The sequence below is a fragment of the Niallia sp. WK069_GA_01 genome (assembly GCF_983173855.1).
Map to the genome: position 1 here is coordinate 4,900,685 of NZ_OZ470138.1, position 57,671 is coordinate 4,958,355.

Annotated in this window: 56 protein-coding genes, 2 pseudogenes and 1 other annotated feature (2 of these 59 running past the window's edge); of the genes and pseudogenes, 18 read left to right on the forward strand and 40 right to left on the reverse strand. The window is 34.5% G+C overall.

Annotated elements, in window-relative coordinates:
* The 6 genes from AC5LWL_RS22790 to AC5LWL_RS22815 all read right to left on the reverse strand — a co-directional run.
* Positions 1–305, reverse strand: the beginning of a protein-coding gene (locus tag AC5LWL_RS22790) for a polyprenyl synthetase family protein (protein WP_493436425.1). It extends 406 nt beyond the left edge of the window; 305 of the gene's 711 nt are visible here — the first part of the coding sequence; its start codon is at positions 303–305; the stop codon falls past the left edge of the window.
* A 97-nt stretch (positions 306–402) separates the two neighbouring features.
* Positions 403–666 (reverse strand): hypothetical protein, encoded by a 264-nt coding sequence (locus AC5LWL_RS22795; RefSeq protein WP_493436426.1) that lies wholly within the window; start codon positions 664–666, stop codon positions 403–405.
* A gap of 190 nt (positions 667–856) precedes the next feature.
* On the reverse strand, positions 857–1,462 hold the full coding sequence (locus AC5LWL_RS22800; RefSeq protein ID WP_493436696.1) for an ABC transporter ATP-binding protein: 606 nt from the start codon (positions 1,460–1,462) through the stop codon (positions 857–859).
* A gap of 5 nt (positions 1,463–1,467) precedes the next feature.
* Positions 1,468–3,411 carry a DUF1430 domain-containing protein gene (locus AC5LWL_RS22805; protein ID WP_493436427.1) on the reverse strand — a complete coding sequence of 648 codons (1,944 nt, stop codon included), beginning with the start codon at positions 3,409–3,411 and terminating at the stop codon, positions 1,468–1,470.
* 15 nt (positions 3,412–3,426) lie between these two features.
* Positions 3,427–3,861: a hypothetical protein gene (locus AC5LWL_RS22810; RefSeq protein WP_493436428.1), complete on the reverse strand. Its 435-nt coding sequence runs from the start codon at positions 3,859–3,861 to the stop codon at positions 3,427–3,429.
* An 86-nt stretch (positions 3,862–3,947) separates the two neighbouring features.
* Complete coding sequence (locus AC5LWL_RS22815) at positions 3,948–4,280, reverse strand: mediterrocin family bacteriocin (protein WP_493436429.1); 333 nt, start codon at positions 4,278–4,280, stop codon at positions 3,948–3,950.
* Between the two features lie 592 nt (positions 4,281–4,872).
* On the opposite strand from AC5LWL_RS22815, the gene AC5LWL_RS22820 reads away from it, so the two are divergent.
* Positions 4,873–5,637 carry a SurA N-terminal domain-containing protein gene (locus AC5LWL_RS22820; RefSeq protein WP_493436430.1) on the forward strand — a complete coding sequence of 255 codons (765 nt, stop codon included), beginning with the start codon at positions 4,873–4,875 and terminating at the stop codon, positions 5,635–5,637.
* A gap of 521 nt (positions 5,638–6,158) precedes the next feature.
* Here AC5LWL_RS22820 and AC5LWL_RS22825 read toward each other — a convergent pair.
* The 4 genes from AC5LWL_RS22825 to AC5LWL_RS22840 form a co-directional block, all read right to left on the reverse strand.
* Entirely contained in the window at positions 6,159–6,674 is a 516-nt protein-coding gene (locus AC5LWL_RS22825; RefSeq protein ID WP_493436431.1) for a hypothetical protein, read from the reverse strand.
* A gap of 271 nt (positions 6,675–6,945) precedes the next feature.
* On the reverse strand, positions 6,946–7,236 hold the full coding sequence (locus tag AC5LWL_RS22830) for a putative quinol monooxygenase (RefSeq protein ID WP_493436432.1): 291 nt from the start codon (positions 7,234–7,236) through the stop codon (positions 6,946–6,948).
* Between the two features lie 70 nt (positions 7,237–7,306).
* On the reverse strand, positions 7,307–8,074 hold the full coding sequence (locus AC5LWL_RS22835) for an acetoin reductase (protein ID WP_493436433.1): 768 nt from the start codon (positions 8,072–8,074) through the stop codon (positions 7,307–7,309).
* Between the two features lie 1,206 nt (positions 8,075–9,280).
* Positions 9,281–10,447: a MalY/PatB family protein gene (locus AC5LWL_RS22840; protein ID WP_493436434.1), complete on the reverse strand. Its 1,167-nt coding sequence runs from the start codon at positions 10,445–10,447 to the stop codon at positions 9,281–9,283.
* Positions 10,448–10,866: 419 nt separating this feature from the next.
* Here AC5LWL_RS22840 and AC5LWL_RS22845 point away from each other — a divergent pair, with 419 nt between their 5' ends.
* Positions 10,867–11,691, forward strand: coding sequence for an alpha/beta fold hydrolase (locus tag AC5LWL_RS22845; RefSeq protein ID WP_493436435.1), 825 nt, complete (start codon positions 10,867–10,869; stop codon positions 11,689–11,691).
* A complete protein-coding gene (locus AC5LWL_RS22850; RefSeq protein WP_493436436.1) occupies positions 11,688–12,545 on the forward strand; it encodes a sugar phosphate isomerase/epimerase family protein in 858 nt (285 codons plus the stop codon). Before AC5LWL_RS22845 ends, AC5LWL_RS22850 begins: the two co-directional genes overlap by 4 nt.
* A 157-nt stretch (positions 12,546–12,702) precedes the next feature.
* On the opposite strand, the gene treR is transcribed toward AC5LWL_RS22850, so the two are convergent.
* From treR to AC5LWL_RS22905, 11 genes and pseudogenes are all read right to left on the reverse strand, one after another.
* The gene (gene treR / locus AC5LWL_RS22855) at positions 12,703–13,422 is read right to left on the reverse strand and encodes a trehalose operon repressor (protein ID WP_493436437.1); all 720 of its coding nucleotides are present in this window, start codon (positions 13,420–13,422) and stop codon (positions 12,703–12,705) included.
* 30 nt (positions 13,423–13,452) lie between these two features.
* Positions 13,453–15,117 carry an alpha,alpha-phosphotrehalase gene (treC, locus tag AC5LWL_RS22860; RefSeq protein ID WP_493436438.1) on the reverse strand — a complete coding sequence of 555 codons (1,665 nt, stop codon included), beginning with the start codon at positions 15,115–15,117 and terminating at the stop codon, positions 13,453–13,455.
* 439 nt (positions 15,118–15,556) lie between these two features.
* Positions 15,557–17,001: pseudogene (gene treP / locus AC5LWL_RS22865) on the reverse strand (PTS system trehalose-specific EIIBC component).
* Positions 17,002–17,644: 643 nt separating this feature from the next.
* Positions 17,645–18,664: a uroporphyrinogen decarboxylase family protein gene (locus tag AC5LWL_RS22870; protein ID WP_493436439.1), complete on the reverse strand. Its 1,020-nt coding sequence runs from the start codon at positions 18,662–18,664 to the stop codon at positions 17,645–17,647.
* Between the two features lie 132 nt (positions 18,665–18,796).
* Positions 18,797–19,549: an amino acid ABC transporter ATP-binding protein gene (locus tag AC5LWL_RS22875; protein WP_493436440.1), complete on the reverse strand. Its 753-nt coding sequence runs from the start codon at positions 19,547–19,549 to the stop codon at positions 18,797–18,799.
* Between the two features lie 15 nt (positions 19,550–19,564).
* Complete coding sequence (locus tag AC5LWL_RS22880; protein WP_493436441.1) at positions 19,565–20,272, reverse strand: amino acid ABC transporter permease; 708 nt, start codon at positions 20,270–20,272, stop codon at positions 19,565–19,567.
* 15 nt (positions 20,273–20,287) lie between these two features.
* Complete coding sequence (locus AC5LWL_RS22885; protein ID WP_493436442.1) at positions 20,288–20,992, reverse strand: amino acid ABC transporter permease; 705 nt, start codon at positions 20,990–20,992, stop codon at positions 20,288–20,290.
* Between the two features lie 56 nt (positions 20,993–21,048).
* The gene (locus AC5LWL_RS22890) at positions 21,049–21,903 is read right to left on the reverse strand and encodes a transporter substrate-binding domain-containing protein (RefSeq protein ID WP_493436443.1); all 855 of its coding nucleotides are present in this window, start codon (positions 21,901–21,903) and stop codon (positions 21,049–21,051) included.
* 158 nt (positions 21,904–22,061) lie between these two features.
* Positions 22,062–23,264, reverse strand: coding sequence for a trans-sulfuration enzyme family protein (locus tag AC5LWL_RS22895; RefSeq protein WP_493436444.1), 1,203 nt, complete (start codon positions 23,262–23,264; stop codon positions 22,062–22,064).
* Between the two features lie 82 nt (positions 23,265–23,346).
* Positions 23,347–23,727: a RidA family protein gene (locus tag AC5LWL_RS22900; protein ID WP_493436445.1), complete on the reverse strand. Its 381-nt coding sequence runs from the start codon at positions 23,725–23,727 to the stop codon at positions 23,347–23,349.
* Between the two features lie 95 nt (positions 23,728–23,822).
* Positions 23,823–24,518: a helix-turn-helix transcriptional regulator gene (locus AC5LWL_RS22905; protein ID WP_493436446.1), complete on the reverse strand. Its 696-nt coding sequence runs from the start codon at positions 24,516–24,518 to the stop codon at positions 23,823–23,825.
* A gap of 514 nt (positions 24,519–25,032) precedes the next feature.
* On the opposite strand from AC5LWL_RS22905, the gene AC5LWL_RS22910 reads away from it, so the two are divergent.
* From AC5LWL_RS22910 to AC5LWL_RS22925, 4 genes are all read left to right on the forward strand, one after another.
* Entirely contained in the window at positions 25,033–25,773 is a 741-nt protein-coding gene (locus AC5LWL_RS22910; RefSeq protein WP_493436447.1) for an IclR family transcriptional regulator, read from the forward strand.
* A gap of 269 nt (positions 25,774–26,042) precedes the next feature.
* Complete coding sequence (locus tag AC5LWL_RS22915) at positions 26,043–26,777, forward strand: IclR family transcriptional regulator (protein WP_493436448.1); 735 nt, start codon at positions 26,043–26,045, stop codon at positions 26,775–26,777.
* Positions 26,778–26,814: 37 nt separating this feature from the next.
* On the forward strand, positions 26,815–27,993 hold the full coding sequence (locus tag AC5LWL_RS22920; protein ID WP_493436449.1) for an MFS transporter: 1,179 nt from the start codon (positions 26,815–26,817) through the stop codon (positions 27,991–27,993).
* A 14-nt stretch (positions 27,994–28,007) separates the two neighbouring features.
* Complete coding sequence (locus tag AC5LWL_RS22925; RefSeq protein WP_493436450.1) at positions 28,008–28,463, forward strand: heme-degrading domain-containing protein; 456 nt, start codon at positions 28,008–28,010, stop codon at positions 28,461–28,463.
* A 204-nt stretch (positions 28,464–28,667) separates the two neighbouring features.
* Here the strand turns inward: AC5LWL_RS22925 and AC5LWL_RS22930 are convergent, their stop codons facing one another.
* Complete coding sequence (locus tag AC5LWL_RS22930) at positions 28,668–29,501, reverse strand: MurR/RpiR family transcriptional regulator (RefSeq protein ID WP_493436451.1); 834 nt, start codon at positions 29,499–29,501, stop codon at positions 28,668–28,670.
* Between the two features lie 189 nt (positions 29,502–29,690).
* Here AC5LWL_RS22930 and AC5LWL_RS22935 point away from each other — a divergent pair, with 189 nt between their 5' ends.
* The 4 genes from AC5LWL_RS22935 to AC5LWL_RS22950 are packed head-to-tail and all read left to right on the forward strand — an operon-like array spanning position 29,691 to position 33,895.
* Positions 29,691–30,563, forward strand: coding sequence for a DUF8171 family membrane protein (locus AC5LWL_RS22935; RefSeq protein WP_493436452.1), 873 nt, complete (start codon positions 29,691–29,693; stop codon positions 30,561–30,563).
* Positions 30,560–32,290 (forward strand): ABC transporter ATP-binding protein, encoded by a 1,731-nt coding sequence (locus AC5LWL_RS22940; RefSeq protein ID WP_493436453.1) that lies wholly within the window; start codon positions 30,560–30,562, stop codon positions 32,288–32,290. Before AC5LWL_RS22935 ends, AC5LWL_RS22940 begins: the two co-directional genes overlap by 4 nt.
* On the forward strand, positions 32,265–33,083 hold the full coding sequence (locus AC5LWL_RS22945; RefSeq protein ID WP_493436454.1) for an energy-coupling factor transporter transmembrane component T family protein: 819 nt from the start codon (positions 32,265–32,267) through the stop codon (positions 33,081–33,083). The genes AC5LWL_RS22940 and AC5LWL_RS22945 overlap by 26 nt, the downstream gene beginning before the upstream one ends.
* 20 nt (positions 33,084–33,103) lie before the next feature.
* Positions 33,104–33,895, forward strand: a complete 792-nt coding sequence (locus AC5LWL_RS22950) for a histidinol-phosphatase (protein WP_493436455.1) — start codon at positions 33,104–33,106, stop codon at positions 33,893–33,895.
* A gap of 547 nt (positions 33,896–34,442) precedes the next feature.
* Here AC5LWL_RS22950 and AC5LWL_RS22955 read toward each other — a convergent pair.
* The 4 genes from AC5LWL_RS22955 to AC5LWL_RS22970 form a co-directional block, all read right to left on the reverse strand.
* Positions 34,443–34,970 (reverse strand): cysteine hydrolase family protein, encoded by a 528-nt coding sequence (locus tag AC5LWL_RS22955; RefSeq protein WP_493436456.1) that lies wholly within the window; start codon positions 34,968–34,970, stop codon positions 34,443–34,445.
* A gap of 121 nt (positions 34,971–35,091) precedes the next feature.
* Positions 35,092–35,937 carry a pentapeptide repeat-containing protein gene (locus AC5LWL_RS22960; RefSeq protein WP_493436457.1) on the reverse strand — a complete coding sequence of 282 codons (846 nt, stop codon included), beginning with the start codon at positions 35,935–35,937 and terminating at the stop codon, positions 35,092–35,094.
* 34 nt (positions 35,938–35,971) lie between these two features.
* Positions 35,972–36,463 (reverse strand): GNAT family N-acetyltransferase, encoded by a 492-nt coding sequence (locus AC5LWL_RS22965; protein WP_493436458.1) that lies wholly within the window; start codon positions 36,461–36,463, stop codon positions 35,972–35,974.
* Positions 36,464–36,599: 136 nt separating this feature from the next.
* Positions 36,600–37,058 (reverse strand): hypothetical protein, encoded by a 459-nt coding sequence (locus AC5LWL_RS22970; RefSeq protein ID WP_493436459.1) that lies wholly within the window; start codon positions 37,056–37,058, stop codon positions 36,600–36,602.
* Positions 37,059–37,367: 309 nt separating this feature from the next.
* Here AC5LWL_RS22970 and AC5LWL_RS22975 point away from each other — a divergent pair, with 309 nt between their 5' ends.
* Positions 37,368–37,844: an AraC family transcriptional regulator gene (locus AC5LWL_RS22975; RefSeq protein WP_493436460.1), complete on the forward strand. Its 477-nt coding sequence runs from the start codon at positions 37,368–37,370 to the stop codon at positions 37,842–37,844.
* Positions 37,845–38,008: 164 nt separating this feature from the next.
* On the opposite strand, the gene AC5LWL_RS22980 is transcribed toward AC5LWL_RS22975, so the two are convergent.
* The 11 genes from AC5LWL_RS22980 to AC5LWL_RS23030 form a co-directional block, all read right to left on the reverse strand.
* The gene (locus AC5LWL_RS22980) at positions 38,009–38,812 is read right to left on the reverse strand and encodes an ABC transporter ATP-binding protein (RefSeq protein ID WP_493436461.1); all 804 of its coding nucleotides are present in this window, start codon (positions 38,810–38,812) and stop codon (positions 38,009–38,011) included.
* Positions 38,813–39,844: a FecCD family ABC transporter permease gene (locus tag AC5LWL_RS22985; RefSeq protein WP_493436462.1), complete on the reverse strand. Its 1,032-nt coding sequence runs from the start codon at positions 39,842–39,844 to the stop codon at positions 38,813–38,815.
* Positions 39,841–40,875 (reverse strand): FecCD family ABC transporter permease, encoded by a 1,035-nt coding sequence (locus tag AC5LWL_RS22990; RefSeq protein ID WP_493436463.1) that lies wholly within the window; start codon positions 40,873–40,875, stop codon positions 39,841–39,843. Before AC5LWL_RS22990 ends, AC5LWL_RS22985 begins: the two co-directional genes overlap by 4 nt.
* Positions 40,876–41,928: an iron-siderophore ABC transporter substrate-binding protein gene (locus tag AC5LWL_RS22995; protein WP_493436464.1), complete on the reverse strand. Its 1,053-nt coding sequence runs from the start codon at positions 41,926–41,928 to the stop codon at positions 40,876–40,878.
* 568 nt (positions 41,929–42,496) lie between these two features.
* Positions 42,497–43,933, reverse strand: coding sequence for a proline--tRNA ligase (gene proS / locus AC5LWL_RS23000; RefSeq protein ID WP_493436465.1), 1,437 nt, complete (start codon positions 43,931–43,933; stop codon positions 42,497–42,499).
* A 54-nt stretch (positions 43,934–43,987) separates the two neighbouring features.
* Positions 43,988–44,204 (reverse strand) — a binding site (T-box leader).
* Positions 44,205–44,221: 17 nt separating this feature from the next.
* The gene (locus AC5LWL_RS23005) at positions 44,222–44,362 is read right to left on the reverse strand and encodes a hypothetical protein (protein WP_493436466.1); all 141 of its coding nucleotides are present in this window, start codon (positions 44,360–44,362) and stop codon (positions 44,222–44,224) included.
* 273 nt (positions 44,363–44,635) lie between these two features.
* On the reverse strand, positions 44,636–44,815 hold the full coding sequence (locus tag AC5LWL_RS23010) for a hypothetical protein (RefSeq protein WP_493436701.1): 180 nt from the start codon (positions 44,813–44,815) through the stop codon (positions 44,636–44,638).
* A 420-nt stretch (positions 44,816–45,235) separates the two neighbouring features.
* Positions 45,236–45,880, reverse strand: a complete 645-nt coding sequence (locus AC5LWL_RS23015; protein ID WP_493436467.1) for an HAD family hydrolase — start codon at positions 45,878–45,880, stop codon at positions 45,236–45,238.
* Between the two features lie 16 nt (positions 45,881–45,896).
* Positions 45,897–46,586 carry a Crp/Fnr family transcriptional regulator gene (locus AC5LWL_RS23020; RefSeq protein WP_493436468.1) on the reverse strand — a complete coding sequence of 230 codons (690 nt, stop codon included), beginning with the start codon at positions 46,584–46,586 and terminating at the stop codon, positions 45,897–45,899.
* A gap of 1,139 nt (positions 46,587–47,725) precedes the next feature.
* On the reverse strand, positions 47,726–48,937 hold the full coding sequence (locus AC5LWL_RS23025; RefSeq protein WP_493436469.1) for an MFS transporter: 1,212 nt from the start codon (positions 48,935–48,937) through the stop codon (positions 47,726–47,728).
* Positions 48,938–49,008: 71 nt separating this feature from the next.
* A complete protein-coding gene (locus tag AC5LWL_RS23030; protein ID WP_493436470.1) occupies positions 49,009–49,233 on the reverse strand; it encodes a hypothetical protein in 225 nt (74 codons plus the stop codon).
* Positions 49,234–49,419: 186 nt separating this feature from the next.
* On the opposite strand from AC5LWL_RS23030, the gene AC5LWL_RS23035 reads away from it, so the two are divergent.
* Complete coding sequence (locus AC5LWL_RS23035) at positions 49,420–50,076, forward strand: Crp/Fnr family transcriptional regulator (RefSeq protein WP_493436471.1); 657 nt, start codon at positions 49,420–49,422, stop codon at positions 50,074–50,076.
* 294 nt (positions 50,077–50,370) lie between these two features.
* Here AC5LWL_RS23035 and AC5LWL_RS23040 read toward each other — a convergent pair whose 3' ends face one another.
* Entirely contained in the window at positions 50,371–50,799 is a 429-nt protein-coding gene (locus tag AC5LWL_RS23040) for a hypothetical protein (RefSeq protein ID WP_493436472.1), read from the reverse strand.
* A 239-nt stretch (positions 50,800–51,038) separates the two neighbouring features.
* On the opposite strand from AC5LWL_RS23040, the gene AC5LWL_RS23045 reads away from it, so the two are divergent.
* On the forward strand, positions 51,039–51,239 hold the full coding sequence (locus tag AC5LWL_RS23045) for a hypothetical protein (RefSeq protein WP_493436473.1): 201 nt from the start codon (positions 51,039–51,041) through the stop codon (positions 51,237–51,239).
* 313 nt (positions 51,240–51,552) lie between these two features.
* On the opposite strand, the gene AC5LWL_RS23050 is transcribed toward AC5LWL_RS23045, so the two are convergent.
* Together AC5LWL_RS23050 and AC5LWL_RS23055 are read right to left on the reverse strand one after the other, a co-directional pair.
* Positions 51,553–53,454 (reverse strand): hypothetical protein, encoded by a 1,902-nt coding sequence (locus AC5LWL_RS23050; RefSeq protein ID WP_493436474.1) that lies wholly within the window; start codon positions 53,452–53,454, stop codon positions 51,553–51,555.
* 241 nt (positions 53,455–53,695) lie between these two features.
* Positions 53,696–54,658 (reverse strand): annotated as a pseudogene (locus tag AC5LWL_RS23055) (TnsD family Tn7-like transposition protein); the annotation flags it as partial.
* A gap of 350 nt (positions 54,659–55,008) precedes the next feature.
* Here AC5LWL_RS23055 and AC5LWL_RS23060 point away from each other — a divergent pair.
* The 4 genes from AC5LWL_RS23060 to AC5LWL_RS23075 form a co-directional block, all read left to right on the forward strand.
* Entirely contained in the window at positions 55,009–55,167 is a 159-nt protein-coding gene (locus AC5LWL_RS23060; RefSeq protein ID WP_493436475.1) for a hypothetical protein, read from the forward strand.
* A 108-nt stretch (positions 55,168–55,275) separates the two neighbouring features.
* On the forward strand, positions 55,276–55,500 hold the full coding sequence (locus AC5LWL_RS23065; RefSeq protein ID WP_493436476.1) for a DUF2188 domain-containing protein: 225 nt from the start codon (positions 55,276–55,278) through the stop codon (positions 55,498–55,500).
* 549 nt (positions 55,501–56,049) lie between these two features.
* A complete protein-coding gene (locus AC5LWL_RS23070) occupies positions 56,050–56,367 on the forward strand; it encodes a hypothetical protein (RefSeq protein ID WP_493433165.1) in 318 nt (105 codons plus the stop codon).
* A gap of 145 nt (positions 56,368–56,512) precedes the next feature.
* Positions 56,513–57,671, forward strand: partial view of a transposase gene (locus AC5LWL_RS23075; protein ID WP_493433164.1) — the 5' portion only. 233 nt of this gene lie beyond the right edge of the window; the window shows 1,159 of its 1,392 coding nt (coding positions 1–1,159); it begins with the start codon at positions 56,513–56,515; its stop codon lies off the right edge, out of view.

Below are 57,671 nucleotides of genomic sequence, written 5' to 3' on the forward strand. Positions count from 1 at the left end.
AGCGCAACTAACGAACCGGATTTCTCCAACGTCATCTCTATATAATCGGCTTCACTTTTACATCTATTTAGTAGATCTCTATGCTGCCCATTTATTGATTGCAATGTATATTCTGATAAAATAGAGATGCTTTTATCCCGGTTCTTAAAACCAGTATTTCTTATCACACTTGTACTCAAAAAAAGCAAAGCTGTTGTGGCATTTAATGCTAAATTAGATTCGGCTGCCCACGGCTTGTCTATAAAGTCATTATCCTCAAAATCATCTAATAGTGCGTGTTCAAAAAGGAGGATAAAAGGGACCAAGAAGTTCGAGGCGGTTTAGCTTTGAGCATCACAGCGTATGGTGTTAATACGTGAGAAGCGGAAAAGCAAACCAACGAAGAAATTCGACGTGTCATTTTTACCGGACTTTTTGAACAACCTCTAATATATCGAAGGATAATATTAAAAGCTCAACTGCTGCTGCAACTGTATATATTTCATCTGTCTCTATCCCGTTAAACATCCTATAGTGTAGAACAAGCAATTCTCCAAAGGGAAATCCTTTGGTTGATTGATAATCAATAAACTCTAAAATCTGCTTACACAGTTCATTCTGTTGAACTTGCTCATAAACTATATGGTACATTGACTTCCTTATTTCATCTGACTTAAAGGGACTCAATTGTTTTCCTCCTAGCAACCCCTTACTATATACCTATTAATTTTATCCTATTTCTATAAAGGTTTCACCGAAAAGGACATTGCGTATATACGCAATGTCCTTTTCGGTGTTTGATTAGGAATATATATTCTATATTTTTAATGTATTTAAGAAATGTAAAGAAAAGTATTCAAAAGTTCTTTTTAAAAATTTAGTTTTCTAACTCAATTATCTTTGGCGCTTGCTTTTTAATATTTTCATCATGAGTAACGATAATAATCGTTTTCCCTTCCCGGTTTAAATCTTTTAATATGTTCATTGCTCGATCCGCATTTTCTTTGTCAAGTGATCCTGTTGGTTCATCTGCTAGAATAAGCTCTGCTTTTTTTAGATAGGTTCTAGCAAGTGCAATTCGCTGCTGCTCTCCACCAGATAATGAATACACTTTTTCATGTAATTTATCAGGCATATCCACTTTTTTTAGCGCCTCATCGTAGGTGATTCCTGATTTATTCTTTGTTCCGATAATATCAAAGTTTTGCTTAACCGTTTTATTTTCGATTAAGGCAAAATTTTGAAAAATAAAGGATAGTGTTTTTCCATAATAAGTTCTCTTGTCCATTTTTTTTGTAACATCTATTCCATTTACAATAACGCTTCCTGCATCCGCTCGCTCAATTCCTCCGATGATATTTAATAAGGTGGTTTTTCCACAACCACTTTTACCGGAAATGATGACAAAATCACCTTTATTTATAGTGAAATTCAAATCATTGAATAAAATTTTATTACCATATTTTTTCGATAAATTCGCCACCGTTATCAAACTACTCCACCTTTCAATACCTTTATTATATTCTTTTGCTCTAATCGAGTAATATTTACATATAAAATTAAACAATCAAAAAGCAAAATAATGATACCGCCGAGGGTTAAATAATTAATAAAAGGGTTCTTAATAAATACACTGATAACAATCGAAATCAATATACTAAGGAGACAAGCGCCAATTGATAAGTTAATTATTTTTTTATTTCTTTCAAAAAGGGATCTTCCAAGAAGTTTCTTTAAAAGCAACTCTTTTGCATTAAAGGTATATTCCACTTTCAAGATTGTCATAACAATAAAAATATTCATGCATAAAATCAAACCTAGTAGTATAAAAGAAATATACATAGCTCGTTTAATGATTTTCCAATTGTAATCGTATAAATTTTTAATATTTATCTTTGCTTCAAGCTCATCATTAAAATTATGAGCAGCCAAAAACTCTTGGTATTCCTCTTCTGTAATGTTATACATAATGTCATATGCAATGTACGTTCTAATATGAGCTAACTCATCTGAACTTTCTTCCGCAGTAAAAGTACTGTTATACATGATTATTGGATTTTCCTCTAACTTGGTATTAAAAGCATAGTACATATTTTTAACACTTAACACATCAATATCCGAGTCATAATATGTAACTTTAAAAGGAGGATGTGGTGTCTCATAAAAGCTATAGGCATTTTCTATCCCTTTAAAAGGTATATTTTCCTTTTTAAAGCGATTAGGAATCAATATATGCACGAAATCTCCTGTGAGCCTTTGCTGTATTTCTTTTGGCAGTTTTGCTTTGTATCCTCCATTCATTCGAATGACTGGGTAATTGAATTCAAAATCTGTATAACCCTCAACTGTAGCCTGAATATTCGTTATTTCTACTGATTTAGATTGAAACTGATGATGAAAAGCCTCCCTGATTTTTGCACTATCAACTAATCTATTAACATCTCTATAGTTCAACTCGACATAAGAATACTCTTTAAATGCTGATATTATATCTTTTTGCTTATAATAATTAATTCCCTCATCAATAAATGTTGACATTACCGTAATAGATAAGATACTTAAAACACTCATAACAACTTTTAATCCATAGTTAAGTGTTAGGACACTTTTTCCACTGGCTGAAGATAGTGTTTTTCTAAAATCACCCTTTAATAAAATTATATACAATACACTATTTAGAAAAAGAAAGCAGCTAAAAGCAATTACTTGTATGTTAATAAGAAACAATGAATGATGGAGCGGGTTTGTTAATATAAAACAAATAATATAGATGCATACCAATACAATAATATCCATTACAATTTGTTTTAGTATTAGGTGAGTCAAATTTACTCCCATTAGAACTCTGATTGAAATTTCTTTTTTTAATAATTGTATCTCATAGAAAGTTAAAAAAAGAATCAATAATAAACAGACGCTTAAAAACACGAACACAATTTGATCTGCATTTGAAAATGAGCCAATTCTTGGGAACCCTCCACCATATTTGTTTATCAGCTGCTGTTTAAATTTAATGATATTTTGTTCTTCACCAATTAAATAATAGTCATGACCCCTTTCCTTATTTTGAAACTTAGCAAAATTTTCATTCTTTACTTTTAAGTCCCCTAAAAAGAGACTTTGATTTTTTGTGAACACAATCCCCTTATTTTTCAAATCATTTAAAACTGCCGAATCTCCAAAAATCGTCATTTCACTCTTTACTGTTGATTGAATATTTCTTTCAATAGAGAATAGGGAAACGTGGTGTTTTTCTGCTGCAGTTATTAATTCATTATTCATTTCTTCATTACTTGTCTTATCTGGTTTAAAAAACGTGGTATGATAATATTCTTCTTCAAAATTATCTAAATAGTAGATATAAAATTCACCAATAAAAATACTTGCGATAGATAAAAATAAAAGTGCCAGTAAGTATTTAATCTTTTTCATAGATCATCTATATCCTTAATAAATATTCCATTCATCATTTGCTATCTCTTTCATTTTTGATAAATCTTCTCTATATTTTTCAATCAATTGCTTTCCATATTCATCTGTTTCATCCAACACATCAAAATTCTTTTTAACCATAATCTGATAAGTATTATTATCTTCATTAATCATAATTCCATTTTCCATTCCGAACAGTGAAGGCCAAATAATAATCGTTAAACTGCCATCTTCATTGGTGATAGCTAAATTGCCAGTAAATGAACCGTAATCAGACTTTTTTACTGATAAAGTATACTCTTTTATACTTTTAGTTTTGTTAATTCCTATATCTTCAAATCCCTTTTCATATTTATTAAATACAATTTGGTTATTTAAAAACCACATTAAACTATACGCTATGATTACTCCAACTATAGAAGCTAGAATGATTAACACTTTTTTCTTCATCTTTTTACCCCTAACTGTTTTACTACTTTGAAAAACACCTATACATAAAAAAATATAGATGTTCCTCAAGGTTAACTAGTAATCTATTAATAATTTATAGCATAATTTACCGAAGATCCATAATGTCTTACTTCGATACCCGTACTCACACCAGCACCCACACTTTTACTTACATGTGACCCGATTCCGTTAGAAACGTTAGCAAAGTGGTATTTGTAATCATGAATAGCATATGCAAAATCTTCGTTAATCCAAGCTGTATTGAATCCATAAGTTAATTTCCCTGCACCATCACCTGTTTTTTTAGTAGCTGTCCATGCGTTTGTGAAACTACTTGTTGCTGATGTAACAGCAGCTTTTGCTGTTATTCCGGTTGATAATCCTGATAATCCAAGCAAACTTCCACATAAAATAAGCAAATAAATAACCTTTTTTCTAATTAATGTCCAACTGCAAAATATATTTTCGTAATATTACGAATTTTATTCCTCGAGTTGTTTAACTATATCACTAAAAAAACTGAAAACACAATTGCGGTTTTCCGAAATACATTTCAAGAAACGATTTCACCCTATAAACCCTCATTAGCTCTTTTATGTGTAGCTATCTCAGATACTTATTCATCCACCCGGTATTAACTGCTGCATTTCGAACATCAAACTTCCGCACAAATTGGTTTAATTTCCAAAAATAGAGTCTTTATTAAGCACATCAACAGGTTTAAAATGCATTTTACCAGTTAACCTTAAACATGTTCCGCTTTTACATGAGAAAGTCCGAACGAGTTAGGGAAAGCCGCTACTCTTGTGGCAAATAGCAAATTTTATTTCTCCCCTTTCATTTTTTAAACAACCCTTGAGATTCACTATGACAAAAACCTTTCAATTCTTTTACAAATTCGGGAAAATAAACAGAAATAGTTTCTTTTTCTGCTTATTTCCTTTACAATGCCCACTAGATGCTTTTCTAATTATAGGTAATAATACTTTTATGTTTCGAAAGGAGAAATTTATGAAAAAATGGATTAACTTATTATTTATAGGACTGCTGGCTATTGTGGTTACTGCATGTTCATCGAATGATGAGGGCGATAAAGCAAAAGAAAATGCAGAAACAAACACTTCTGAAAAGGATACACAGGATCAAGCAAAACAAATGGAGGAAATGCAAAAGAAGCTAGATAAACAAAAAATCGACGAAAATAAAACCGTTGCTATCGTAAACGGCAAGAAGCTGTTAGGAAGCGACTATAATAACTTGTTAGCTTCTACACAAACGCAGGTTCAACAAATGGGACAGGATCCTACAACGGAAGAAGTAGCAAAGCAAATGAAAGAGCAAACCCTTGACAGCTTAGTAGGGCAAACCCTTCTTCTTCAAGATGCTGATAAAAAGGGATATAAAGCATCCAATGAAGAAGTTAGCAAACAATTAGACGAAAGCAAAAAACAATACAAAAATGAAAAAGAATTTAACGAGGCATTAAAAAATGCTGGTTTAGATACAAATACGCTGAAACTACGAATTGCTGAAAGTATTAAGTTTAATACGTATGTTGATAAAGAAGCAAAAGTAGCGGAAACGACAGATAAAGAAATTCAAGCATACTACGATCAAGTCTCCAAGCAAGGAAGCAGTACAGGACAAAAACTTCCTGAACTAAAGGATTTAAAACCGAAAATTAAAGAACAGCTGGAGCAGCAAAAGATACAAGAAAAGCTTGTAACAAAAGTAGAGGAATTGAAAAAACAAGGAAAAGTTGAAATTAAAATTTAAACGATTTGGCGCCTTCAAGACTGAGGGCGCCCTTATTATGAAACAAACCCCTTGCTAATACCAAAATTAAACAATGGGAACTTATGCGGTTGTACTCACTCAAGCATTAAAAACCCTATTTTTTCAAATAAGAAAAGCGCAAGCGCCCTCGAACAGCTCTGAAGAAAAATGTTCACATGACTCAAAAAGTGTTTTTTACTTTTAGAGGCATGGGGTTATTTTTCACAAGAGCTAGGCGCTGGAGCTAGACACTAATCTAAGTTGAAAAATTTTATACTTTCTTATCTTTCAAAAAACCGACCGATAATAGAACAAAGCTATCTCCGGTCGGCTTATCATAGAAGGTATCTGGTCTTAAACGAATTTGGTCCGCAACCACCATTGCTGTAATTGGTCACATATAACGAGTAAGGATGGAATGGGTGATGGATAATTGGTTGTTCCTTCGCCATTTTTACATACACTATTGTACAATTGGGTTTCCTTCTATGCCTTGAATAGGAGTCTCACCTATTCAAGGATTAAAAATATTTATCTGCATCAAAATCTAATTGGATTTGATAGTTTTTACTATTAATTAAATTAGATAAACGATTTGCTTGTCGCTCACAATCAATGCTTTTTATGCGGTAATCTTCTGGTTCGAATGTAGCAAGCTTCATTAATACTACATTATCGCCAATCGTATACAAATGTTCTTCTTTTTCTGCGGCTGCATACTGTTTAAACTTTCTCGCTTTGGCTCTTAATTGCGTTGCTAATTCAATCGCCTCAACAATGCTTATATTTTGATTGCCAAAGGTAATTTCATAATCAATATTTGCTCGATACATAAGCGTATCTAATAAACGATAATCAGCTCGAACTTCTTCTATTTCCTTTTCTACATCTGTAATCGTTCTTTTTTGTTTCGGAATTTTCTTGCCATCTTCTATTTGTATGAACGCCACACGATCCATTTCTTCTTCTAGCTCATGGATTCTTTTAGACAACACACTTCTAAGTTTTACCGCTTCTGCTTGTGTTATTTTATTCATTAGAACCCCCGTTTTTTTATTCTCGTGAACTTTTATTCTAGTATAACCGGATGCTATTCCTATACTATTTATACTGTTTTTATGTATCACAATCTCTTATTTCTTCATCCTATTATGAATCCCCATTTATTTCAAATAATAAGGTAACTTCTTATATGTTTTCTCAAGCTGTAGGAGATTAAGTTTGTTTTATGGAAGTATTAAAAAACGGTGTTGCTAAAAGTCTATGATCGACTTCTAGCAACACCGTTTTTACATATAATATAACTGCTTACAGCTTTTCAGCAGAAAAATTCGTCACTTCCAGCGGTTCGGACAAAAACTCTTCTGCTTGTGCTACAAAACGAGTAAAATGAGACTGCTGATTATGTACTTCTACAGCCTGTTCATCCTTCCATTTCTCTACCATAATAAACGTATTCTGCTGACCTGCTTCTTCATACAGCTGATAGCTTATATTCCCAACTTCGCTTTGAGACCCCGCTATTAACGGCTTCATGGCAGAAAGAAATGCTTCTCTTTTATCTGGATTCACTTTAAATATAGCATGGATAATAATCATAAATATCACTCCTTAAATCCATCATAGCATGCATCTACGGAAAATTTAAGAAAATTGCTTCTCCATAACATTATACGAACTGAATACCACCATCAATAAGAATGGATTGTCCTGTTAAGTAGTCAGAATCATTGGATGCTAGGAAGGAAACAAATTTTGCTACATCATCTGGCGTTTCTGTGCGGCCTAATGCAATGCCATCTAAGAATTTTTGTGTAGCTTCCCCACGTTTAAGGTTCATATAGTCGGTCATTTTTTCATCAATCAAATCCCACATTGGTGTTGCCACAATTCCTGGACAATAGCTGTTTACAGTAATGCCAAATTGTCCAAGCTCTTGTGCTGCTGCTTGTGTCAATCCACGAACGGCAAATTTTGTAGTAGAATAAGCACCAAGCAATGGAAGACCTTTATGTCCCGCCATGCTAGCTGCATTAATAATTTTTCCGCCGCCTTGTTTCTTCATTTGCTCTGCAGCTGCTTGGATGCCATAAAACACTCCAAACACATTGATTTTATATATTAATTCAAGGTCTGCTTCCGTAACCTCTAATAGTGGCTTAATTTGTGCAATTCCTGCATTGGCAATAAATACATCAAGCTGTCCAAACTCTTTTACGCCTTCTTCTACTAGATTAAATACTTCGTCTCTTTTGCTGACATCTGCTTTAACAGCAATGCTCCCTTTGCCAAGCGCACGAATTTCTTGTGCTGTTTCTTCTGCCGCTTCCATATTTAAATCACTTATCACGACATTAAATCCATCCTGTGCAAGTCTTAACGCGATGCCTTTTCCGATTCCTTGTGCTGATCCTGTAACTATTGCAGTTTTTGTCATTTTGACTCTTGATTACTAAAATTCCCATACCATAATTATAGAAAAGCTAAAAATAGTACGATAAATAAGAATAGTTTAGTATCAAGATTCACCTCCTTTAGTTGTATCAAGCAATTTCAAGTGCTTTCTTTGTACAGTAACTGGATTGTCTTTTCCTTTTTAAAACGAATCCATTTTTTTTCATAAAAGGAAGAAAAACCAATATTCTTCCACAACCCAAGTATAACAAAGATTCACAACCCAAAATTTTACAAATTTTCATCAATTTCAGCTAATAATAAATGCATATCACTTTTAAAGAAATAAAAACTTAAAGATAAATTCTCGTATGTGCTTTCATTGCTTGTACATGGTATTTTTTAACAAATGTAATAGAGTTATATTTGTCATAGTTTGTTAATAATTAGTGATTGCAAAGAGGAGTTAAAATCCAATATCTTAAAGAAATACTTTGAAAAAGGATCTCTATAAACGTTTACAGGAGAGTTGATTAACCAATTTGATTGCCCTTTTATCGGACAAACATCCCTCTTTCTCTGCTGTTTTTGTCCTTCATAAGTCGTATGAGGCACTATTTCTTTGTATTTTTCCGCTTTTTTGTCCTTCATATGCCGTATGAAGCACTTTTTCTTCGTAGTTTTCGCTGTTTTGTCCTTCATATGCCGTATGTGGCACTTTTTCTTCGTATTTTCTTGCTGTTTTGTCCTTTATAAGTCGTATGAGGCACTTTTTCTTCGTAGTTCGCTGTTTTGTCCTTCATATGCCGTATGAGGCACTTTTTCTTTGTATTTTTCGCTGTTTTTGTCCTTCATAAATCGTATGAGGCACTTTTTCTTTGTAATTTTCCGCTTTTTTGTCCTTCATATGCCGTATGAAGCACTTTTTTTTCGTATTTTTCGCTGTTTTGTCCTTTATAATTAAAAATATGGAAATAAATCCAGGGTTTCCAATTCGATAGAGTGGAAATAAGAACCGAGCCTTCCTGTTCGCTTCCTTTGGATTAAAAAAGCGCAGGGCGCCCAAACTCAGCCCCGAAGAAAAATGTTCTCCTGACTCAAAAAGTGCTTTTTACTTTTAGAGGCAGGAGGTTATCTTTCACAGGGACTAGGCGCTGGAGCTAGACATTAATCTAAGTTAAAAAGTTTTATGCTTTCTTATCTTTTAAGAAAAAAACACGTTTCCCTTTTTTAAGGAAAACGTGTTTTTTTAAGCCAAAGCAATCTTTAATCGCTCCAAGCCATCTCGTAATACTTCTTGTGAACAGCCAATATTCATTCGGACAAATCCTTCTCCACCAGGACCATATTTTGCTCCAGGTTCTAGCCCAAGCTTGCCTTTTTCAACTAATGCTTTCTTTAATTCTTCATCACTTAAATTCAAGTCATGGCAATCTAGCCACAGAAGATAGGTTCCATCTGGTTCCATTAATCGTATAGACGGGATATTTTCTTCAATAAACTCTTTCGCAATGGCAACATTCTGCTGTAAGTAGCTTAACAGCTCATCCAGCCAGCTCTCTCCGTAACGATAGGCTGCTTCCATAGCTATAATGCCAAAAGTATTCAATGTATGGAATCCTGTTCTTCGCTGGAAGTTTTCATATCTGCTTTTTAATGCTTCGTTCGGAATAATGCATGCAGATGCTTGAAGTCCTGCAATATTAAATGTTTTACTTGGCGCAATACATGTTAGTACAATTTCTTCATATTTTTTATCCAACGCTGCAATTGGATAGTGTACATGCGGCTTGTACACATGATCTGCATGAATTTCATCCGAAAGAAGCAAGCAATTATATTGTAAGCATAAATCTGCTACCCTTTGCAGTTCCTCTTTTGACCAAACTCTTCCCCCTGGATTATGTGGACTGCACAAAATAAATAATTTCACGCCCAATTGCAGTTTCTGTTTCAAATCTTCAAAATCCATTTCGTATCGATTATTCACAAGCTTTAATGGAGAGTTCAACACCACTCGTTCATTTTTTTCGATCATTTCAAAAAATGGTGCATATACCGGAGATTGCAGCATCACATAGTCCCCTGGCTCCGTGAAAGCTTGAATAGCTGTACTGATGGCAGGAACAACACCGGAATGATAAACAATGGATGATTCTTCTATTTTCCAATTATGTCGATTCATAAGCCAATTAATCATTGCATCCGAAGCAGCATTCGGAATATATGTATAACCATAAATGCCATGTTCCAGGCGTTTCTGCAATTCAGCAGTTACCTCTTTAGGCGGCTGAAAATCCATATCCGCTACCCACATTGGAAGCACATCATCTGTTCCGAAAACAAATTTATTGTATCCCCATTTAAAGGAAGCAGAGTTGCTTCGGTCAATTACTTTATCAAAAATACTAGTCATTTCCTTCCCCACCTTCAATTATTATTTACTGATTATTATAAACATTTTCTGATACCTATTCTAACATAAAATGTTTATTCTATTATTTCATTGCTTTCTCGAAATATCGGTACCAGACAAAAAGAAGTTAATCTTAAGCTGAGCCGCACCTCTAGAGCCTCTCCTTATCTTCTAAGCATACGATAAACAATAAGCACAAATGCCAAAATCCATATAAGGAAGATTTCAGCAACAAGGGGAACCTTATTCATTACATCAAACCAGTATCATGTTTTTGCCTTTTTTAGATACCATTACTTTTGTATGTTTGACCGTCCTATGTCAGGGTAGAAAACATTTATATACAATTGTATAAACCAGAATGAAGTGCAGACTTTTCTACTATGTATTCCTAAATTGAATGAAAGAAGGTGTTTGTTATGCCGACCATACAAGTTAATGACGGCACGAACATATTTTATGAAGAGAAAGGGAGTGGACATCCCCTTGTTATGATTCACGGCTGGGGATTTTCCGGGAGGTTTTTCCACCGTAATGTGGATGCTTTAGCTGAACATGCGCGCGTGATTACTATTGATTTGCGTGGACATGGCAACTCCGACAAACCTACATTTGGATATCGGGTTCCCCGGCTAGCAAAAGACTTATATGATGTGCTCACCGCACTTGATTTGCATAACGTCACAGTTCTTGGCTGGTCGCTGGGCTGCCCCGTAATCTGGAGTTATCTCGAGCTTTTTGGAAAAGAAAGACTCGCACAGGCTATATTTGTGGAGCAGTCTCCTAGACAGTACTATGCTCTCGACTGGAAATATGCTCATGCCACTTGCTATGATGATGCTTCATTTGCTTACACGAAAGCACAGGTTGAAATGGACACCGCTAACTTTGACCAAAACCAAATTAAAACCATTATGGCTACAGAACCGACACAAGAGGAACAAGAACTGATGCTTTCCGAAATGGCCAAAGCACCTGCTTCCGCTCGCATTGCCATTATGGCAGACCATACCCGTTATGACTGGCGTGATTTGCTGCCAGAGATTGATCTACCTAGTTTAGTGCTGGCTGCGCGCAAAGACAAAGTCTTTCCATGGCAGGGACCAGCTTGGGTTGGTGAGCATATTCCAAATGCGCAAACCGTCTTTTTCGAAGAGAGCAGTCACGCTCTTTTTCTCGACGAACCTGAAAAGTTTAATGAATCCGTTATTCATTTCATGTCTAACCATGGAGGTGTATCATGAAGCCAATCAAGCTTCCTTTTTCATATGGAGTAAATGAATTCACCACCCAGCCTTGGTCTTTCGAAGAGGATGTGAAGAATTATGCTCAACTTGGTGTAGAGACTATTGAGATATGTGAAGCCAAGCTTGACCCTAACCGTGCTAGTGCCCAACTAGAGCTTCTTTCTGAAACAGGCTTAACGGTTAGCTCTGTTCAACCACAGGTGAGAACCATTATGCCAAGCGCAAGTCAACCTAAACCTTCTGCTGTTGAGGACCGATTGGGATGCATTCGCCAATCCATTGAGCGCATCTCTCCTTACGCACCGGATGCCGTATTTGTTACGAATACAGGACCGGCACCAAAAGGCAACATGGCAGATACAATTCGTCAGACGATAGTGGAACATCAAGAACTTGCCAGTATTGCAGACTATCATGGAGTAAAAATTGCTCTTGAACCCTTAAACCCTGTGTCACTAAATATGGAAACTGCCATCTGGACTTATAAACAGGCACTTGAAATCGTTCAAGAAGTTAACCTAGAAAATATCGGTATTTGTCTTGATTTATGGAATCTTTGGCAGGACAATCATCTTATCGAGGGGATAAATGCTGCACCTGAGCTTATCTTCTTGCTTCAGGTCAGCGACTGGCGCACACCAAAATCCGGATTCGATCGCCGCAGTATAGGCACTGGCGAAATTCCTACTGGACAGCTGTTGCACTCCGTCTACGATGCCGGCTATCGAGGTCCATGTGTGCTTGAGATTTTCTCCCAGAATGTACCAGACTCCCTTTATAATACAGATCTGAATAAGCTAATTGTCGACAATCAGAAAGCACTGGAGCAAGCTTGGATTTCTGGTTGTTAATGGGAATTAGCACATCTAAAGGCAGATGGTTGCTATTTCATCTGCCTTTTTTGAAAAACCAAAATAGTTCATTATACGTTTCGTTTTCCACCTCTGTTTACAAAAAAAATCCCTTCCATTTTGTTTTGAAAGGGATTTTATAAACGGGCAAAAGCGTCTAATTTAATTCTATTCGTCTTGCAAAATCAGTAAATTTAAATTTATCTGGACGATGTCTCGATTCGCTGTACTGAAATAAACTTCCATCCTGCAAGTGAACCGTGCTCTTGACTACGGCTACCATCGGATAATTTTCCAAGTCAAGAATAGCTTGATCTTCTTTATTGCATGGCTCTACTGTAATTTCTTTGTTGGCAAATCCTATTTGCAGTCCTAGTTCCTCTTCAATATACTTATAGATTGAACCTTGGCAAATTTCTTCTGTCAAAATTGGAATATAGCTACTATTAAAATAATCCTTATCTAGGATAATTTTTTTTCCGTCTATTTCCCTGGCTCTATATATTTGCCAAACCTTTTCCCTACCATTTATATCTAACTGCTTTTGCAAGGCAGAATTCGCTGATATAAGCTCCAGTTTCTGTACCAAAGTATTAGTCCGTATCTTTAATTTTCCAGAAAGCTCTTTGAAGCTAATTAAGCCTGATACCGGAAAATTAAACTTGCTGAAATCCATAACAAAGGATCCTTTTCCTTTAATTTTATGAATATATCCATTTTGCTCTAGTACATGCAAGGCTTTACGAACAGTATCCCTAGACACTGCATATTGCTCCATTAAACTGCTTTCAGATGGGAGCTTAGAATTGATACAATAGGATCCATTTTCAATTTTAGAAACAATCTCACTATAAAGTGTTACATATTTACTGCTCATTTCCATCACCATAGGGAAGTATTTGTTAAACTATTTTAATAGATAAATAACAGATTCATATGGACGGAGAACCATTTTATTTGTAAAGGAATCGCCAGAATCTTTATAATTCGATAATAACAGCTCGCTTTCATAACCGACAAGCTTTTGTTCTGGCAATTCAACAATACATTCCTGTCCATAGAAGTTATTAATTACTAACAATATTTCATCCTTATAGCTTCGTGTATAGGCAAAAATGCGCTCATTCTCCGGTAAAATTTCTTGGTATACCCCATAAGCAATCACATCATATTCTTTTCTTAAAGCAATTAAGTTTTGATAATGATAAAAAACAGAATCCTGCTCTTCAAGTGCTTTCTCTGCATTTATATTCAGGTAATTTTTCGCCGATTGAATCCATGGAGTTCCAGATGTAAATCCAGAATGCTGAGTACTGTCCCATTGCATTGGGGTTCTTGAATTATCTCGGGATTTCGACTGGAGAATAGAAATAATTTCCTTATCCTCTTTGCCTTCCGATTTCAGGATATTGTAATAATTAATAGACTCGACATCTTTATATTGATCAATACTCGAAAAATAAGGATTGGTCATTCCAAGCTCTTCTCCTTGATAAATATACGGCGTCCCTCTAAGCATATGAATCGCTGTAGCAAGCATCTTTGCTGATTCCTTATGATACTTTTGATCATTGCCAAAACGGGATACAATACGCGGCTGATCATGATTACACCAAAAAAGAGCATTCCATCCATGCCCCTCTTGCATGCCATATTGCCAGGAACTGAGAATTTCTTTTAATTTTTTGAAATCAAATTCTACTGTTGTCCATTTTTCTCCATTTTCATAATCTACTTTTAGATGATGAAAACTGAATACCATGGACAATTCCTTTTCATTAGGATGAGAATATCTGACACAATGGTCAATCGAGGTAGAGGACATTTCTCCAACAGTGATAATATTTTCATATTTCCCGAAGGTTTCTTTATTCAATTCTTTTAAATAATCATGGATTTTAGGACCATCTGTATAAAACCTGCGTCCATCTCCCTCCATATCGTTTTCGAATACTTCCGGTTTCGAAATAAGATTGATCACATCAAGACGAAAACCCTTTACCCCTTTTTCTAGCCAAAATTCTACTATATCAAAAATCTCTCGTCTGACCTTAGGATTTTCCCAGTTTAAATCTGCTTGTGTTACGTCAAATAAATGAAGATAATATTCTCCATATTTCTCGGAATATTCCCAAGCTGAACCGCCAAATTTAGAAATCCAATTAGTTGGAAGACCTTTATCCTCTTGCGGCTCCTTAAAGATATAGTAATCTTTATATGCTTGATCACCTTTTATCGCTTTTTGAAACCATTCATGCTCTGTTGATGTATGGTTAAACACCATATCCATCATGATTTCCATATTCCGTGCTTTTGCCTCGGATACTAACCGTTCAAAATCTGCCATTGTTCCAAAACGGGGGTCAATGGAAATATAATCGGCAACATCATATCCGTTGTCCTTTAGCGGTGAAACATAAAAGGGTGTTATCCATAGATAATCGACTCCTAGATTTTTTAGATAATCGAGCTTTTCCATAATCCCATTTAAATCGCCAAATCCATCACCGTTTGAATCTTTAAATGACTTAGGATAAATTTGATATACAACACTTTTTTTAAAATCTTTCATAGAAAATCCTCCCTTTATAAGTAAAAAGGGAGATAAGCTCACTCTCCCTTTTAGCTACCCAGAAAAAAACGCTCTCGATAAGTCCGCAGTCGGAATACACTTCGCTTTCCATGGGGCGGGCGCCGAGCCTCCTCGCTGCGCTGCGGGGTCTCGCCTGTCCCGCAATTCCCATAGGAGTCTTCGTGTATTCCGGCTGCTCCCTGCTTCAACTATCCAAAAACTTAAAGAAACTGCTTCTTTTCTTGGGCCATGGTGCGAACCCTTATTAGCATGGATGTCTCCCCTGATAAGTGGTGCTCTCAAATGGGTCAGCAGCTTGAATACGTTTTGCTTTCCGTGGGGTTACGTTTATCCCGTAGAGGTCTTCCGTATTCCAACTTCCTCTATGCAATATCTATAACAACGTTTTATTCAAGCTAATGCATATTTATCTATTACCTTAAGCTTTTGCTTTAAAAAGATTTGTATTTTTTTTAAAATGAAATGGTGTTTTTTTTGAAAGAATAATCGTAAGCAAAAATGGAATAACAATGGCTACTAGCATACATACTGCAAACATTAGCATATGCTTTGGCTGAATAGAGAGAATTCCAGGTATTCCTCCAACCCCGATGGAGTTTGCCATTACTCCAGACCCTACTGATATGACACCAGCAATTAAAGACCCAATCATTCCTGCAATAAACGGAAAGCCATATTTTAAGTTAATACCAAAGATAGCTGGTTCTGTTACTCCAAGATAACAGGAAATAGTAGCCGGAATAGAAACTTGTTTTTCTTCTTCATTTTTTCTGTTTAAGTATACCATAGCAAGAACTGCTGAACCTTGAGCGATATTGGATAAGGCAATCATTGGCCATAGATTTGTTCCACCGAATTGACTCATCAACTGAAGGTCAATGGCATTGGACATGTGGTGCAGCCCTGTAATAACAAGCGGTGCGTAGAAGAATCCAAATACAGCCCCAAACAGCAACCAAAAGATGATGTAAGACCTGCGTATATACCAGCGGAAATAACTGCACCTATTTTCCAGCCGATTGGACCAAGAACAGTGTGCGCAATAATAACCGTTGGCAATAAAGAAAAGAAAGGAACAACAATCATCGAAACAGAATTTGGCGTAATAGCGCGAAGCTTACGTTCAAGGAAAGACAATAAAAGTCCTGCTAAAATGGCCGGGATAACTTGTGCCTGATAGCCAATCATTTCTACCTGTGCAAACCCAAAGTCCCATACAGGTATGTCTTTTGTTGTTGCAACTGCATATGCATTAAGCAATTGCGGTGACACTAGCGTAAGACCAAGTACAATTCCGAGTATTTGAGTAGTACCCATTTTCTTCGCTATTGCCCAGGTAATACCAACAGGAAGAAAATGAAAGATTGCTTCGCCAATTAACCATAAGAAGGAGTGTACGCCGCTCCAAAATTGAGAAACCTCTACAAGTGTTTTTGTACCATCTTCCACTAGTTTGATGTCTCCAATAATATTTCGAAATCCAAGAATAAGACCACCAACAACGATAGCTGGAATAAGCGGCGTAAATATATCTGCCAAATGGGCGATCATTCTTTGAATCCAGCTCATGTTCTGCTTCGCCGCATCCTTGACTTGGTCCTTCGAAGCTTCACTCACTCCAGAATTTTTTATAAATTCATTATAAAATGTTGAAACCTCGTTTCCAATAATCACCTGAAATTGCCCAGCTTGTGTAAAAGTACCTTTAACAAGTTTGATTGCTTCTATTTTACTTACATCAGCCTTACTCGGATCATTTAAAACAAATCTCATTCTTGTTGCACAATGTGTAACTGTTGAAATATTCTCTTTTCCTCCAATATGTTGAAGCAACTCTTTTGCAGGATCTGTGAACTTGCTCATCGGGTTTCCTTCCCTTCATCCGTTATTTAGATAACGCTTTCACTAAAACTAAAAAAATAATAGCGGTTTCATTTTTCTGAAAAATATAGAAGTTTTATAAAAATATACAAATTTTAAAGTCTTCTTGTCCTGTACGTATAGGTATTGTTTACGTTTTCATTTTAACGTGTACGTACAGCGTTGTCAATGTTTTTTTATTTTAATAAAGCTACAACGAAAAATATCTTCGGAACAACCACATATTACGTTAAAAAAGACTTTCATCCACTTATATCCTAAATCAGCATGTTAATATTAAAAAAATCCATTAATAAAATGGATTTTTGGCTCAAGTTTACCTCATTAAAAAGAAGTATACCAACTGTACGTTGCCGCATTTTTCAACCTCCCATATAATTCTATTTGTAGTTTTTTATCTCTTTCTTAACTCTACTATAAAAATAAGAAACTTCCTTATAAAATTAGAAAATATGGGAGAGAATTACCCTTTTATGGGAGGCCTTTCGTATAACAAAACACTAATAATAACCTTGTGCATGTTAGCTCATTAAATGGATAAATAGTTAAAATATGCTAAAAAATGTATGCATAATAAGTAGGAAGGGGGAATAATCCAGCTTATTATTCCCCCTTCCTTATTTAGTTATTTCTCAAAAACAAGCTCGACTGCTTCTTTCAATACATTAAAACGATACTCTGGAATATCTGTTGGTATGGCGCAGCCAGGAGCTATTACTAAACGATTGCTCGGAACATGAGCTGCTGCATTTTTTACACGACCAGCCATATGTTCTAGAAGTTGATTTCTATCGTCTATTCTAAAATCATTATTTCTCTCAATTCCTCCAACTAAAATTTTATCGCTTATTTCAGCTGCTTGCTTTAAAGAAACATTAGTAAGAATATCTTCCCAGCTAAAAGCCTCTAGAGGATAGTCCTTAAATAAATCGAAAAAGATATCCGTGTGTCCATGCATATGCAGGATATTAAACCAAGTTTTTCCTACTGCAGGCTCAAAAGCTTGTAAATCATAAGGCGTTCCAAAACGTTTATACAGCTCTGGAGTCATGACAAAGTCATTGGCAAATTGACTAGAATAAAAAATGCCATCCACTCCAACTTTAACAAATTCTTCAATTATATTTGCTGTAACCTCCGTTAATACTTTGAGACCAGCTTCTAATTCATCTGGATAATCACGAACTAAATCATAAAAGGGCCATGGGTTTTGCCAACCATTATAAAGCTCTTGGGCATAAGTAAGTGGTGTAAAAACGGTAGCAACTACAGGAACTTTCCCCTTGTATTTATCTACCAGCCTTTTCGCAACCTCCACTTCTCTAGCGATTGCACCCGTTTTTACGTCTACAGGTTTTAAACGAGTGAAACCTTTTGGCCCGTTTATATGTTGTTTTACTGTAATCGGAAATTCATCGCTGTTTCTAGACCAAATAATTTTTGAGTTATATTGCTCTTGTAGGTAAATACCATTAGACATCACCTTTATAACATCCCAATCATTTTGATCTTGAAAGGAACAAGTACGTTTTACTAAATCATTTACTACGCGGTCTTCTAAAAAAAAATGTTTCCATACACTTACGGCAGGTCTATCGACTTGTTTTCCATCTACCATTGCTCGAATTCTATCATATGCATTCATGGATTTATCCTCCAACTAATTATTATGATGTTCTAAATCTAATTTAGAAATGAATAGTGGGAATGAATACTAACTGATTATCACTCCCACCACTATCGTCCATTTCTTTTCATTCAGCTTATAGAAGGCTCTTTAGATAGAAGGTGCCTGATCTCTCACTATACTTTTTAAGAATTGTTGTGTTCTCATTTCCTTTGGTGCTCCGAATATCTCTTCGGGCATTCCTTCCTCGACAATTACTCCTCCGTCCATAAATATAACCTTATTCGCTACATCTCTCGCAAAAGACATTTCATGCGTTACTACTAACATGGTAGTGCCTTCTTTTGCTAATGTCCTCATTACCCCCAACACCTCACTAACTAGTTCGGGATCTAATGCTGATGTTGGTTCATCAAACAGAATAACGTCAGGGTTAACAGCTATTGCTCTGGCAATCCCTACTCTCTGTTGTTGTCCCCCAGAAAGTTGAGAGGGGTAAAATCCATATTTATCTGTTAACCCTACTTTATCAAGGGCTTTTTTTCCTATCTCATTTGCTTCCTCTTTAGGAATCTTTCTGCCAATAATTAATCCCTCTGTCACGTTTTCTAATGCTGTTTTATTGTTAAAGAGATTATAGTTTTGAAAAACAAAAGCAGTCTTTTTTCTGACATGCAAGATTTCTTTTTTACTTGCTGTCTTAAAATTAGTGTGCATCCCATCTAAGATAATCTCTCCTTCATCTGCTCTTTCTAAAAAGTTAATACAGCGAAGAAAAGTTGTCTTACCAGAACCACTTGGCCCCAAGATGCAGGTTACATCCCCTTTATGGATACTAATATCGACACCTTTTAAAATCTTATTTTCCCCAAAAGCTTTTTTAACATTTTTCAGTTCTAGCACATGTCCACCTCATTTCTAGTTAACTCCTAATTTATAGACTTTTAATCTTTTTTCAAATCGATTAAATAACACTTCTATTGCAGAGCATAATAGTAAATAGATAATCCAAACAACAATGTATGCTTCTGTATAATTATAGCCAAAGCCTGCTTCCACCTTTGCTATTGCCGTAATATCTTTCACGGTCATAAGGAAAACAAGAGATGTCGATTTGGTTAAATTAATCGTTGTCGTACATATATTTGGCACTGCTGCTACCAATGCTTGTGGAATAATGATTCTTCTATATGTTTGAAAATTCGTTAAGCCTATTGATTGTCCAGCTTCTAATTGCCCTTTATTCACCGTAAACAAGGCAGAACGGAAAACCTCTGATAAGTTTGCAATCGTATTTAAAGTAAATACAATATAAGCATAGATGATTGGATTTAAATCAAATATATTAATCGAGCTGTTTATACTAGAGAAAAAAACAGCCAATATACTAGGAACAGCACTGTAAATAATTAATATTTGTACAACAATTGGTGTTCCTCTTATAAAAGAAACATAAACAGCGCAAATATTTTTTAAAACAGGAATATTATATATTCGTATTACCGCAATGATAAATCCAATTGGAATAGATAGAAGCAGTGTCACACCTGTTATTTTTAAAGTAGTTAAAGCCCCTGTTAAGGAGAGAAAAAATGTATTTATAAAAAAGTCGAAATTAAAAGACATTCTATTTCACCTCCATTAAACCGTCTTCGATAAGATTTTCGCTTTATATTTCCGCTCAAAAATGGACATGCTCTTTTCAATGAGTATGGAAATAGCCCAATAGATAAGTGCCAGACCAATATATATTTCTTTTGTATTGCCGCCATAATTAAGTGCTACAATTAAATTCGCTTTCCCCATTATGTCAATAAAACCAATAGTAAATGCTAATGCTCCTTCTTGAAATAAAGCAATTAGCGCATTCCCTATATTAGGAAGGGCTATAAAAAAACATTGCGGAAGTAAAATCCTTATAAAAGTCTGGGTAGCTGTCATGCCAACACTAACTCCAGCTTCTAATTGACCTTTATCGATTGATTCATAAGCTGATCGCATTACTTCCGACATATTTGCTGAAAATAACAGCGAAAGTGTAATAATTACAAAAATCCCTTTATAAATATCATTTATATTCATCCCAAATGCTGCTTGGAATAATTCTGGAACACCATAATAAACCAAAAACAGCAAAACAACTGCTGGAGTACACCTTAATATATTTGTATATCTCTCCGCTATTAATCTCCATATTTTATTCGGACTTAACTTTGCTACTGCAACGAAAAAACCGAGAATCGTTCCAAAAATCACAGAAAATATGACGGTTAAAAAAGTCGTTCCTAAAAAAGGGAGAATTTCAGGATAATAAGAGAATATACTTTTAAAATCAAAGTCTTGCATTCCACATACCCCCATCTTTCTCTTTCCTCTACGTACAGATTATCTATTTTCTTTTATTATTTATTCTCTTCTAGCATTTTAAATGTATCTTCCCCTAAGAATTTAACGAGCAATTCATTCAGCTTTCCTTCTTCTTTCAATTTTACAACCGCCGTATCATAAGCATCTGCAAAAGCTTGTTCCTTTTTATTAAATAAAGGATATGTTTTTGTTGCAGTAAAGCCATTGTATATAAGCTTATCTTTTAGATTATGGAACGGGCCATCCTCTGATTCTATTGTGGCAGTGTAGACAGATTTCACACCAAGCCAAGCATCATAGCGACCTTCTGAAATCCAAATTGGCCATTCTGTTACAACAAAATTTTCAGAGCTTTCAATTTTTAACGTGTTATCTGGATTTTCTTTGTTATATGCTTGAACTAAACTATACTGGGCATCTTGAGGAGCAATCGGAATTAATTTTTTATTTAATTTCGCCATATCCGATAAATCATGAACAATATCCTTATCCTCTACTCTCATTATTAATCCTGAATTACTTGCTCCGATGTTTTCTTTAGGGTAAATATATTTTTCCGCTCTTGCATCTGTATAAAAAGCATTTTTTATCCCAACATTGTATTTGCCGTTTTCCACGCCAATTAATAAGTCATCATCTGTTGTTGGAACAAACTCAAATTCATAGTCAGGAAGTAGTTCATCTACAAGTTTCATTGCTTCTACGTCATAGCCTGTAGCATTTCCCTTATCATCTTGATAAGTTATTGGGATAGCAGTTTGCACATAAGCAACTTTAATCTTTTTGACATTATCATTACTAGAAGTAGAAGCTTTTTCACCTGATGAGCACCCTGTAATAATTAACATTACTAGTAAAATAAATGGAATACATTTTTTTATAAAATTCATTATTGATCATCTCCATATCCTGTTTATTTAATAGTTACTATTCATTTCAATCAAAAGATAATTATCTTGCTTTATTTGAAATACATTTTTTAGTTACCGGTTCCATCTATTTATTGTGCACTGCAGTTATTTCTCTCTATCACCCCCTCTAATGAATGTTATGAATAAGCTTTTATTTCTTGTGCAGATAATAAAGCGTTGTCTAAATCTGCAATAATATCTTCCACATCCTCCAGTCCAATGGAAAGCCTTATTAGATTATCTGTAATTCCAAATTTTAATCTCTCGGCTGATGGAATAGATGCATGAGTCATCGAAGCTGGATGTTGAACTAATGTTTCAGGATCTCCTAAACTAAAGGAAATCATTGCAAGTTTAAGAGAGTTCATGAATTGAATGCTCATTTTAAGGTCTCCTTTTAAATCAAAGGAAACAATGCCTCCCATATCCTTCATTTGTTTTTTTGCTACTACGTGCTGCGGATGCGTGGTTAATCCAGGATAATAAACTTTATCCACCATTGGGTGTTTTTCAAGATAACAAGCAACTTTTTGCGCATTATTGCAATGTCTTTGAACACGCAAGCCCATTGTTTTTAATCCCCTTAATATAAGATAGGATTCCCAAGCATTAAGATTTTGCCCAAGATCACCCATTATTTTCTTTCTCATAAAATGAATCATATCTTTCTTACCAACTATAAAACCAGCAACCACATCCCCGTGTCCATTAATGTATTTAGTAGCACTATGTACAACCACATCGGCCCCTAATTTTAATGGATTCTGTAAATATGGACTCATAAACGTATTATCGACTATTAGTGGAATATTATATTTTTTAGAAATCTTTGAGATTCCTTCTATGTCTAAAACGGTCAATTTCGGATTAGAAGGCGTCTCAATATAAATTGCTTTCGTGTTTGTTTTAATCGCATGTTCTAATGTTTCTAAATTTGTACAATCGACAAAATCATACTGAATGCCAAACCTTGGTGCTAAAGAGGTCATAAAGCTAAACGTGCCTCCATAAACATCTTTAGTAATAATGGCATGATCACCTTCCGCTAAAAACCCAAGCAAACTTGTAGAAATAGCTGCCATTCCGCTTGCTACACCTAAAGCAGCTTCTCCTCCTTCCAATGCGGCTATTTTTGCTTCCAAAATCTTAAGGGTCGGATTACTATAACGACCATAATATTCAAGATCAACTTCTCCAGAAACAGCTTTGGCCGCTGTCTCTACATTGGGAAAAGCATAAGCAACAGCTGGAACAATACTTGGTGAAATAGCATTCGTTTGAGGATCTGGTTGAGAATTACCATGAATTATATTTGTATTAAAACTCCATTTTTCCATCATTAGAAAGCCTCCATTATTGTTTGTAGATGTTAAAAAGGTTACATGTATACTGGTTTTAAATTAAAAAATAAAATATCTTCATTCATCTATTTTTTACTGCGATTATTTCCACCTCTACTAACACCTTTTTAGGTAATTCACATACCGAAACGGTTGATCGTGCAGGTTTGTGCTTTGTAAAGTACTTCTCGTATACACTATTAAATTTTGGAAAGTCCTCCATGTTTGTTAAGAAACAGGTAGTTTTAACAACATGAGAAAAGTCTATTCCATTTGCTTTTAATAGATTTTTTAGGTTTTCCATTACTCTTTCTGTTTGTTCTTGGATGGTTTCCCCTACGATATCACTTGTTTGCGGGTCCATTGGGATTTGTCCAGATGTAAATAAAAAACCCCCTACTTCAATTGCTTGTGAATATGGTCCAATTGCTTTTGGTGCTGTATCAGTATCTAAAACTAGCATTATAAGAATCCCCCTTTTTCCGAATTTTACAAAAATTAAATCCAAATAAATACTATTTACTCTTCGTTTCTCTTTATCTTGCTCACTACTCTTTTCTATTGTTTAGAATCAATTTTATTTAAATATCTGTATATTGTTGCTTCTGAAGTTTTTAAATACTTTGCCACTTCTGATACAGAACCTTTTATTAAAAAAATTCCCTGTTCATTTAATTGTTTGATAATATCTATCTTTTCATCAGGAGACATTCTTTCAGCAGAGATGGTTGTTTCAGAAAGTGCTTTAATGATAATCGATTCCGTAAGTTCCTCAATGGTTGTATGAAAGCCTTCAATAGGGTTATTTTTTTCTCCTGGTATATGTCCATGGAGATGCAACCCATTAGAGGATACTTCTGTTAAGCCATTAATTATACTATCTAAAATATTTCGAGCATCTACCATATAGCTTACATCCATATTAAAACAAAGCATTCCTAATACTTCGCCCTCTGAACCTTTTATAAAAAAGGTAGACGATCTTACAATATTGCCATCTTCTGTTCTCCCTGAATAATTAATTAAAAAGTCTTTTTTTACATACGATTTATCTTTTAATATCTTTAAAGCTAAATCGGTTAAGGGGCCCCCTTCCTTCCTGTTGCTAATTTGACTATTTTTAATAGCAACAATTGAATTTTCAATATTGCGTACATCATGTAGAACTACTTCACAGTGTGTTCCCATGACACTTCCCAAAAAATCCACAAGTTTTATATAAGGAATTAGTTTGGGATGTAATTCAATACTCATTTTTTTATTTTCCTTTCTCTTTAATGTGAACTGCATTAATCTAGAGTAGGTTTTTAGGTTCTAGAAAATCATGCCTGCCTGTTTAGCTTTATAAGATAGTAAAAACAAGCCCTTTTCACTCAAATCATCACAATCGAGTGAAAAATCAGATAATTAAAATGCTGATGAGAAATTATTATTGTATAAATAATTTTTCACCGTGCAAATATTTTCTTGTTTTTTCGAGTATAAACTGCCGTAAAAGAAATAGGCAAAAAAAAAATAAATCGTTTCTTTATTTGAAACGATTTGAAAAAAAATCCATTTTTAAAATAAGTCATGAAAAATTCATATCTGAAAAAGAAGTGTCCGAATACCTAGAAGAAAGAATATGATCTACCTTTTTTATCTAAAGTAGAATCTATTAATCTGCATTTAAACGCTTAAATAGGAGATGAATTCCATTGATTTTTTTATTTTTTGAATTTATTATTAATTTTAAATTTTATAATAAAATGATAGTGAGGGGAAAATAGTGAGTCAATATGAGGTATCTACATTAAAAAAGGGACTTCTTATCCTAAATGCTCTTCAACAGGAAGGTAGTATGACATTAAGTGAAGTGATGACCATGTTTGCACTTAATAAATCGACAACTTTTCGTTTATTATACACATTAGAATTAATGGGCTATGTAAGAAAAGTCAATAATTTATATAGTGTTACAAGTAAAATAGGCATCAAGCCAAACCCTTATCATTCTCGTTTAAATTGGCTTTCTGTTCCTCCTCTTTATCAATTAAGTACGGAAATCGGTGAAACAGCTTATGTCGGAATCCTTCGTGGAACAGATGTCGTCACTGCACAGGTAGTCGATGGCACTACACATTCATTAACACCAAACTCGAATGTTGGAGAAACAGCTCCTGTTCATTTAAGTGCTTTAGGAAAAGCCATAGTTAGCTTTTTAGAAACGACAGAACGTGAGAAAATAATTCGGGAATTAAAATTAGTACAAAGCACAAAACATACTTTTGCTGATTCTCATTCACTCAATGAACATTTGAAAATAATCCGCCAGAAAGGATATGCTATTGACGATGAGGAATCGAAAATTGGTTTACGCTGTGTTGCCGTACCTATTCTTTACCAAGATCATGTGATCGCATCCATTGCTATAGCCGGTCCCTCCGTCCGTTTAACCAAAAAGCTGGATAGTAATTTAAGTAAAAAATTAATCCACTGCAGTAGACAAATCTCAAAACTGCTTAAATAATATTTAAAAAAACGAAATGGTCCCCCCATTTCGTTTTTCTATTCGATCAAGTATTGTAAACCCACAAAAACAGCAAGCTTTCCCCAACGAACAAAAATAAAAAATCCACTTTATATAATAGCAACGAAAAAGGTGCAAATTAAATTCATACCGAAGAAAACGCATTCTATAGGCAATCATCCCATAATAGTTTCATATATAGAAACAATTATTCTTTTTTTGATTTTTTATTTTACAGCCATTATGATAATCAACATGAGGTGAGAATAGTGAGCCAATATGAAGTATCCACTCTGAAAAAAGGGCTGATGATTTTAGATGCACTTAGGCAGGAAGAAAGCATGAGCTTAAGTGACGTCATGAAAAAATTTTCTTTGAATAAATCTACAACCTTTCGAATGCTTTATACACTTGAATTAATGGGATATATAAAAAAAATTGATAATTTGTATAGTACAACGAACAAACTGGAAAGAAAAAACCCTTCTTTTAATGCCAAACTAAACTGGATTTCGGTTCCCCCTCTTTATCAGTTAAGTTCTGAAATTGGAGAAACCGTATATGTAGGCATACTTCATGGTACAGATGTTGTCACAACACAGGTAGTTGATGGAACACATTCGATAAGAAGTCATTCCGAGGTAGGAGAAAGTGCCCCTGCTCATTTAAGCGCTCTCGGAAAAGTTATTATGGCTTTTTTAAATGTAGATCACCGTGAAGGCTTGGTGAAGGAATTAAAGTTAGTTCAGAATACAAAAAATACCTTTGTAGATTCCCATTTGTTAAAACAACATTTAAATGTAATTCGGAGTCAAGGGTTTGCAATAGATGACGAAGAAACGGAAATTGGCTTACGATGCATCGCTGCACCTATTATCTACAAGGATGAAGTAATTGCTGCAGTTACTTTATCAGGACCAGCTGTACGATTGACAAAGCGATTAGATAAAAGCCTTAGTAAAAGGCTCATTCAATGCAGTAATCAAATTTCTAAGCTGCTTTAACAAAGAAAAAGGTTATGAGGGAGGAGTTAGGAACGAAATGACAACAAAGCAGTATATAGCTTTATTATCACTATCTATCAGCGCATTTGCAATTGGCACGACAGAATTTGTCCTTGTTGGTTTATTGCCGACAGTTGCAAATGACTTAGGCATTGCTTTAACGAAAGCCGGAACACTTATTTCTGGATATGCCATTGCACTAGCCATTGGGACTCCTATCGTAACAGCCATTGCAGGACGTATTCCTAAAAAGCGATTTTTGATTATTTTGATGGCGATATTTACGATTGGAAATGGAATATCCGCCATTTCACCCAATTATGAATGGTTGATGTTATCAAGAGTTATTACAGCCGTTGCACACGGAGTATTTTTTGCAGTAGCTGCTGTTGTAGCCTCCAATATCGTACCAGTGAACAAGAGAGGTACTGCCATTTCCATTATGTTTACAGGTTTAACAGTAGCAACCATCGCAGGAGTTCCTTTAGGTACGTTTATCGGCCAAAATTTAGGGTGGCGCGCTACATTCGGTGCAGTAGCTATTTTAGGAATAATAGGTCTTATTTCCAATCTTTTCGCGATTGATCCAGTTAAAAATCAAAACAATCCACCAACTTTAAAGGATATCGGGCAGCTTATTAAAAATAAACGAATCCTTTTAGCTTTAGTCATGACAGCATTAGGGTTTGGAGGGACATTTACTTTATTTACGTATCTTGCCCCTATTCTTGAAGAAATCAGTGGATATTCATCAAGCTCTATTTCCATTTTGCTTCTCTTATATGGAATTGCTGTAGCAATCGGCAACCTGCTTGGAGGAAAAATGGCAAATCAACATCCTGTGAAGGCATTGCGTTGGGTATTTCTTGTTCAAGGAATTGTTCTGCTTCTTCAAATATGGCTTTTACCAAGTAAACATCTAAGTATAGTATCTATTTTATTATTAGGATTATTTGCATTTATGATGTCTTCAGGCGTACAGGCTTATATTGTTGCATTAGCGGAAAAATTAGTACCATCCGCTAAAGATATTGCTTCCGCATTAAATATCTCTGCTTTTAATATTGGAATTGCAATTGGATCTACTTTAGGTGGATTAGCAGTCGATTACTTAACGTATTTAGATACGGCTTGGATTGGTGCTTTTATGGCAGCACTAGCCGCTCTTTTTGCCGTATTAAATTATACATTAGATAAAAAACAAAAATTATTTTAAGGGAGAGAATCAAAATGAATGTACAACAACTTGAACAGTTAGAAACTGAATTACAGTTTGAACAATTTACTAATGACGATGCGCTAAAGCTAGGCTTGCTGATTACGGATTATGCAAAAGAAACCGACAAGGCTATTGCCATTCATATTGAACGCAATCGTGTCCCTATCTTTAGTCACCTGATGGAAGGAACATCTGAAGAAAATGTATTCTGGTCTTATCGAAAAAAACGCGTAGTAGACCATTACAACCATAGCTCACATTATATTGCCAAACGTTTTGAAGAAGCAGGTACAACTCATGATGTGAGCTCTCTTTTATCACCTTCAGAATATCAAGCTGTTGGAGGCTCCTTCCCTATAAGAGTGAAAGGTGCAGGAGTTATTGGGTCTGTAACTGTTTCCGGTTTAACCCCACAACTTGATCATGATTATGTGGTGGAAGGAATTAAAAGATTTTTAAAGAGGTAAACAGCTTTGTAACATCCAAAAATTAATTAGAATACTATTTTTCTAAAAAGTAAAAGAAAGGGTTTCTTAAAACAAGTAGATTTTAAGAAACCCTTTTGTTGTTACGTTTATTCTTATATTATGATTTTTTATTTTGTATTATATTTAACACACAGCCTCTTCTAGAAATAGGACGAAAAAATTTTGTAAAACTGAGGCCGCCGTTCATCTTGGAAGCTCCGCCGAATAGCGATTCCTCAGTTTACTAAGCTGTTCTAACCGCCGAACATTTTCTTCTTGATGCTCTAGCCCAATGGCAATAATTAAATTCTCTATTAAAAGAACCGGGGCGATCATGGAATGAAACTCTCTTATTTCTCCTCTGCTGGAAAATAAAACAATATCAGCATGTGCGCTAAATTCAGAAACAAGCTGATCGGTGATGATAATTGTCTTATATCCGACTTGCTGGGCATCATCTAAGATAACCTGTGCTTCGGGGAGCAACCGAATAAAGCCAAATAAAATTACAACATCCTCTTTCGTAAAGTGCAGCAAATCTTCCAGCAATTCACTGCCTCCTTTATGAATAATGCGAAGATCCATCCCATATCTAGCCATTCGATACTTCATTAACTCCCCTAAACCTAAGGATGGCCCCGGACAATGCACATAAATAGTTTTCGCCGAAGCTAGTAGATTAACAGTCTGTTTAAGTGTACTTTTTTGGAATTGCTCCACCGTTTTATACAAATGATTAATCGATGCATTTAATGTATGGTATTCAAGCGCTTCCTTTTCCATCATCCGCATAACATGCTTCATCTTACCCGCCGGCGAAACCTCAAGCTGCGAAGCAATTTCCCCTTTAAAATCTTTAAAATTTTTGTAGCCGACACAACGCCAAAAACGGGAGACAGAGGCAATGCTTACCTTTACTGCATCCGCAATTTCTTGTTCTGTTGATAATAGAACTTGCTGTGTATTTTTTTGAATATAATCAGCAATTCGATATTGGATAGGCGACATCGATTTTGTATTCCAATTAAATGTTCGCAAAAGTATTCCCCTCGTTCATGGATTTTGAACTTAGCATAGCATATTCCCTAGCTGACCAATAGCAAAATGATATTTTTTTTACACAATGTTATAAAATGTTAATAAATTTACAAAGCATTTACGTTCCCACCATATTTTATTAAAGTACCTCCTTTACGATAAGAGTAATTAATAAAAGGAGGCAAGATAATGAGTCAATTAAAAGCTAGGTACGTGTTAACGCAATCCCAAAAAATGATGATCTTTATTTTATCCATGTCTTTATATGGATTATCTAACATGATTACAGAATTAGTTCCATCGGTGAAATTTGGTCCTGTAGAGTTTTCCATTGAATACTTCGCCTTTATTCCACTAACATTATGTATGTTATTTCATCCTTTATATGCAGCAATTGGCGCTGCTTTAGGAGAAGTTATTTTTGGGGAAATTATGCTTGGTCAATTTGGTGGATTTGGAGAATTAGAAAAATTCATTTCCTTCTCCCTAGCGATGTTTATCGCCGGTTCTTTAGTAAGGGATCCTAAAAACAAAAGACAAGTTGGGATAGCGGCGATAACCGGTGTTATCATCCATCAAGCAATAAGCTCAATGGTAGATATCGGAAAGGTTTGGGTTGGAGTAGAAGAATTAGAAGCTGTGCCCGGATTAGCGAAAAGTGTCGTTGTCATTGAAGGATTTTCGTTCTTAAATGATGTACTATTTTCTGGCATCTTATTCGCCCTTTTACCTACTTTATATTTAGTCCCACGTTTATATGGGAAAATTGAACCATTACTCGGAATGAAGCCAAGAGACAATAAAATGAAATATGCCATGAGTGACATAATTGCACCACGACTCATTATCTTAAGTATCATACTAGCATGTTCTGCCTTTTTCTTTGAATACTTATCTGAAACTGACTTTAATGTGGAATGGGAAGCAGACTTTATAGAAATGTTTGGGGATTGGTTTGTATGGATTAGTATAGGTGCTGCTGCCATTGTTGCTGCCATCACTGTTTTCATTATGCTTAGCCTTAAAAAGAAAAAAGAGGCAAATGAGAGGATTTCTGTATGACGATTCAAATCGAGCTCGATCACGTGACCTTTCACTATCCTGGAGATGATCATCCTGTCTTAAACGACATATCCTTAACCATTAATAAAGGAGATTTTGTTGCCATTATTGGAAGCAATGGATCTGGGAAATCTACACTTTGCAAATTACTAAATGGACTTATTCCTCATTACTATGTAGGGGACTTTTCCGGAAAAGTTGTCGTAAATGGATTAGTAACAACAGAACATAAAGTAGCCGATCTCTCCCAGCATGTTGGCTATGTTTATCAAGACTTCGAAAATCAGCTTGTAAGTCCACGAGTATTAGAGGACGCTAGTTTTGCTCCGCTTAACTTTGGTTATACAGATTATCTAGAACGTGGAAAAAGAGCACTAGACTTAGTTGGCCTTCATGATCGTGATAACGAATTTGTTTGGCAGCTAAGCGGCGGACAGCAGCATCAGCTTGCTTTAGCTGGAGCCCTGTCCCTTGACCCTGAAATTTTAATTATTGATGAACCAATTGCCCAACTTGATCCAGCTCATGCCGAAGAAATTTATGAAATTTTAAAAAAACTTAACGAAGACTTTGGAAAAACAATCATTGTAATTGAACATCATACAGAATTTATCGCAAACTACTGTAAGCAAGTCGTCCTGATGAATAAGGGACAAATTGTTTGGAAAAGGCCAACATCGGAAGCCTTAACCGCAGTAGAAGAGCTTATGATGAGCCAAATTTATCCACCGCAAGTGACACAAGCAGCCTATAAGTTAGGTTCTTTTGATAAAAAATACTTGCCTATCACGTTAAAAGACGCAAAGGAATCATTTCAACTCTCTAATAATACGCGGACAGAAAACAAGTACGAGGAGAACGATATTACGCCGCATATCAATGAGAAAATAGTAGAAATAAACAATGTCACATTCTCTTATAAAATGATCAACCGTACCCAAAAACAGATTTTAAAAGGCACGAGCCTCGATGTTCATCAAGGAGATTTAATCGCACTAGTTGGAAATAACGGTGCAGGAAAATCAACTTTAATGCGACTTCTCACTGGACTCGTTAAGCCAGAACAAGGAAATGTTCTCATAAAAGGAATGAATACTCGTAACTTTTCACCAGAGAAGCTAGCAGATACAGTTACCTATATCTATCAAAATCCAGAAGAAATGTTTATTGAAGATTGCGTTCGGAAAGATGTAGAGTTCTTTTTAAAAGCACGGAAAATTCCTGAATATAAAGAAAAAGTCGATACCATTCTTAAACAGTTTGAACTGACCGAATTACAAGATCGAGACAGTCGCTTAATGAGTGGCGGTCAACAAAGAAGAGCATCATTAGCCATTGGGGTTGCGATGAATCCATCGATCATTTTACTAGACGAACCGACAGCGAACCTCGATATTGCAACGCGCAAGCATATCACAAAACTTATTACTTCGTTGAGAGAGCAAGTAAGTGCTGTTATTATTGCTACGCATGATATGCAGCTTGTCTCCGAATGGGCAAATAGAATTATTGTCTTACATGAAGGTCAAGTTATTCATGATGGCAATCGCGAATCCGTCTTCAGCAATGTTCCCTTACTAAAAAAAGCTGGGCTGAAGCCTCCGCAAATATTAGAGTTAAGCAGAACGTTAAATATGTCGCCGCTTGCCTATACAGTAGACGACTTTGTTCAAGGGATAAGAAAAAGAGAGGAGCAAACAAGTGGAGTATACGCGAAAACTTTCTGAAAAGCTTTCTGTTGAACAAGTAAAAATTGAATTATTAAATACAGCTTATGGAAATGAAAATACCTTTTTAGCAAAATTAGATCCTCGAACGCTATTTATTTGGTATCTATTTTTCGGCATTGTTCCTTGGTTTATACACAGTCCAACAATCTTAATAGGATTATTTGCCTTTATGGTATTAACTACATTTATGTCGAGGGTATCACTCTTGATTTTAATGATCCTTTGCCTAGGGTTGTTAGGGCAAGGCGGATATTTATTGATTGCTTCTTGGTTTTTTGGCGGAAACCTACAAGCAATCTTGCCACTTTTAATGCTTACTTTGAAACTTTCGATTATCTCTTTAGCAAGTATTACTGTATTTTGTTCCATGGATCCAGAAAAATTAAGCAATGGACTGCTGAAAATAGGTATGCCAGGGCAAGTCTCTTTTAGCATCGCTTATGGATATCGTATGCTTCCGAGTTTATTAGAGGAGTATCATCACGTATTTCTTTCTTTTCGCTTACGGGGCAAAGCACCAGAAAAACATGGAATCTTATACTGGCGCTCGATTATTTATTTTTCGAAAATTGCCGTATTATCCTTTTACCCTTTGCTTTTAAGCACTGCAAAAAGAGCAAGAACAACTGTGGAAGCATTAGAGACAAAGGGGAGTTTTTATGCGTTCAATCGTCCAGAGGTTAAAAAAATCAAACTTGCGCATCTATCCTTTAAACCGCGTGATTATTTATTTTTAACCATTTCTGTTTTATATATCATTAGCCTATTTACTTTCGCTACACTATTTTAAAAATACAGGAGGCAATTACCATGCGAATAGATTTCCATAGTCATGTAAAAATTTCAAAAAAATCCGATTTTATGCCAACTTATTTCCAAGAGATGATGGCAGAGGCACAAACCAGTGGTTTAACCGCCTTAGCTATGACAGAACATTTCAACACGAAGCGTTTTGGTGATATTTATGATTTTTTAGAGCAGCATTATACTTATGAAAATGGCTACTATAATATTGAGGGATTTAAGCTGTTTCCTGGTATCGAAGTAGATGTGAAAGAAGTTGGGCATATCCTCTTAATCGGAAGTCGAGAAGATATTTTATCCATTCGTAAACAATTAGATAAGCATACAGAAAAAGAAAGCTTTATCGCCTTTGATTTACTAATGAATCTAGCAGAACAATATAATATTTTAAAAATCGGAGCACATCCTTTTCGAGAAAGCACCCCTCTTTACCACCTAAAGGTAGAGCAGCTCCTCCGTCTAGATGCCTTTGATTTGAATGGAAAAGATCTTTATTCTCAAGGAGTACACCCTTATCATAAAAAACTAACTGCCTTTGCAGAAAAGGTTGGTCTGCCAATTGTTGGCGGAAGCGACACTCACCAGTTTTTACAATATGGCAGTGTATATAATGATTTAGCACATGAGTGTAATAATGTAGACGATTTAAAGCTGTGCATTGCTTCTGGAAACTATCAAGTTCACACCTCTCCTGACTTGGAGCTAAAAGTAAAATCAGCATCACTCGTTAAAGACTTATTAAAAGAATTGTTAAAAGAACAGAAAAGCAATAAAAAAGAAGCAGAAATGTCTAAGTAAACTGGATAAGAAGCTGGAACATAAGTATTCCAGCCGAAGATAAACCCGAACCATGATACGAAGATGCAAAAAATATTTCGTATCATGGTTTGGGTTTTTTATTCATGTAAAAAAGAAGGTTTGTGGTAATCGCCCGCAGCCTGCATACACTTCGCTTTCCGTGGGGCTCGGCTTTAGCCGCTTCGGAGTCTTCGTGTATGCAGGCTGCTCCATTTTCCAATCTATTTCATTTTTTTCTTGGTAAAAGAATTGGTTTTTAGCAAATAGCCTTTAAAAACGAAATAGAACAACATAGTTTTTATACTTAACTAGATTAAAAACACAAATAACCAGTATAGGAAGTAACCATTTAACTGCTAAATTAGTAAATGTTCGTCTTTACCTATTATCTATTTAGTTATGTCTCAGCCTCATTTCCCCCTATTTTTTGTATACGATTTCGCCATATACCCAGAATAGTCTTTTGGCATTTGCTCTAGGCAATGCTTCTGTCTGTATGCAGTGCTTTTTATGACGTGAACGTATATCACCTTCACAATCTCCCTTACTATATAAACCCATCAATTGGCTGTATTTGTACAAAACGATTATTCCACACAGATTCATGATGCTCTATAATTTGCTCAGCAGTAAGTTTGCTACTATTTAATGTACTATGTGTACCCTTTACTAACAGATTCTGTTGGTAGCCCTTACTATAGGCAACGCGCATGGTCGTATCTAAGCAAAATTCGGTTTGCGCACCGGCAAAAATTAATTGCTCTATTCCCAATTTCTTTAATATTTTCTCTAGAGTGGTTTGATAGAAGGCATCCCATGTAATTTTCTCTATTACCATATCGTTATCTTCTCGATGCAGCCCTTTATGTAATTCCCAAGTATACTTCCCCTTCGCCATTTCATCTAATAAATTTTGTTCTGTATGTTGGATGAAAATAACCGGTATTTCCTTTGTTCTTGCCCAATCAATTACTATATTTACATTCTTAAGCAGCTGTTCATATTGATATAGGTAATTTGGCTCCTCTGAAAAAAAGATTTCTTGCATATCAATTATGATTAACGCTTGTTTCACCTATACCACTCCTGTCCATCTCTCGACTAAAATGTTTATAACTGTACTTAAACCGGGAATACATGACACATTTTACTTGCGTGCGAGATGAATATTTTCTTCCCTACAAGCGAAATGAAAATCAGTTAAGCCAATGAGGTGGAGATTGTATGTGTGAGGGTAACTTTGTTTTATCGTTACCAATGGCTGAATTAATTTGCATTTGAGTTAAGAACATACTTGATGAAAGATTGGCACTACTTATATTTGCATCACGCAAATCAGCTCCTATAAAATCAACACCTCGTAGATCTGTATTTTGCAAATCAGCTGCAATTAAACAAGCTCCTCGTAAATCAGCCGCTCTTAAATCTTTTCCTCTTAAATTCTTGCCAACCCAATCTACGCCCCTATGTTTCTTGCCTTTCTTCTTAGCAAAAACTTTTGAGCTCAGCTCACTTCGAATATATTCACTTGTTTCTAAAAGTAATTCATTTACAGGTATTCGACATGTTAGGATATTTAGTGCCAACAACTGGTCAGCATCCATATCTGTTACATTTCGCAGCTTTTTTAATTGATTATTTAACTTATCCTGCAATAAAGGGGAGACATCATATGTTAACGCTTCTGCGATAAATGCAATCATTTCATATAATTGTTCCATAACAGGAAATACACGAAACATTTTCTCCGCGATCTCAGGATTTTCTTTCCAACTATCTCCACGAAAAGTGACTTGCGAGACTTTTTGACCCGCTCCTAAACAATCATACACTGTACATCCCTTAAATCCTGTTTCTCTTAGATTCCTATGAATCTTACAACGAAAATCTCCTTGCAAATGAAGACAAGGTGTTCCAGCTGCTTTATTTATTGCAAAATCACTTGATGCCACAATATTCAGCGCTGTACAGCATAGTCCAAAACAATTTATACAATCAGCTGTTAAGCTCTCTCTCCTATTTTTAGCTTTGTTTTTATACATATATATACCTTCTACTTTATTTAATAGTCCTTACTTATACTTTATACGTATAGAACTTTTTATCGACTTTCATTACGGGAAATTCAGCTGGAAGCTCTTCAAGCGTTATACTTTGAAAACCATTTTTTTCATAAAATCTATGAGCAGCTATAAATTGTAGCGTTGTCCCCAAATATATTCCTTGTAAATTATTTTCCTTTGCCGAACCAATAGCAGTATTTAATAACTGGGCTGACGCTTCGAATCGTTTTCCTCTATAATTTTTTTCTACAAACATCTTTTTTAATGCCACCTGATCATTTTCAATATCCAATAATGCAACAGTACCTATTACTCTATTATGATGAAGGGCTACCCAGAAATTCCCATTATTTATCTGATAGAAATGTTCAATATCAAGTAAATCAGGTTGATCCTCTATTGATATAGGAATATTATATTCATTTTGCTGTATATGCAAAATTAAATCTACCACTTGAGATTGGTATTCACTACAATACTCTTTTACTACGATATCGGTAACCATCTATTCCCACTCCTAAAAAACTATATGCGATTAATTATATCTGAGTGTTTAGATAATTCAATAATTACTTTTTTTCTATAAGAAAAATATTTAATATATACCTCCATCTTACCTATTTTGGTATATTTAGATGTTTTTATTTTACTTTTCTAATCTTTATATTGGAACAATGGATGATAATTGTCGTATCTGAAAACAACAAAATTTCATGTTGTAACTTCTTTTTACTCAACGGAAGGATTTCGTCATATCCCCAATCATCAAGCCCTCTCCGGCCACCAAAAGCAATTTTATTGGGTACGTTCGCATAAACATTTCTCGTAATATCATAATCCATTAAAAACTTACGGACATTTAGCCATTGTATTTCGAATGATCCACCATCCCAATGCTCAATCAGCATTTTAATAGTAGTAGGGTCCTTTGTTTTCCCATTTTCTTGGTTTAAAACCGTAAGAGAAACAACCTTTCCATCATGAAAGGAATTATTCTTTAAAAACTGTGCAGTCTCTTTATTAAATCTAGGCAATAGTTTTTCTATTTCTTTTGCATAGCCTGTTATATCCCAAAGGTCATCACTTACAAAATATCTCATTTAAACATTCTCCTAAAACTTAATTATCTTATTATGACTATCTTTTTGATTAGCTTCCATTACATCATAATATTTTTCCTTATCCATACTGACTCCTCTTTTTAATGATTTAATCTTACGAATCATCGTATCATAGAATAAAACGAAAGATGCGATTGGGAAAGAAAATCGAGACAATAGAAAAGATTAACTATTTCAAAAGGAATACCCACTTCAAAAAATTTTAAAAATTAAAGTGTTTATCCTTTTAATGCATGTTACATTCGATGTGCATCAACAAATGTATATGTAGAAAGGAAGGAAGAACCTATGAAACTTAAAGTCGAAATACTCCCAAACTACCGTATCGCTTACATGCGACGAGTGGGTCCATATGGTCCAGCAAATATGGAAGTCATGGAGAAATTAAAAAAGTGGGCTAATGAGAAAGATCTTCTTAAATCGGCTACCCTATTTGCCATTCCACATGATAATCCTGAAATAACTCCTCCTGAAAAATGTAGGTTTGATGCTTGTATTGTGCTATCAAAGGAGGATCAAATGGATGATTCCATATCTAAAAGTGAACTTACTAGTGGAAAGTACCTTATTTATGAGGTAAAACATACAGCAGAAGATATTCACAAGGCATACGCCGAAATTTTCCAATCGCTACAAAGCAGTGGATATCAAATGGATAACAAGCCGATCATAGAAAGGTACACTTATGAAATGGTTAACAACCATTGTTGTGAAATATGTGTACCTGTAAAATCGTTATCGTTTCCTTTTTCAAAATTCTTGTAATAAAAGCTACGTTTACTTTAAAGAAAACCCACACATGTTGAAAGATACTGGTCAACATGCGTGGGTTTCATGACGGAAACTATTTTTTAAAAAAAATGAATAATAGATGATACATTTCTATAAAAAACAACATCTTATCTCCATAAAATTATTGTAATTAGAACTTATGCTTTCACATGATATCTGCCTCTTGGCACAACTAAAGGGGTCGTGGAAATAGGGTCATTAATCACAGTACAATCAAGACCAAAAATATCTTTTATTAATGTACTTGTTATAATATCTGATGGCTTGCCTTCCGCTACAAGTTTTCCATTTTCTAGTGCAAAAATATAATCTGCATAACGTGCTGACAGGTTAATATCATGAAGAACCATCACAATGGTTGTACCATATTTTCGATTAAGGTCTGTTAGCAAATCTAGAATTTCCACTTGATACGTAATATCTAGAAAAGTTGTCGGCTCATCAAGAAATAAAATATCCGTTTGCTGTGCTAAAGCCATCGCAATCCAAACACGCTGCCTTTGACCACCTGATAACTGATCAATATCATCATTAGCAAACTCTGTGATATTCATAATTTCCATCGCTTCCGCAACCGCTTCATAATCCTTTTTAGTCCATCCACCTAGCAATGATTGGTGGGGAAATCTTCCTCTGCCAATTAGATCCGCTACCTTTATTCCCTCTGGAACAATAGGAGACTGCGGTAAAATACCTAAAACTTTAGCTAAATGCTTTGGAGGAATTTTGCTAATTGCTTTTCCATCCAGCGTAACTTCTCCAGAGGTAGGTTTAATCAGCTTGGCTAGTGTTTTGAGAAGTGTGGATTTTCCACAGCCATTCGCTCCAATAATAACATTTATTTTATTGCTAGGTATTTCTAACTCCACATCATTCACAATCGTTTTATTATCATAACCCGATACTAGCTTTTCGGCCCGAAAATTATGTATCGTTTTCATCTACAATTCTCCTTTTCGATTCATTCGAATTAATAGCAAGATTAAATATGGCGCTCCAAGGATTCCTGTAATAACACCTACAGGGTATCTTGCAACAAATGCGAATTGTCCAATAAGATCAGATGCTAAAACTAAGATAATGCCAACAAGCCCTGCTGGAATAATAGCAGAAAATCCAACACCAACTAATCTTTTTGCAATTGGTCCAGAAAGGAATGCGATAAATGCGATTGGACCTGTTGTTGCGGTAGCTAACGCAATAATAAGAACTGAACTGACAATAAGCACCACTCTTGTTCTATCTGTATGGATTCCAAGTGATGTGGCTGTTTGCTCTCCAAGTTCTAACATATCTAATCGTTTCCCAAGTGCGATGATGAAAGGTGCTAAGATAAGAACTGTCATCATCAGCGGGTAAATATTCACCATTTTCGATCCATTTAGACTACCACTAAGCCATCTCATTGCAGTAGGAATATCATGGTGCTGACCAATAAGCAATAGATAGGATATTAAAGCATTTAGCATCGCTTGAATTCCAATTCCCACCAATATTATTCTGCCAATGGAAAAAGAAGTACCTCTTGAGAATAGATAAATAATTAGTACTGTAGCAAGCCCACCAATAATAGAAGCAATCGAAACAAATGTATCACTTGCATGAAGAACGATAATGCAAAAAACAGCAGCAACACTAGAACCGGCTGTTATTCCGATGACATTTGGATTCGCTAACGGGTTACGAAGCATCGTTTGAAATACAGCTCCGGCAACACCAAAAGCAAATCCAGCAAAAACACCTGCAACCATTCTTGGAAAACGGATGGTCCCCACTGCAAATGATGCTCCTTTTACTTCCTCACCTAGTAGAACACTTGTTACATCCGCAACTGGATAAATAGTGTTTCCTAACATAAGCATCGTACCGCAAAGTGCAAAAGCAATAATTGCAAGTAAGGATGTCACAAGTATAAAACGACGACGTCTCTTTTTTCTACCTACCATAATAAGATTCATTGTTTCATTCATCATAACGCACGCATTTTCGCTTTCATAGTTATTAAGATTAAAATAGGAGCCCCAATAAATGCTGTAACTACACCAACTTCAAGTTCACCAGGGCTTCCCAGCATTCGACCACATACATCTGAAATAGTTAAAATAACTGCACCAGATAATGCTGACATTGGGATAACATATCGTAAATCAGGGCCGATAAGGAGTCGAATCACATGTGTAGCCAATAAACCGATAAAACCAATAGGACCATCTAGTGCTGTTGTTGCACCACACAACAGTACTCCTCCAAATGCAGCAATAAGTCGAAGTGTTCCAGTTCGTACACCTAATCCTTTCGCTACTTCATCACCCAATGCTAATGCATTAAGTGCTGAAGCGGAGATCAGAGCAATTAATATTCCAACTATTAGAAAAGGAATAAAAACAGAGATAGAATTCCAATTTCCTGCTCCCACACTGCCTACCTGCCAAAATCTAAATTGATCCATAACATTTGAACGGGGAATCATAATAGCCATTACAAGAGATGATAGTGCAGCACTTGTAGCAGCACCCGCTAAAACTAGTTTAAGGGGAGTGGCACCACCACTCCCCATCGAACCAATTCCGAATACAAAAATGGCAGTTATCATTGCTCCAGCTAACGCAAGCCAAATGTATTGACTAGCTGTACTAATATTTAAAAAGGAAATTCCGCAAACAACAAATAATGCTGCTCCTGTGTTAACTCCCAATATACTAGGGTCTGCAATTGGATTGCGTGTGACTGATTGCATTAAAGCCCCAGAAATTCCTAATGCAGCTCCACATAATAAACTAAATACAGTCCTAGCAATTCTTTGACGGACAACATTTGCCCCATGAGACTGTATTTCAGGATGGAATAAACCATCCATTAGTTCATTCCATCCAACTGTACGAGAACCAAATGCTAGAGAAGCCAATACACTTATACCAAGTAACACAATAGAAAATATCAATACTTTTATAAAGTTTTTTGGTATAATTAACTGCTTATTTTCTGAAACAGATGTATGATCCATTTACTTGACTTTACTTACAGCTTCTGAAAGTAATTTTGAATACTCGTCAATAGAGTATTTAATAGAAAGCGGCGTTGGAGTTCCAGCTGCTGCAAGTGGTGTATTATCACCAATAACGACAACAGAGCCTCTCTCTACAGCTGGAATTTTCCCGTAAATTGGATCAGCTTGTAAAGTCGCAAGTGTTTTATCATCACCATATGTTACAAAAATATCTGCATCATTCAGCATATCTGCATTTTCAGCACTTACTTCTAGATAGAAAGCATTTTTATCTTTCACTTGACTTGTAATACTTTCAGGATATTCCATTCCTAACTCAGTAAGAAATTCACCACGTGGATCTACTGGTGTGTATACGTAAAACTTCGATAAATCAGAAGCAGTAATACTTACAAACGCAGCTTTTTTCCCTTTAAGATTAGAATATTCAGCAGCTTTATCTTGAATTAATTTTTCTGTATCAGCAATAAGTTGCTTTCCTTCTTCTTCCATCCCCATACCCATCGAATCATACTTTACTTGGTCACGCCAGGAAGTTATCCAAGGCCCTGTTTGATAAGCAACAACTGGAGCAATTTCACTTAATGTTTCATATTCTTCTTGTGTAATACCAGAGTATGCTGCAAGAATAACATCTGGTTTTGCATCAGAAATAGCTTCAAAATCTAAGCCATCTGTATCTTGAAAAAGATTTGGTTTTTCTTCACCAAGTTCTTTTGCTTTCTCTGCAGTCCAAGGCAGCATGCCGCTATCATCTTGCACCCCATAATTTGCAGCTGAGAAGCCTACAGGCACAACTCCAAGAGCAAGAGCAGTGTCTTGATTTCCCCATGAAATAGTAACAACGCGCTCAGGTTTCTTTTCAATTACTGCTTCACCTAATGCATCTTTAATGGTAATAGGATATTTCATATCTTCTGTATTCGTAGTTTCTTTTTCAGAATCCGTTTTTTTCTCTTCCGATTGACTGGAACAACCTACTATTGATAGCATTGCTACAATTGAAATTAGTAACATTAGTATAAATGGCATTTTTCGATTTTTATGCATATGTAAACCCTTTCTCATCACGTAATATAGTTCTGAATAGTTATAATAACAACTGCTTTTTAAATATAAGAGGTTGTTCAAAAAGTCCGGTAAAAATGACACATCTAATTTCTTCGTTGGCTTCACTTTTCCGCTTCTCACGTATCAATACCATACGCTGCGATGCTCAAAGTGAAGCCGCCTCGAACTTCTCGGTCCTTTTTATCCTCCTTTTTGAACACGCACTATAAACAGGATTGAAAATCAAAACCCACCTCTCTTACTAATGATTATCATTCTCAATTCATAATACTTGTTTTTCTCCTTACTGTCAATTGTCCATAGCCAGAAAAAGACGGCTCTTTTGCATTTTTTTTTGAGAAATAAGGATGTTGAGAACTGTTATTTTAATAAAGTAACATTTCCATCCGCAAGAATTTTCTCTCATCCTACATAAATTTGTTCATTCATTTAAATTATTAAAAAAATTCAAGTTAGTTTTCTGCCTTTATAGAAAAAAAGCAGAGAGGGAAATCCCTCTCTGCTAACAGATGTTTTAATGTTCATCTTGCCCTATTTAGTTCGTATATTAGTAAGCACGAGCAAACCAAACCGTATGTTTTGCTTCCTTGCCACAGTGAATGCATGTGTGCTTGGTTGTCGGTGGGTTAAATGGAATGTTGCGTGTCGTGAATTTTGTTTCTTCTTTCACATTTTCCTCACAAGCATCGTCTCCACACCAACCAGCTAATATCCAACCAGGAATTGTTTCATTTTTTTCAGATTCTGCTAGATGTTGTTTTAGCTGTTCCATTGAATCGATATGTGTGTGCGAATTCTCCACACGGAAAGCTTTTGCTTTTTCAAACAAACGAGTTTGCATGGTATCTAGTTCTTTTTCAATACTTTCCACAATTGATTGTAAAGGTACAGAAACTTTCTCCCCTTCATCACGGGCTTTCATTAAAGCATGATTATTTTCTAAATCACGTGGACCAAGTTCAATACGTACAGGTACACCTTTTAACTCCCATTCATTAAATTTATAGCCTGGTGATCGATCAGAATCATCAAGACGAACGCGAATTCCTTTTGTTTTTAAAACGGTAAAGATTTCGTCTAGTTTCTCTATAATTGCAGGGTTCTTTTTCCATGGACCAACTGGAATCAAAATAACTTGAGTCGGTGCGATTTTTGGTGGTAAAACAAGACCTTGTTCATCACCATGAACCATGATAACCGAACCGATTAAACGTGTGGATGTGCCCCAAGAAGTTGTATGCACATATGTGTGCTTATTTTCCTTATTTAAATAATTAATATCAAATGCTTCCGCAAACTTTGTACCTAAGTAGTGTGAAGTACCTGCTTGTACAGCTTTTCCATCTTTCATCATTGCTTCAATGGAAAATGTATCAACCGCTCCAGCAAAGCGTTCTGATGGTGTCTTTTGCCCATCATAAACCGGAATCGCAAGTAATCCTTCTACGACTTCTTTATAAATAGTTAACATTTGCATGGTTTCTTTACGTGCATCTTCTTCATCCACATGTGCAGTATGGCCTTCTTGCCATAAGAATTCAGAAGTGCGAATGAATGGAAGAGTTTTCTTCTCCCATCGGAATACATTAGCCCATTGATTAATTAATACAGGAAGGTCTCGATAACTTTTAATCCAATTCGAATACAAATGCCCAACCATTGTTTCCGAAGTTGGACGCAGTGCTAAACGTTCTTCTAATTTTTCTCCTGCTGCTTCTGTTATCCAAGGAAGTTCTGGTGAGAATCCTTCAATATGATCCTTTTCCTTCTGGAAGAAAGATTCTGGAATTAACGACGGGAAGTAAGCATTACGATGCCCCGTTTCTTTAAACCGCTTATCCATCTCCGCTTGAATATGTTCCCATAATTCATAGCCATCTGGCTTAAATGCAATACAACCGCGAACAGGAGTATAATCCATTAAATCGGCTTTTTGAATCGTATCAATATACCATTTTGAAAAATTATTTATCTTTTGATCCATCTTCTTTTCCTCCTAAAAAATGAAATAAAATAAAAAAAGCATAAAGAGTCCCCTAGAAAGGACGTCTTTATGCTAATAGACGTGGTACCACCTTAGTTCGACCTTAATAAAAATTAAAGTCCTCTAAACGTTTATAACGAAACGACTCGGTTAATTTTTTGACTAACATCTCCGTGGCAGGTTTCAATAAGAAGCGGTGATATAGCTTTCAGCCAAGACTATATTTTCTGTTTCACAATTCTTATTTACTTGATCACATCATTGATTACCTATTTATAAACTAATATATCAATTTGTTAAACATAATTCAATAAAATCCATACTCCCTTTTCCAATTGATGAAACCCCAGAGCCTCGATCTTCTATCATATACATCGCTATAAGCAATCCGGAACCCTTGTTGGCATAGCCTAGGGCTTTTCTTTCCATAAAAAAAGGCACCTCCAATTGTTTAGACCAGAGTCTAACCATTGGGGTGCACTTCATCATAGCAAAGTCTTTATTTTTAATTCAGAAGTTCATGGTAATTATTCTCTAATTTCTCGTTAGTTCAATGACAGAAGGGTAAGGGAAATGCGCTCTAGTTCTTTTAGACATAAAAAAAAGCCCCTTTAGATAAATATAATCCAAGGGGTGTTTCATCGCATTTTTCAAATTTATTTCAAATAAATTATATAAAAATTTCCTTATATGCTTTTCTTTTTAAAATGAAAGGTTTTGAAAAAGCGAAATAGTAATAACTAGTGTTGTTAAAGAGCCTAAAGATGTTAAAGTTATTATTTTACTAATGCTTTGTTTGTTGGAAGATTTACTTAGTTCATTAATTGCTGCTCCCCATATAAATACGGATGCTAAGATAATAATACTCATATACATATTCAATACACCCTTTCCTTTTTTTATTCACTTATAATTTTAACATCCATATGCATTTATTCAATAATATGGATACTTAATGTAAGAACTTTATTATCACTTAACAGATTCTTACTCTACAAAAAATGGAAACCATGCTCTAAGTACGACTGTAATTCAAATCCACTAGATTGTAGCTTTGAATTACAGTTTGATTAGAAACCAGTTAGAATTCTTTAATCAACAATAAAAATAGTTTCGTTTCAAATCGGATAGAATTTCATATGGTCTAGCTGCTTTTATTGAAAAACCGTCTTTAATTCTTTAAACCTAGTTAATAAGTTTGCTTCAATATTTATTAATTAATCCATTCTCTTGACAGAAGACCAGAATATCTCCATATTCAATAGATTTTTAACTTAGAGAAAATTTGTTTCGATTTTCATTTTAGCGCATTCCGAATCTCAATAGCTCATATACATTTTCAATGATATAATCAGGCTTTTCACTTGCGAGTAAATCTTTTGAATGGCTGCCCCATGTAACGGCACATGTATGGCAATTTGCTGCTTTTCCCATCTGTATATCAAATATCGCATCACCAATCATCATACAAGAAGAAGTATCCAACTGGTAACGTTCGATAAGCTTAAAAATACCCTCTGGATGTGGTTTATAATTTTTCACTTGATCTGATCCTATATAATCCTTGAAAAATGAAGCAATTCGAAGTGTTGCTAAATTTCTTTTTAACACATCTGTTTTTTTACTTGATACGACAAAGCAATTCAGTTGCTGCTCTTTTAATTGTTGCAAAATAACTTTCATTTCAGGGAATAATTGTAGCGTTTTATTTTCATATTGCTTATAAAAACTTCTAAATGAAATGAGTAATTGTTCAAAAGCTTCGTCCGTTAAGGGGCTATTTGCCATTTCCTTAAAGGATTGTTCAATAGGGACCCCCATATAATGTGCAATTTGATCTTTAGAAGGTGTTTTTAAATTGCACGCTTTAAATGCATCTTGTGTTGCCAAAATACTGCAAAGTTTTGAATCAGCTATTGTTCCATCAAAATCAAAAATATAATTCATTGAATGTTATCGCTCCTCATTGCATTTCATAAATATTATCTGTAGCTTTTCGTTTTAAGAGGAGAGGCTCTACAATTAATATACCCTCATTAGTTCGTTGTAAAATGTTTTCTTCCATAAACTTTTGAATAATACGGTTTTGATGTCTTGCTGTAATTCCAATAAACTCAGCAATTTCATACAACTCCTTCTTTTTTACAAGTGGTTCTATGAATTGACCAAACTCATTGTGAGAGATAGAAATTAAATAGCTAGCAAATCGTGTACTTGCCTCGTAAAGTAAATGGAAGGATAACACTTGAGATTTGGTATAAAACTTACGACTAATAAGTTCAAGTAAATATTCATTAAATGGTGTTTTTAAACGTAGGCGATTTGCTTCATTTTTGGAGAAACGAAGTAGATGCACCGGTCCTACAGCTTCAACCGAATTTAAATTAGACGATGCCTGTACTAATTCAATATCCCCGAAAAGTTGAATGGGTCGATTAAATGCAACAATTAATCGTTTTCCCTCAACCGATGTACTATAAATTTTAACTTTCCCTCGCATTAAAAAATACAAATTGTTCAATTCTTCACCTTGTCTCAAAATCAATTGTCCTGACTGAAATTCGACAAAATCACAGATGAAATTACTTGAAAATCTTGTATCTAATAAACGAACATAATGTTCCTTTATTGTAGGATTATTAATTATTTGCATTCGTCTCATCCTCGTTTTTTATTCTATTAAACTTACTTACTATATTAAAGGACATGTGTCTTGGAAAGGAAGGATAATGAGGTTTTTAGAAGAACAAATAAATATTCGGGAAATCAATTTATCTAAAATTGATCGAGATAAGAAAGTTTTTACAATTTTTCTTCCTGAAGAACTAACAAATAGCCCTCCTAAACAATTGGTATAGTACAGCGGTAGCATTTTAACCGTCTGGAATTTTATACACTTTATATATTTAATTCCTTCTTCACTAAACTGCCTCTATATACAGTATGACTTTCTACCGTTTTAAATTTTTTCTAAATCCTTTGTGATTGTATTTTCGTACAGATTGTCCATTCCCCATTCAAAATTTACTTTTTCATCTAATTAGAATCTTTAATTCTTTTACTCTTGGCGATTCTTCTCACCCCTAGTTTAACTTTATTTTAACATTTATTGGTATTTTATATTTTTTGAAACTATCAATATAATAAAAAAACTCTGCCCCGTTAAGAGCAGAGTTGAAAGAAAGATTAATCAAAGTAGATTCTTTTCTTGGGAATCATCATACAATTTTTATAAAAAAGTTTAATCAAAACTTTTTGAAAATCCTTCTACAATAACCTTAATTTACGGTTTGACCTTCTGCAAAACGCTTTTTATAAACAGTAAGACTTTATTTCATCAACACGAAAATCTATATCTGATCTAATATATAAAAGAGTAAGAAATGATTAGTTCTTTGCTATGTTTAGAAAATTGCCTTTCCTTCTTAAAAAAATTTACAATATTACAATTGTCCAAGTTGCAAGTAGCCAAAAATCTTGTAAATACTGTCCATGTATGCCTTGAGGTTATATATGGTCTAGCTGCTTTAATACTTTTAATCTTGTTGACAGACCTACTGACGAACCGTCTTTAATTCTTTAAACCTAGTTGATAAGTTTGCTCCAGTATTTATTAATTTATCCATTCTCTTGACAGAAGACCAAAATATCTCTATATTCGATAGATTTTAACTTAGAGGAAATTTGCTTACCACTAATCAGAATACCATTTAACGTCGAAATATAATTTTTTTAGTACATTATTCGATGTTATTTTTCAAACTGACAATTCTACGATTAAGTCTAATTCGTTCATAGTACTTCACTTTTATTCATCTTAATCTTATTCGCCTTATTCTTATTCAGTGAAATTTTATTATTAGTAAAATATACTGCTGCACAAACAAGAGGTATGACTCCTGCGATGATGTATAGACTTCTAAAAGAAGTGAGAGATTTTAAAGTACCCATAAGATAGGGACCAACACCCAATCCTAAATCTAAACCAATAAAGTAAGTAGATAAGGCAATTCCAATTTTGTGTTCGTTAACTAGTTTAAGACAAACGGCTTGACCATTTGACATAAAGGTACCATACCCTAAACCGACTAATCCTCCAGAGATTAATAACATCGTACTGTTAGTAGTTATACTTAACATAAATAAACCCGCTGTCAAAAAGAAATAACTAGGGTACATTACATACTGTTCACCTTTTAGATCAAAAATCCGACCAGTCAAAGGACGAGTGAATGTTATTACTAATGCATATACCACAAAGAATAAAGATCCTGCCGTGACTAGATGAATCACTTTCGTATAAGAAGACAAGAATGCTAGCACACTAGAATAAGAAAGGCCCATTAGAAAGGCGATACCTGTTATAAATAGCGCTTTTTTTTCTATAAAGCTCTGGATACTCCAAGAGTTTAATTGAGCTTTTTGTTCTCCGGATAACTGAATATTTTTAACAGGAAATATAAAGCAAGAAAGAGTCACTAAAGAAATTAAAATAATGGAAAACCAAATAATAAAAATGAAGTTTGTCATATTCAGCAAAATCATTCCAATGAAAGGTCCAATAGCCGCAGCCAAGCTTGTGCTTAATCCATAATAGTTTATTCCTTCTCCTTTTTTAGCCGCAGGAATATATGCTGTAACAATAGCATTGGTTGCCGTAGAGATTACTCCGTATCCGAAGCCGTTTAAAAGCCGAACTATATACAAAATATGGATAGTAGGGGTAAATAAATAGGCGATCGTTGTAAAAAGATAAAAAATTGCTCCACCGCGTAAAACGATTTTTCTCCCAAATAGTTCTAACTGTTTCCCCATAATTAAGCGAGCTAGCAATGTTCCAATAATATATATTCCTGAAGCAAATCCAGCTTCACTTAAAGTAGCATGTAAATTATCTTGAGCAATTACTGCGATGATAACCATCAAAAGATAATAGACTAAGTAGACAATAAAATTAATTAATGTAATTCCGATAAAATGTTTATTAAAAAGTTTCTGTTCCATGTAGTTTTCCTATCTCCTTAATTTAAGTAAACTTTTTATTTCTCGATTTGTACTTCTACATTGTGATCATTTTAGGGGTAGCTATCTAATAATTGTTCAATAAATAGATCATGTGTGGACGTGAATAAGTGCAGAAATTCCTTACAGTCTTGATTTGGTTTACTTCCCATTATTCTTACCAATTCGGTTGAGTCTTGGTGAGCATCATTCAAAAATACGAACGATGCTTTCCTATTGAATCTTGTTCGGAATGCTGTTTCTAGTCGATTAATAATTGCATTAAGCCAAAAATTCATGTTCAATCGCCTTCTTTATATAAGATTACAAGGGAAGTATAACAAATATGTAGAATGTTAAAAAATGCAATGGTAATATATTTACGTACATAACAAATGTTAATATCTTTTGTAAATTACTACGTATAAAAAAAATTCTGATTTTGACATATTTTTAAGGTCTAATTATTGGTGGGGGGGATTTTTTTGGATAATAACGTGTTAAAGGAATATGTTGAAAAAAATCATTTACCAATTGTCCAAAAGGGTTATCATAAGTATTTAACCTTTGAAGGTGTAGAGGATTGTTATACTTATATTTTGAAGAGTGGTGTTGTAAAGGCAAGTGTAATTTCTAATGATGGTCGCGAATTTAATCTTAGATACATTACAGATCTTGAAATAGTTTCCATATTAAGGGATGAGTATTCACAATTTATTGATTCACCTTACAATATCCGCGTTGAATCAGAGACTGCTGAATTTTATCGAATTAATCGTGTCAAATTTTGGAAGGATATCAACGAGAACCCCGAATTCCAACGTTACGTAAAAGATTTCTATAGACACCGTTTGCTTTATGTTATGAAGAAAATGCAACAGATGTTGTTAAATGGTAAATTGGGTGCTGTCTGTACACAGCTTTACGATTTGTATGATCATTTTGGTGTTCGAACACCTGATGGAATAATGATTGATTTCCCAGTTACGAATGAAGAAATTGCAAAGTTCTGCGGCATATCAACAGCAAGTAGTGTTAGCAGAATTTTAAAACAATTGAAGCAAGATGGCATTATAACTATTAAAAATCATCGAGTATTTATTACAAACATGGAACTATTAGAGGACAATATTATATTTTGATTTCCTACTCTTATTCTAATATTTTGAATAAATACCCCAAAAAGAGATTTAATTTCTTAATATCAAGGTTCTCCTTCATTTCATATGAGTTCCGTGTCCCCCGTGTTACTAACTTGGGGGCCTTTCTTTTTATACGAATTCTGGATCATGACTCTCACTATGGTAATACTTTAATGCGCTGGGAGCCAAAGTATACCTCCCCATCACTAAACCCTTTGTATAATTTCTTCTTTATCATTTTCTCAAAGAGTGCTTTTCTAACATTACATTCAATATACAACTCATATTAAATTACTAAATAACCTTTTCCATCACTTCTATTCCGTAACTGTTAAAAACCTCAATCAATGTCTCTGCTTCAGATTTAATTCCTAAGGTAGTATTCACTTTCGCGCCATTCGAATCAATATACTCATAACTCAAATTTTTAAATCCACCTCTAGGTCCAACATGTTTGATGACATTTTTGGCTGATTTATATTCTTCCAGTCGTTTAGCTTCTCGTTCTCCTTTCTCTTGTAAATATTTTTCGTCTATAACCTCAAGTGACTTCCATAAAACATCTATTGTTCCTTTACCGGGAAAGTTCACACTAACAAATCGATTGAAACTTCGACTCCATATCCCTTGACTGCCAACTGTAAAGCCTTCAGTCCCTTCTACTAATCCTGGCAAATACTTTGTTAAGTCTGTCGTTAAACGTACTTTAATTTTTTCAACCATAGTCTATGCTCCCTTCTAAAAAAAAACATCCGTTCACTTATTTTAATAATAAGCGAACGGATGTAAATTGTATAAATACTTAAACAACTATTTTATTTTTTAATCGATATTTAGCTCCCTTTTAGTTCTTCCCTAAAACCCCTGAAAATGGCCTGAAATCAGCCTTCTGGCTTGCATAGAATATTCAGATAATGTTAAAGAGTTGGTACCGATAATGAAGGAAAGAATCCGGAGAAAAGTTGCGATTTGAGATGGCATTACAATTAGGAAACCTACTGAATAGGGATTGGACAGATATTGAGCAAAAGAAAAAGACTGAACCCGTATTGGATTCAGCCTGGATTTGTATTGATTTTATAATTGAAAAACCGATTGAATACATATCGGAACTACCCGCTGCACTTCCCACTTCCTTTGCCGTTTGGATACCAACTATTTAGCAGTAGGTACCGACTTTTTAGCTTGGAGAAGAAGAAAGTGGCGGGGGGATAATCGATGTCATCACGAAAAAAAGTCGTTCACAATAAAAGTGTGTATCCCTTTATTTTACTGTGAACGACTTTTCCCCTTTAAATAATCCTAAAATTGCTTTAATTTGTTGTACTTCAAAGCTTAAGGAAAAAAGTCATTCATAATTTAAAAAGTCATAATAATTCTAATAAAGAAATAAAATATATGTGAAACAAAAGAATAATTACTTGTTTTTGAGTTAAATTTAAATAACCTTTTTGTTCTCTCAAGATTTTATTCGAACTATATATATAAATATCTAGGTGTAATGGTCTCTCCTATGCTTAATCCTTTTGTATCCTCATCAACAAACCAATCATATGTTTCGACTATTGAATTTAATACGCCTTCAATCGTAACTTCATCCGATTCTTTCATATAATGTATTATTGTACCCAGCAACCTGGTATTATATTTCATTAACCTAAGAGTAATTAAATTCAAGTTGTCAGGTACATTCACTCCAGAGTGAACAATTTTATTTCTTATTCGATAAATCCTATTTAAATCATTTGCAACCAATCCATTAATTTCTTTTACTCTCTTCTGTGTTGATTTATGCTTCTTCAGTAGACCATTTATTTCCATAAACCTTCTTACTAAAATAATATCAGTTTTAGTAATTTCCATTAGTTCACGAACCTTATCTTCATTTTTCAAGTTATTTGCAAACTTAATCTTTTCATACTTCCAACTTCCTGCACTTTTACACTCACTAATAAAGTTATCTAGTTCACTTGTTGTTTTAGAATATTCATTTATTTCTTCCCATAATTCATTCATTCTTTGTTTTACATAATATAGGCTTACAACTTTGGGAATCACTTGGCGAATCTTTTCAATAATTGCATCACTAAAATATGGTGTTACCATATGCTCAATTGCTAACCACGCATTAAGAAGTTGATTTTCTAATGTTAAATCCTTTGAATTACTAATTAGCCTATATGCTCTTTCAAGTAGAAATAATTCATTACCTTGTTTGGGATTTTGAATTCTTTTATTTCTTAGCTGAATAAATTCCTTTATGTCCTCTTCTTCCCTATTAGTAATTTTATTTTGTATCGACTCATCATCCTTGACTATAATATCTGTAAATTCCCATTTTAACATGCCTTGTTCCCTAATTAATCCCTTGGTGTTTATCTCTAAGCCTTTGATATTTCCAATAAGTTGATAAATTTCAAGAAATCTGTTGAGTTTTTCAGTTAAGATATCAGACGCTTTATATTTATCAGCTGCTACTACTTCTTGTTGTATGTAGTATACTCCCTCTTTTTTAGGGAACAAGTGGTTTTCAATTTTTATAAATTTTAAAATATTGTCAGAAAACATTTTTATATCTTCTACTTTTAAAAGTAACTGTTCATTATCTAAATTTATTTTCTCTAGTATGGATTTTGGAAAGTGTAATCTAACTATATAAGAACTTTCTTTGTTCACAAAATTTTCTTTAGTAAAATCTCTTTGTAGATTTTCAATATAAGAATCGGAACCAGATGGTTCATTCGATTTGCTGTAATGTTCAATCCACTCTTTTATATGTTTGTGGGAATGCATAAATAACGATTCATTTACTAGAGAGTCAACAATTATATCCACATCGTTAAATTGAAAGGCTTCTACTTGTTTAAGAATTATTTGAAAATGAGAATTAATTATATCTATTTGATTCATTTTCTTATTTAGAGAAACAAGCGAGTTAATAGCTTTATTAACAACTAGTTGAAAGCTTTCTACTTCATTCTTATTGTTTTTAGACTTCAAACAATTATCAATTAATTTTTTTACTTGTGAAAAATCTTTTGTTAGTTTTTCACATTTAAAAATTGGATTATACCCTATAATAAAACTCAGTTCTTCAAATAAATATGTCATTGCTTTATTTAGTCTTCTTACTTCTACATCATTTTTTGCTAATTTTATTTCAGTATTTACCTCTATAATTTCTTTAATTAAGTACCTAAAGCTTTCAGACCTCTTTAATATAAGATTATTTTCTTTATTAAAGTAGCTAAAAAATTTCATTACAAAATAATCCTTTGCGTTTTTTATCCATTTTTTTTCATTTTCTTGTTTGTTCTCCTCAATTTGTTCTTTAGATGGTACGTCAGCTTCCTTAACCCCATTCTCTTTCTTGGACATTTTATATTCATCACCTTATTATTAGTTCATATATAGCACTTGACAACTCAATTATTATATATATAATTAATGTATACAAGGTATTTTTTTATTTATCTTGAATAAAATAAACTCTAAAGTACACGGATGCACCTGCGGGGGTTGAACGATGATTAATCCTCAACTTCCTATACGGTGTCTCCAATTACGATATAAAAAAAGGTGCCCTTTAAAGGGCACCTTTTTTACTAACAAGAGATGATTAAAGTTTCAATTTGTGAGGTACTATTTTGGAAAATTTGATATTATGAGCATTTACTTCATCCTTAATAAATTTTTTCAATTTAAGTGGAACATCTGCACGTAAACCTGCTCTTCTATATAATTGCCACTCCTTAACCTGACGATTAATAAACTCATTATCAAGAATCCACTTAACACGTCTTATTTGAAAGTTTTCGATAGATTCTACCACCGATTCAATATAGCCAAGGGTCTCAGGGAAAAAACTCGGATATTTTTCTAGCCAATGTATTTTTTGTGTTTTTTTTCCTATAGAGGTTTTTGTTTTTCGCTGTGGCTTTTTATTTTCTTTATCCCAATTTTGAACAATTATTATCACTTTCTGTAGCAACTCTGTATCCCTTACAACCCAATCAACCTTTACTTCTTGTTTTTTAGGTTGGAACAATGATGTTGGATTATTTTCCATTAAAAACTGTTTATCATGCCTGTACAACCAAATATAAGTTGCAGGAATTAACGCTCTTATTCCCTTTTTATTCAAATGCGGATTTTCTTTAATTTTATTCACCCATAAATCATAATGATTTACCTTGTTAATTGTACTTTCACTTTTCTTAAGTGGAATATATCCCCTTGAGGGTTTCCATTTATCCAAAACATTGTTCTTTTCTGCATATTTTTTTATTGTAGCTATATCCGCCTTAAGCAATTTAGAAATAGATTTTATCCCTGCGCCTTCTTGAATAAGCCTAACCAACCTTTGCTCCCAAACTTCTCCAAAATCCAACACTTTACTTTTTCCATTCAAATATCTTCGTTCTTTAAAACCACATGCACATAGATAGTCACCATATACTTCTTTGCAATCACTTGAATAATTGATACAGTTTAATTCTGTTTTTTTATCACAAACTGGATTATGACATACCCAAGGACCATTTCCAAAAGGGGAATAAGTATATTCATTTGTAAAAAATTCAGCAGCAGAATGACAGAGCTGGGGGGAGAAGTATTAAACAAGATAATTAAGACGAGGCAAAAAGTAGATGATTGAATATGAAAAATTACTGAAACAATTATTGCAAATGAGTAAATTGTGTAGAAATTGTTGAAACTCTATCATTTACTACAATAATCATGAGTATCCTCAAATTTTCTAATATTTTCGCATTTGACAAAATATAAAAATTTCCAAACAAACACAACATATAGTATATTTTAACACCAAACATATACTATATGTTGTTTAACAAGGAAAATAATGCTATAATTCTTAATTGTGGGGGTAGAAAAGTAAATACCTAGATTACAAACAAGGAGGTGAACTAAATGGTACGAGTACGAATCAATACTTCGCAAGTTAATAGAGCAATTAGAGAGTTAAATAGAGAAGTAGATAAACAAGTAAAACGAGAAATGCAGAAGCTCGAACAAGTTAAAGAGAAAGCTAAAATAAAAAAGCCCTTATTTGTTTTGCAGAACAAATAAGAGCCATAGAATTATATATCCACGTTTATATTACAATAAATTTCATTTTTATTAAAGAGGACTTACGTTCGCCTCCCACACCATATTAACTAATGAGGTGATGTATAGATGGATAAAAATCAGCATGTTACTCCACATTCTAAAGGTGGTTTTCAAGTTAAAGGTGCAGGAAATACAAGAGCTACAAAAGTTTTTAACACTCAACGAGAAGCTATTTCATTTGGAAGAGATGTTGCAAAAAATCAACAATCTGAACTTTTCATTCATAACAAAAAAGGACAAATTAGAGAAAGAAACAGCTACGGAAACGACCCTTACCCACCGAGAGGTTAATTGAAATAAAATCCATAAGGATTCAATAAATGTTTTTACTGCAACAGGGAGGAATCGCATACTCCCTGTTCTGTTCGTAGCCTGCTCTAATGTCGCTATTATGAGAGTACTGGTCTCTATTTTTATCGGAGAGAATGCAAAAAAAGAGCCGTCAGCTCTACTGACCATAGTATAATGGGTCAGTAGAGCTGACGGCTCTTAAACTAGAAAAGGAAAAAGGCTATTTGTTCCTCTTTGCTTGGCGGCCAGAGAACAAATAACCTCCCACTTACTATGCATATTTTACTAGATTGTCCTCTTACTTTCAAGAAATATAAAAGATTCATCGAAACTTACAATGAAAATACTTTTTGTCCTTGCTGCGGGAGGATTACCAGAAAACACGGGAAATATGAAAAAACAGTTCATTTTAAACATCAATCCTTCCGGATTCCTATCATGCGAAGAAGATGTCCCGTTTGTAATATGACTTTTTCATTAATGCCTTGCTTTTCTCTCTCGTGGGCAAGGTTTGCGAATCATATTTATGAATTTTTTGTACGGTGGTTGATGGCGGGAATTCCTATTAGTCAGTTAGCTGAATGGTTAACCACTTCTTCTGTTTCTGTGATATCCCTTAAAACTCTCTATAGATGGAAGAAACATTTTTTTAATTTTCTAGGGGAATGGTGGATTAGCCAACGAAAAGAATGGGCTGTGAAGTTCCAAGAAGCAGATGGATTACTGTCTCTTTATCGACAAGGAATAACCTCTAATCAAGAGATTCATTTTCTTCTCTCTTTCTATTTTGGTAAAAAAGAGTCTATTCCTTGTAAAGGAAGGCTATTTTCTATGATTAATCTCCGCCAACGTTTCTCGTACTCCTGAAGTCAGTGAAGCTGTCGGATTAATTACGCAAAATTGGATTTATTTCCTTTTTCTTACTCCACAAAATATGTCCCTATTCTACAAAAGGTAATTCGGGGAAAATGGGGTTAGTTCCCTATTTTATGGTAGGAAAGGAGAAAACAAGATGAATGAAACGATACGTAATGAATTAGCTGCTTTTCGATTTGGATTAATTGCTCCAGTTGTTCAAAGACAGCTACAACCTGGGGAAAGGTATGCCCTTTTGAGGGAAATTGCAAAGCAAAGGTATACCATCCCAGGCAGTGAACGAAGTACAGTAAGTGTTCGATCATTAGAAAGGTACCTTCAAGCATATGAAGAGAAAGGGTTTGAAGGCCTGAAGCCTCAAGTAAGAGAAAAAAAAGGAAGTTTACAAAATCAGAACCCAGATATACTGAAACGTGCAATCGAATTACGAAAGGAATTACCTAGTCGAAGTGTTGAACAGGTCATCAGAATACTAGAGTTAGAGGAAACAGTTCCATTAGGTGTCCTCAAACCACGAACTTTATCTCGTTATTTTCAAGAAATGGGCTGGAGTAAAAAGGACCTTTACCGTGCGGTAAAGAAGGAGTTTCGTCATTTTGAACATGATACACCAAATGATTGTTGGCAGGCAGATACGCAGCACACTCTTTACTTACCCGATCCAAAAAATCTTGAAAAACGTAAAAAGGCTTATCTTATAGCTATAATCGATGATCATAGTCGCCGAATTATGCATGCGGAATTTTTTATGGAAGAAAGGTATCCTCGTCTTGAAAGGTGTGTCCAAAAAGCTGTTTTAAAGTTTGGAGTACCCAACCTGTTTTTCTGTGATAATGGCTCCGTTTATAGTGCTAAGCAGTTTCATATTATGTGTGCGAGAATGGGGACTAAGCTTATCCATGCTAAGCCATATTCGCCAGAATCAAAAGGGAAAATTGAGAAATTTTTTCAATTTGTAGATAGTAGCTTTACTGGAGAAGCAAATTTATTAATTAATCAGGGGAAGCTCTTGACATTGAAGCAATTGAACAATTACTTGGGCTCTTGGTTAGAAGCTTATGATAACCGAATTCATCGAAGTACAAAACAAACACCTAAAAAGCGATATGAAGCACAGGCAAATCATACGCGTCACCTTCCTGCAGAAATATTAAAAGACATTTTTCTTTGGGAAGAGGAACGAACTGTCCGAAAAACAGCAATAATTGAACTAGAAGGAAATCAATATGATGTTGATTCCTCCTTACGCGGGAAACGAATTCAAATCAGATATAATCCGTTTGATTTAACAACCA

Excerpts from the sequence above, each read along its gene's own strand:
- AC5LWL_RS22805 (WP_493436427.1), bottom strand. The coding sequence starts at position 3,411 with ATGAAAAAGATTAAATACTTACTGGCACTTTTATTTTTATCTATCGCA.
- AC5LWL_RS22810 (WP_493436428.1), bottom strand. The coding sequence starts at position 3,861 with ATGAAGAAAAAAGTGTTAATCATTCTAGCTTCTATAGTTGGAGTAATC.
- AC5LWL_RS22820 (WP_493436430.1), top strand. The coding sequence starts at position 4,873 with ATGAAAAAATGGATTAACTTATTATTTATAGGACTGCTGGCTATTGTG.
- AC5LWL_RS22825 (WP_493436431.1), bottom strand. The coding sequence starts at position 6,674 with ATGAATAAAATAACACAAGCAGAAGCGGTAAAACTTAGAAGTGTGTTG.
- AC5LWL_RS22830 (WP_493436432.1), bottom strand. The coding sequence starts at position 7,236 with ATGATTATTATCCATGCTATATTTAAAGTGAATCCAGATAAAAGAGAA.
- AC5LWL_RS22835 (WP_493436433.1), bottom strand. The coding sequence starts at position 8,074 with ATGACAAAAACTGCAATAGTTACAGGATCAGCACAAGGAATCGGAAAA.
- AC5LWL_RS22840 (WP_493436434.1), bottom strand. The coding sequence starts at position 10,447 with ATGACTAGTATTTTTGATAAAGTAATTGACCGAAGCAACTCTGCTTCC.
- AC5LWL_RS22845 (WP_493436435.1), top strand. The coding sequence starts at position 10,867 with ATGCCGACCATACAAGTTAATGACGGCACGAACATATTTTATGAAGAG.
- AC5LWL_RS22850 (WP_493436436.1), top strand. The coding sequence starts at position 11,688 with ATGAAGCCAATCAAGCTTCCTTTTTCATATGGAGTAAATGAATTCACC.
- treR (WP_493436437.1), bottom strand. The coding sequence starts at position 13,422 with ATGAGCAGTAAATATGTAACACTTTATAGTGAGATTGTTTCTAAAATT.
- treC (WP_493436438.1), bottom strand. The coding sequence starts at position 15,117 with ATGAAAGATTTTAAAAAAAGTGTTGTATATCAAATTTATCCTAAGTCA.
- AC5LWL_RS22870 (WP_493436439.1), bottom strand. The coding sequence starts at position 18,664 with ATGAATGCATATGATAGAATTCGAGCAATGGTAGATGGAAAACAAGTC.
- AC5LWL_RS22880 (WP_493436441.1), bottom strand. The coding sequence starts at position 20,272 with ATGTCTTTTAATTTCGACTTTTTTATAAATACATTTTTTCTCTCCTTA.
- AC5LWL_RS22885 (WP_493436442.1), bottom strand. The coding sequence starts at position 20,992 with ATGCAAGACTTTGATTTTAAAAGTATATTCTCTTATTATCCTGAAATT.
- AC5LWL_RS22890 (WP_493436443.1), bottom strand. The coding sequence starts at position 21,903 with ATGAATTTTATAAAAAAATGTATTCCATTTATTTTACTAGTAATGTTA.
- AC5LWL_RS22895 (WP_493436444.1), bottom strand. The coding sequence starts at position 23,264 with ATGATGGAAAAATGGAGTTTTAATACAAATATAATTCATGGTAATTCT.
- AC5LWL_RS22900 (WP_493436445.1), bottom strand. The coding sequence starts at position 23,727 with ATGCTAGTTTTAGATACTGATACAGCACCAAAAGCAATTGGACCATAT.
- AC5LWL_RS22905 (WP_493436446.1), bottom strand. The coding sequence starts at position 24,518 with ATGAGTATTGAATTACATCCCAAACTAATTCCTTATATAAAACTTGTG.
- AC5LWL_RS22920 (WP_493436449.1), top strand. The coding sequence starts at position 26,815 with ATGACAACAAAGCAGTATATAGCTTTATTATCACTATCTATCAGCGCA.
- AC5LWL_RS22925 (WP_493436450.1), top strand. The coding sequence starts at position 28,008 with ATGAATGTACAACAACTTGAACAGTTAGAAACTGAATTACAGTTTGAA.
- AC5LWL_RS22935 (WP_493436452.1), top strand. The coding sequence starts at position 29,691 with ATGAGTCAATTAAAAGCTAGGTACGTGTTAACGCAATCCCAAAAAATG.
- AC5LWL_RS22940 (WP_493436453.1), top strand. The coding sequence starts at position 30,560 with ATGACGATTCAAATCGAGCTCGATCACGTGACCTTTCACTATCCTGGA.
- AC5LWL_RS22950 (WP_493436455.1), top strand. The coding sequence starts at position 33,104 with ATGCGAATAGATTTCCATAGTCATGTAAAAATTTCAAAAAAATCCGAT.
- AC5LWL_RS22960 (WP_493436457.1), bottom strand. The coding sequence starts at position 35,937 with ATGTATAAAAACAAAGCTAAAAATAGGAGAGAGAGCTTAACAGCTGAT.
- AC5LWL_RS22965 (WP_493436458.1), bottom strand. The coding sequence starts at position 36,463 with ATGGTTACCGATATCGTAGTAAAAGAGTATTGTAGTGAATACCAATCT.
- AC5LWL_RS22970 (WP_493436459.1), bottom strand. The coding sequence starts at position 37,058 with ATGAGATATTTTGTAAGTGATGACCTTTGGGATATAACAGGCTATGCA.
- AC5LWL_RS22975 (WP_493436460.1), top strand. The coding sequence starts at position 37,368 with ATGAAACTTAAAGTCGAAATACTCCCAAACTACCGTATCGCTTACATG.
- AC5LWL_RS22980 (WP_493436461.1), bottom strand. The coding sequence starts at position 38,812 with ATGAAAACGATACATAATTTTCGGGCCGAAAAGCTAGTATCGGGTTAT.
- AC5LWL_RS22985 (WP_493436462.1), bottom strand. The coding sequence starts at position 39,844 with ATGATGAATGAAACAATGAATCTTATTATGGTAGGTAGAAAAAAGAGA.
- AC5LWL_RS22990 (WP_493436463.1), bottom strand. The coding sequence starts at position 40,875 with ATGGATCATACATCTGTTTCAGAAAATAAGCAGTTAATTATACCAAAA.
- AC5LWL_RS22995 (WP_493436464.1), bottom strand. The coding sequence starts at position 41,928 with ATGCATAAAAATCGAAAAATGCCATTTATACTAATGTTACTAATTTCA.
- proS (WP_493436465.1), bottom strand. The coding sequence starts at position 43,933 with ATGGATCAAAAGATAAATAATTTTTCAAAATGGTATATTGATACGATT.
- AC5LWL_RS23005 (WP_493436466.1), bottom strand. The coding sequence starts at position 44,362 with ATGGAAAGAAAAGCCCTAGGCTATGCCAACAAGGGTTCCGGATTGCTT.
- AC5LWL_RS23015 (WP_493436467.1), bottom strand. The coding sequence starts at position 45,880 with ATGAATTATATTTTTGATTTTGATGGAACAATAGCTGATTCAAAACTT.
- AC5LWL_RS23020 (WP_493436468.1), bottom strand. The coding sequence starts at position 46,586 with ATGCAAATAATTAATAATCCTACAATAAAGGAACATTATGTTCGTTTA.
- AC5LWL_RS23025 (WP_493436469.1), bottom strand. The coding sequence starts at position 48,937 with ATGGAACAGAAACTTTTTAATAAACATTTTATCGGAATTACATTAATT.
- AC5LWL_RS23030 (WP_493436470.1), bottom strand. The coding sequence starts at position 49,233 with ATGAATTTTTGGCTTAATGCAATTATTAATCGACTAGAAACAGCATTC.
- AC5LWL_RS23040 (WP_493436472.1), bottom strand. The coding sequence starts at position 50,799 with ATGGTTGAAAAAATTAAAGTACGTTTAACGACAGACTTAACAAAGTAT.
- AC5LWL_RS23050 (WP_493436474.1), bottom strand. The coding sequence starts at position 53,454 with ATGTCCAAGAAAGAGAATGGGGTTAAGGAAGCTGACGTACCATCTAAA.
- AC5LWL_RS23060 (WP_493436475.1), top strand. The coding sequence starts at position 55,009 with ATGGTACGAGTACGAATCAATACTTCGCAAGTTAATAGAGCAATTAGA.
- AC5LWL_RS23065 (WP_493436476.1), top strand. The coding sequence starts at position 55,276 with ATGGATAAAAATCAGCATGTTACTCCACATTCTAAAGGTGGTTTTCAA.
- AC5LWL_RS23070 (WP_493433165.1), top strand. The coding sequence starts at position 56,050 with ATGGCGGGAATTCCTATTAGTCAGTTAGCTGAATGGTTAACCACTTCT.